The sequence below is a fragment of the Streptomyces sp. NPDC053076 genome (assembly GCF_044546845.1).
Classification (GTDB): domain Bacteria; phylum Actinomycetota; class Actinomycetes; order Streptomycetales; family Streptomycetaceae; genus Streptomyces.
Genome location: NZ_JBITZL010000013.1, coordinates 113,311 through 163,410, shown reverse-complemented (window position 1 = coordinate 163,410; position 50,100 = coordinate 113,311). Strand labels below are relative to the sequence as shown.

51 protein-coding genes (1 of these 51 only partly in view) are annotated in these 50,100 nt (G+C 70.2%); 44 read left to right on the top strand and 7 right to left on the bottom strand.

What is annotated here, in order from left to right:
* Positions 1-1,238: 1,238 nt before the first annotated feature.
* The 18 genes from ACIGYR_RS36240 (at position 1,239) to ACIGYR_RS36155 (ending at position 13,796) form a co-directional block, all read left to right on the top strand.
* Positions 1,239-1,586 (top strand): hypothetical protein, encoded by a 348-nt coding sequence (locus ACIGYR_RS36240; RefSeq protein WP_399608962.1) that lies wholly within the window; start codon positions 1,239-1,241, stop codon positions 1,584-1,586.
* Between the two features lie 84 nt (positions 1,587-1,670).
* Positions 1,671-2,162 carry a hypothetical protein gene (locus ACIGYR_RS36235; RefSeq protein ID WP_399608965.1) on the top strand — a complete coding sequence of 164 codons (492 nt, stop codon included), beginning with the start codon at positions 1,671-1,673 and terminating at the stop codon, positions 2,160-2,162.
* A 23-nt stretch (positions 2,163-2,185) separates the two neighbouring features.
* On the top strand, positions 2,186-2,488 hold the full coding sequence (locus ACIGYR_RS36230) for a hypothetical protein (RefSeq protein WP_399608968.1): 303 nt from the start codon (positions 2,186-2,188) through the stop codon (positions 2,486-2,488).
* Positions 2,489-2,669: 181 nt separating this feature from the next.
* On the top strand, positions 2,670-3,674 hold the full coding sequence (locus tag ACIGYR_RS36225) for a DUF932 domain-containing protein (protein WP_399608971.1): 1,005 nt from the start codon (positions 2,670-2,672) through the stop codon (positions 3,672-3,674).
* Positions 3,675-3,960: 286 nt separating this feature from the next.
* Positions 3,961-4,866, top strand: coding sequence for a hypothetical protein (locus tag ACIGYR_RS36220; protein ID WP_399608973.1), 906 nt, complete (start codon positions 3,961-3,963; stop codon positions 4,864-4,866).
* A gap of 77 nt (positions 4,867-4,943) precedes the next feature.
* Positions 4,944-5,297, top strand: a complete 354-nt coding sequence (locus tag ACIGYR_RS36215) for a hypothetical protein (protein WP_399608974.1) — start codon at positions 4,944-4,946, stop codon at positions 5,295-5,297.
* 43 nt (positions 5,298-5,340) lie between these two features.
* Positions 5,341-5,532, top strand: a complete 192-nt coding sequence (locus ACIGYR_RS36210) for a hypothetical protein (RefSeq protein ID WP_399608976.1) — start codon at positions 5,341-5,343, stop codon at positions 5,530-5,532.
* A gap of 184 nt (positions 5,533-5,716) precedes the next feature.
* On the top strand, positions 5,717-6,013 hold the full coding sequence (locus tag ACIGYR_RS36205) for a hypothetical protein (protein WP_399608978.1): 297 nt from the start codon (positions 5,717-5,719) through the stop codon (positions 6,011-6,013).
* A 465-nt stretch (positions 6,014-6,478) separates the two neighbouring features.
* Positions 6,479-8,014, top strand: coding sequence for a ParB/RepB/Spo0J family partition protein (locus ACIGYR_RS36200; protein WP_399608979.1), 1,536 nt, complete (start codon positions 6,479-6,481; stop codon positions 8,012-8,014).
* A gap of 93 nt (positions 8,015-8,107) precedes the next feature.
* Positions 8,108-8,443, top strand: a complete 336-nt coding sequence (locus tag ACIGYR_RS36195) for a hypothetical protein (protein ID WP_399608980.1) — start codon at positions 8,108-8,110, stop codon at positions 8,441-8,443.
* Positions 8,444-8,567: 124 nt separating this feature from the next.
* Entirely contained in the window at positions 8,568-8,948 is a 381-nt protein-coding gene (locus ACIGYR_RS36190; protein ID WP_399608982.1) for a hypothetical protein, read from the top strand.
* Positions 8,949-9,049: 101 nt separating this feature from the next.
* Entirely contained in the window at positions 9,050-9,892 is an 843-nt protein-coding gene (locus tag ACIGYR_RS36185; protein ID WP_399608983.1) for a cell envelope biogenesis protein OmpA, read from the top strand.
* A 7-nt stretch (positions 9,893-9,899) separates the two neighbouring features.
* Positions 9,900-10,025, top strand: a complete 126-nt coding sequence (locus ACIGYR_RS36180) for a hypothetical protein (protein WP_399608985.1) — start codon at positions 9,900-9,902, stop codon at positions 10,023-10,025.
* A 60-nt stretch (positions 10,026-10,085) separates the two neighbouring features.
* On the top strand, positions 10,086-11,060 hold the full coding sequence (locus tag ACIGYR_RS36175) for a hypothetical protein (protein WP_399608986.1): 975 nt from the start codon (positions 10,086-10,088) through the stop codon (positions 11,058-11,060).
* A 137-nt stretch (positions 11,061-11,197) separates the two neighbouring features.
* Positions 11,198-11,716, top strand: a complete 519-nt coding sequence (locus ACIGYR_RS36170) for a single-stranded DNA-binding protein (RefSeq protein WP_399608987.1) — start codon at positions 11,198-11,200, stop codon at positions 11,714-11,716.
* A 77-nt stretch (positions 11,717-11,793) separates the two neighbouring features.
* Entirely contained in the window at positions 11,794-12,639 is an 846-nt protein-coding gene (locus ACIGYR_RS36165) for a DNA-processing protein DprA (RefSeq protein WP_400014412.1), read from the top strand.
* Positions 12,640-12,707: 68 nt separating this feature from the next.
* Positions 12,708-13,463: a hypothetical protein gene (locus ACIGYR_RS36160; protein WP_399608991.1), complete on the top strand. Its 756-nt coding sequence runs from the start codon at positions 12,708-12,710 to the stop codon at positions 13,461-13,463.
* A 96-nt stretch (positions 13,464-13,559) separates the two neighbouring features.
* The gene (locus tag ACIGYR_RS36155; protein WP_399608993.1) at positions 13,560-13,796 is read left to right on the top strand and encodes a hypothetical protein; all 237 of its coding nucleotides are present in this window, start codon (positions 13,560-13,562) and stop codon (positions 13,794-13,796) included.
* An 86-nt stretch (positions 13,797-13,882) separates the two neighbouring features.
* Here ACIGYR_RS36155 and ACIGYR_RS36150 read toward each other — a convergent pair whose 3' ends face one another.
* Together ACIGYR_RS36150 and ACIGYR_RS36145 are read right to left on the bottom strand one after the other, a co-directional pair.
* Complete coding sequence (locus ACIGYR_RS36150) at positions 13,883-15,217, bottom strand: caspase domain-containing protein (protein ID WP_399608994.1); 1,335 nt, start codon at positions 15,215-15,217, stop codon at positions 13,883-13,885.
* Positions 15,211-15,624, bottom strand: a complete 414-nt coding sequence (locus tag ACIGYR_RS36145; RefSeq protein ID WP_399608996.1) for a hypothetical protein — start codon at positions 15,622-15,624, stop codon at positions 15,211-15,213. Before ACIGYR_RS36145 ends, ACIGYR_RS36150 begins: the two co-directional genes overlap by 7 nt.
* 327 nt (positions 15,625-15,951) lie before the next feature.
* On the opposite strand from ACIGYR_RS36145, the gene ACIGYR_RS36140 reads away from it, so the two are divergent.
* The 4 genes from ACIGYR_RS36140 (at position 15,952) to ACIGYR_RS36125 (ending at position 18,450) form a co-directional block, all read left to right on the top strand.
* Positions 15,952-16,434 carry a hypothetical protein gene (locus ACIGYR_RS36140; protein ID WP_399608997.1) on the top strand — a complete coding sequence of 161 codons (483 nt, stop codon included), beginning with the start codon at positions 15,952-15,954 and terminating at the stop codon, positions 16,432-16,434.
* 65 nt (positions 16,435-16,499) lie between these two features.
* Complete coding sequence (locus tag ACIGYR_RS36135; RefSeq protein ID WP_399608999.1) at positions 16,500-16,853, top strand: hypothetical protein; 354 nt, start codon at positions 16,500-16,502, stop codon at positions 16,851-16,853.
* Between the two features lie 111 nt (positions 16,854-16,964).
* Positions 16,965-17,870 carry a helix-turn-helix transcriptional regulator gene (locus ACIGYR_RS36130; protein ID WP_399609000.1) on the top strand — a complete coding sequence of 302 codons (906 nt, stop codon included), beginning with the start codon at positions 16,965-16,967 and terminating at the stop codon, positions 17,868-17,870.
* Positions 17,871-18,192: 322 nt separating this feature from the next.
* Positions 18,193-18,450, top strand: a complete 258-nt coding sequence (locus ACIGYR_RS36125; protein WP_399609002.1) for a hypothetical protein — start codon at positions 18,193-18,195, stop codon at positions 18,448-18,450.
* 60 nt (positions 18,451-18,510) lie between these two features.
* On the opposite strand, the gene ACIGYR_RS36120 is transcribed toward ACIGYR_RS36125, so the two are convergent.
* Together ACIGYR_RS36120 and ACIGYR_RS36115 are read right to left on the bottom strand one after the other, a co-directional pair.
* A complete protein-coding gene (locus tag ACIGYR_RS36120; protein ID WP_399609004.1) occupies positions 18,511-19,962 on the bottom strand; it encodes a hypothetical protein in 1,452 nt (483 codons plus the stop codon).
* Positions 19,959-21,398: a hypothetical protein gene (locus ACIGYR_RS36115; RefSeq protein WP_399609005.1), complete on the bottom strand. Its 1,440-nt coding sequence runs from the start codon at positions 21,396-21,398 to the stop codon at positions 19,959-19,961. Before ACIGYR_RS36115 ends, ACIGYR_RS36120 begins: the two co-directional genes overlap by 4 nt.
* A gap of 708 nt (positions 21,399-22,106) precedes the next feature.
* On the opposite strand from ACIGYR_RS36115, the gene ACIGYR_RS36110 reads away from it, so the two are divergent.
* From ACIGYR_RS36110 to ACIGYR_RS36005, 22 genes are all read left to right on the top strand, one after another.
* The gene (locus ACIGYR_RS36110) at positions 22,107-23,039 is read left to right on the top strand and encodes a conjugal transfer protein (RefSeq protein ID WP_400014410.1); all 933 of its coding nucleotides are present in this window, start codon (positions 22,107-22,109) and stop codon (positions 23,037-23,039) included.
* Positions 23,036-23,377 carry a hypothetical protein gene (locus ACIGYR_RS36105; RefSeq protein WP_400014407.1) on the top strand — a complete coding sequence of 114 codons (342 nt, stop codon included), beginning with the start codon at positions 23,036-23,038 and terminating at the stop codon, positions 23,375-23,377. Before ACIGYR_RS36110 ends, ACIGYR_RS36105 begins: the two co-directional genes overlap by 4 nt.
* Complete coding sequence (locus ACIGYR_RS36100; RefSeq protein ID WP_400014405.1) at positions 23,374-23,964, top strand: hypothetical protein; 591 nt, start codon at positions 23,374-23,376, stop codon at positions 23,962-23,964. Before ACIGYR_RS36105 ends, ACIGYR_RS36100 begins: the two co-directional genes overlap by 4 nt.
* A complete protein-coding gene (locus tag ACIGYR_RS36095; RefSeq protein WP_399608289.1) occupies positions 23,961-26,651 on the top strand; it encodes an ATP-binding protein in 2,691 nt (896 codons plus the stop codon). The genes ACIGYR_RS36100 and ACIGYR_RS36095 overlap by 4 nt, the downstream gene beginning before the upstream one ends.
* Positions 26,651-27,001, top strand: coding sequence for a hypothetical protein (locus ACIGYR_RS36090; protein ID WP_399608286.1), 351 nt, complete (start codon positions 26,651-26,653; stop codon positions 26,999-27,001). Before ACIGYR_RS36095 ends, ACIGYR_RS36090 begins: the two co-directional genes overlap by 1 nt.
* A 1-nt stretch (position 27,002) precedes the next feature.
* Positions 27,003-29,735 carry a hypothetical protein gene (locus ACIGYR_RS36085; protein WP_399608283.1) on the top strand — a complete coding sequence of 911 codons (2,733 nt, stop codon included), beginning with the start codon at positions 27,003-27,005 and terminating at the stop codon, positions 29,733-29,735.
* A gap of 80 nt (positions 29,736-29,815) precedes the next feature.
* The gene (locus ACIGYR_RS36080) at positions 29,816-30,883 is read left to right on the top strand and encodes an NlpC/P60 family protein (RefSeq protein ID WP_399608280.1); all 1,068 of its coding nucleotides are present in this window, start codon (positions 29,816-29,818) and stop codon (positions 30,881-30,883) included.
* A gap of 290 nt (positions 30,884-31,173) precedes the next feature.
* The gene (locus ACIGYR_RS36075; protein WP_399608278.1) at positions 31,174-31,524 is read left to right on the top strand and encodes a hypothetical protein; all 351 of its coding nucleotides are present in this window, start codon (positions 31,174-31,176) and stop codon (positions 31,522-31,524) included.
* On the top strand, positions 31,500-34,124 hold the full coding sequence (locus ACIGYR_RS36070) for an ATP/GTP-binding protein (RefSeq protein WP_399608275.1): 2,625 nt from the start codon (positions 31,500-31,502) through the stop codon (positions 34,122-34,124). Before ACIGYR_RS36075 ends, ACIGYR_RS36070 begins: the two co-directional genes overlap by 25 nt.
* The gene (locus ACIGYR_RS36065; RefSeq protein WP_399608272.1) at positions 34,121-35,035 is read left to right on the top strand and encodes a replication-relaxation family protein; all 915 of its coding nucleotides are present in this window, start codon (positions 34,121-34,123) and stop codon (positions 35,033-35,035) included. Before ACIGYR_RS36070 ends, ACIGYR_RS36065 begins: the two co-directional genes overlap by 4 nt.
* Positions 35,036-35,430: 395 nt before the next feature.
* Positions 35,431-36,036 (top strand): hypothetical protein, encoded by a 606-nt coding sequence (locus ACIGYR_RS36060; protein ID WP_399608270.1) that lies wholly within the window; start codon positions 35,431-35,433, stop codon positions 36,034-36,036.
* Positions 36,030-36,911, top strand: coding sequence for an ATP/GTP-binding protein (locus tag ACIGYR_RS36055; protein WP_399608267.1), 882 nt, complete (start codon positions 36,030-36,032; stop codon positions 36,909-36,911). The genes ACIGYR_RS36060 and ACIGYR_RS36055 overlap by 7 nt, the downstream gene beginning before the upstream one ends.
* 19 nt (positions 36,912-36,930) lie before the next feature.
* Positions 36,931-37,629 carry an SAF domain-containing protein gene (locus ACIGYR_RS36050; protein ID WP_399608265.1) on the top strand — a complete coding sequence of 233 codons (699 nt, stop codon included), beginning with the start codon at positions 36,931-36,933 and terminating at the stop codon, positions 37,627-37,629.
* Positions 37,629-38,456, top strand: a complete 828-nt coding sequence (locus tag ACIGYR_RS36045; protein ID WP_399608262.1) for a hypothetical protein — start codon at positions 37,629-37,631, stop codon at positions 38,454-38,456. The genes ACIGYR_RS36050 and ACIGYR_RS36045 overlap by 1 nt, the downstream gene beginning before the upstream one ends.
* A 100-nt stretch (positions 38,457-38,556) precedes the next feature.
* On the top strand, positions 38,557-39,933 hold the full coding sequence (locus tag ACIGYR_RS36040; protein ID WP_399608307.1) for a CpaF family protein: 1,377 nt from the start codon (positions 38,557-38,559) through the stop codon (positions 39,931-39,933).
* Positions 39,930-40,883: a type II secretion system F family protein gene (locus ACIGYR_RS36035; protein WP_399608261.1), complete on the top strand. Its 954-nt coding sequence runs from the start codon at positions 39,930-39,932 to the stop codon at positions 40,881-40,883. Before ACIGYR_RS36040 ends, ACIGYR_RS36035 begins: the two co-directional genes overlap by 4 nt.
* Positions 40,880-41,764 carry a type II secretion system F family protein gene (locus tag ACIGYR_RS36030; RefSeq protein WP_399608259.1) on the top strand — a complete coding sequence of 295 codons (885 nt, stop codon included), beginning with the start codon at positions 40,880-40,882 and terminating at the stop codon, positions 41,762-41,764. Before ACIGYR_RS36035 ends, ACIGYR_RS36030 begins: the two co-directional genes overlap by 4 nt.
* A gap of 41 nt (positions 41,765-41,805) precedes the next feature.
* The gene (locus tag ACIGYR_RS36025) at positions 41,806-42,126 is read left to right on the top strand and encodes a hypothetical protein (RefSeq protein WP_399608257.1); all 321 of its coding nucleotides are present in this window, start codon (positions 41,806-41,808) and stop codon (positions 42,124-42,126) included.
* Positions 42,126-42,551 carry a TadE/TadG family type IV pilus assembly protein gene (locus ACIGYR_RS36020; RefSeq protein ID WP_399608255.1) on the top strand — a complete coding sequence of 142 codons (426 nt, stop codon included), beginning with the start codon at positions 42,126-42,128 and terminating at the stop codon, positions 42,549-42,551. Before ACIGYR_RS36025 ends, ACIGYR_RS36020 begins: the two co-directional genes overlap by 1 nt.
* Positions 42,530-43,009: a TadE/TadG family type IV pilus assembly protein gene (locus ACIGYR_RS36015; RefSeq protein ID WP_399608252.1), complete on the top strand. Its 480-nt coding sequence runs from the start codon at positions 42,530-42,532 to the stop codon at positions 43,007-43,009. Before ACIGYR_RS36020 ends, ACIGYR_RS36015 begins: the two co-directional genes overlap by 22 nt.
* A complete protein-coding gene (locus tag ACIGYR_RS36010) occupies positions 43,009-43,461 on the top strand; it encodes a TadE/TadG family type IV pilus assembly protein (protein WP_399608249.1) in 453 nt (150 codons plus the stop codon). The genes ACIGYR_RS36015 and ACIGYR_RS36010 overlap by 1 nt, the downstream gene beginning before the upstream one ends.
* A complete protein-coding gene (locus ACIGYR_RS36005; RefSeq protein ID WP_399608246.1) occupies positions 43,461-46,919 on the top strand; it encodes a hypothetical protein in 3,459 nt (1,152 codons plus the stop codon). Before ACIGYR_RS36010 ends, ACIGYR_RS36005 begins: the two co-directional genes overlap by 1 nt.
* A 27-nt stretch (positions 46,920-46,946) precedes the next feature.
* On the opposite strand, the gene ACIGYR_RS36000 is transcribed toward ACIGYR_RS36005, so the two are convergent.
* From ACIGYR_RS36000 to ACIGYR_RS35990, 3 genes are all read right to left on the bottom strand, one after another.
* Positions 46,947-47,387, bottom strand: a complete 441-nt coding sequence (locus ACIGYR_RS36000) for a hypothetical protein (RefSeq protein ID WP_399608244.1) — start codon at positions 47,385-47,387, stop codon at positions 46,947-46,949.
* Between the two features lie 178 nt (positions 47,388-47,565).
* Positions 47,566-49,449 (bottom strand): DUF2637 domain-containing protein, encoded by a 1,884-nt coding sequence (locus tag ACIGYR_RS35995; protein WP_399608241.1) that lies wholly within the window; start codon positions 49,447-49,449, stop codon positions 47,566-47,568.
* A gap of 244 nt (positions 49,450-49,693) precedes the next feature.
* Positions 49,694-50,100: the end of a ParA family protein gene (locus tag ACIGYR_RS35990; RefSeq protein ID WP_399608239.1), read on the bottom strand. 499 nt of this gene lie beyond the right edge of the window; the window shows 407 of its 906 coding nt (coding positions 500-906); the start codon falls outside the window, past its right edge; it ends in the stop codon at positions 49,694-49,696.

Sequence of the window (50,100 nt, the reverse complement as noted above, 5' to 3'; positions counted from 1 at the left end):
GCGCTCACGCTCCGCGTGAGCGCTGGCGGGTGGCTGCGCCACCCGCTCACCCCTCCTGCTGCGCAGGAGGGGTGACGGTCCGTCCGCTGCGCTCCCGGACCGGCGGGACTTCGTCCCGCTACCAGGCTTTCGCTTCGCTCCAGCCTGGTCGGCGGGTCCGCTGCGCTCCCCCGCCTGACGGTCCTTCCGGCTGCGCCTCCAGCACCTTGGGGCCCGCTGTCGCGGGCCGGGCTGGCTACGAGGCAGGGTGGCCGGGGTGGGGGCCGCCAGGGTGGCAAGACTGGTCGGGAATCGCACCCACTGTGAGGGAACGGGCTCATGTGCTTCAAAATCTGATGCGGATAGATTCTGGGAAAGACGATGACTCCCGGTACGGGATCTCCGTACCGCTGTCAACCGGTCAAGTGGAGCCGCGTGTCTCCGGTCGGCGTCCAGCGACACGCGGCCACCGTAGAGAGTAGGTCTGAGGAGACCGTGTCTGGTACCTCCCGCACAGGTGAACCCGGGAGCGTCGCACAACTGCAGCAGGCAGGCTTCTTGAGACAGCGTCAAGTTCATCCGACTGCTGAAGGCCCAGGTGGGTTATGGAATTGGCCTTCTGCCATTCCATAACCCTGCGTTCCTCCGGCACGAAAAGACGGGCGGAGACGGTTTGTGCTCCGGCACTGGGGTCTAGGTTGAGGGTCCGTCATGCGTCGTTTTTCCGGTGCAGGGTTCGGGGGGAATCTCCGATTCCCTTAAAGCCGAGGGGACTTGTATTGCATTCCGTGGAGAAAGGTAAATCACGGAATACGAGGGAAGGGTAATAGGGCCCCTCCGGGGCCCGATCGCCCGTTCAGGGGTGGAGGGTTGGGCTGCCTCCGGCAGACCGCTGTGCGGTCCGGGCGCGCCAGCGCCCGAGCGCGGAGGCCCCGCCGACGCGCAACCTGAAACCCCCGGCCCCGATCCCCGAGGCCGCCGCGCCGCCCTAGCCCGCCCCACACCTTTCTTCTCATTAGGGCAGGGAGAGCGGCAGCAGAGGGGATGTCTGCTCCCCCGACCACGTGTAAGAGGCCCCCTGACCTGGGGTGTTGGAAAGGCCGGCCGCTGGTCGAGGGCAGGGGATGACGCAGGAGACGGCGCAGGAGTTTGCGCGTGAGGTGGTGCAACACATCAAGTGTGCTGTATTATGGAACATGTCGGAAGGGGTGGCCCCCTAATCGGCACCGCCGAACGTTCGTCAACAGAAAGGCGTAAGCGTGGAAATCGTCATCAGCGGAGGCAAGGTGTCTCCCAGCACGGACGAGATCACGACCCCTCAGGCCGCGAAAGCCCGCCGGATCGCCAATTTCCTCCCGCGCCCGGAACTTCTCCGTGACGCAGTCATCGAGCACAACCAGGACGACAACACCACATCAATTCGGTTCGAGACCACGGCCGGTCCCATCCGAATCCTTCTGCCGGTCGCTCAGGGGTTTGAGTTCCACATCATCCACGACAGCGAAACCGGGCCCCGCATTCTCGGAACGTTCCGAGGAGCATCCCTTTCGGTGCGAGCCATCGCATTCCGCATCAGTGAATTTCTGCGGACGCGCGGACTGAAGTAGGAGGCAATTCCGGGGGGCCCGGTTTGCCGGGGCCCCCGGACAGTCCCAGCACCTACACCAACCGGAGGGAAAGTCACTGTGCGCATGACGAGCATTGAGCCCGCCCACCGCTCCGTTCCGGCGACCGAGGGTGAGCGAGAGCAGATGGAGGCCGCTTTCCGGGCGGCACTGGAACAGCTCCCCGAGAACACCGGTTTCCCGCACGACGTGCGCGAGGTGGCCCGGGCCCTGTTCGAGGTGGGATGGATCTCTGGCGTACGGGCCGGGCACACCGGGCCGGCGCTGGCCGACGTGCCGTTGCCGCCCCACACGTTCGGTACGGCCCTGTCCAACCTGTCCGCCACCATGCACGCGGACAGTGGCCCCAGCATCGGGCAGTTGGTCAGCTACCACGGGTCGCAGGAGTGCTGCCACGGCCGCTATTGGGTGACGCGCATTGAGCGCGAGCTGGACCGCCGAGGACGAGAGTCCGTGCTCTACCGCCTCAGCGAGTACAGGAACGGCGCATTCGTCACCGCACTGACCGGAGTCCACACGTGGAGCGTCACGGCACTGCCGCAGCACTGGCAGCGGTAGGCCCACACAGAAGGGAACTGATCATGAGTCAGAGGATCGCCAAGCAGCTCAAGACCCACCCCCGCGCCCATGTGGTCAAGGAAGAGGGCCGCGACCGGACCGGTACCATGCGCTACCGCGCAGAGGTCAAGTACCTCGCAGTGGGTGACACGCTCGCAGGCTTCGGCAAGGTTCTGGAGTGGTCGGAGACTGACGCGGTCGACGGGTGGCGGATGTTTCGGATGGTCACCGAGCACCCGCAGTACTACCCGGTCGAGACCAACGTGTTCCACGTGCCGGAGTACCTCTACTACGGCGTCACCGCCCTTGCCGAGCAGGAAGAGTGACCTGACTGGGCATAAGCCGCCGCAGTCGTAACCGCAGGTCAGCAGGCCGCCCCGGGGGTGGGGCGCACCAGGGATTTAATCGGTTGCCCCACCCCCGGAGTTAGGTATTATGGAACCAGTTCGGAAGGGTTGGCCCCCTACCGGACACGCCGAAAGTTCGTCACCAGAAGGGAAGCCCCAAGTGGCCCACGAAATCGAGCAGTTCACCGACGGCACCGCCGCTTTCGCGTCCGCCAACACGAGCGCCTGGCACAAGCTCGGAGTCGTCACCGACGGCGCGATGACCGCCGAGGAGGCCATGCGCATCGCGTCTCTGTCCGGCTGGAACGTGCGACTCCTCCCCCTGACCGCGACCGAGATCACGGCCGAGGGAACCACGCCGCTGGAGGTACCGCAGCACTTCGCGACCGCGCGCACGCACCCGAAGACCGGCCGCACGCAGACGCTCGGAGTGGTCGGCAGCGACTACCACCCCGTGCAGAACGAGGAACACGCCGAGTTCCTCAACCTTCTGGCCGACGAGTCCGGCGCGCACTTCGAGACCGCCGGATCGCTCAAGGACGGCCGTCAGGTGTTCCTGACCATGAAGATGCCGCAGGGTCTCACGATCGGCGGGAACGACGATGTGGATCTGTACATCGCAGCGTTCAACAGCCACGACGGAGGCAGCGCGTTCCGCATCGTGGTGACGCCGGTCCGGGTGGTGTGCGCGAACACCATGCGCGCAGCCATCCACGGGGCCCGGTCCTCGTTCGTCGTGCGGCACACCGCCGGAGCCAAGGCCCGCATCGCGCAGGCCCGTTCCGCCCTAGGTCTGACGTTCCGGTACGCCGAGGAGTTCGAGCAGGCCGCACAGCGCATGATCGAAGCCGAGATGACGCTCAGCGAGCTGAAGTCGGTGGTGGACGAGCTGTGGCCGGTCAAGGACAGCGACCACGCCCGCGCCAAGACCAACCAGCGCCAGCGGTGGGGGGCAATCTCGAACCTGTTCGAGCACGCCGACACCCAGGCCGGTATCCGGGGCACGCGGTGGGCCGGATACAACGCGCTCACCGAGTACGCCAACCACGTCGCCCCGACCCGGGGCAAGACCGACGCCGAGAAGGCGGACGCCCGCGCCGAGCGGGTCATCAGCGGAGCGGCGAACGACCTGATGGAGAAGGCATTCGCCCTCACCACGGTCTGACCCCCTGACCGCCGGGTGGGCACCCCAACTCCCCCACGGGGGTGCCCACCCGGCCCCACCGGCCAGTAGTGGCCGCACCCGCCCCGAGCGCGGAGCGCTCACCCCCGCATCAGGAGCGCGGAGCGCTGCCCGCAGGCCCCTGCCGCGTAGCGGCAGCGCGTCGCGTCTGCGGAGCAGGCCGCGCGCCAAGAACACGTCCGTCTCCCTCCCTGCGCCCAGGCCGCGCCGGCGAACGCCCAGCAGCTCGACACCCACCGCCCACCCACCGCCCCACGGAAGGCCATCCATGCCCATCCCGAAGTGGACGATCAAAGGCATCGTCGACGACTACGACACGTGCGGTTGCTGCGGCCGCCGCGGACTCAGGCGCACCGTCGCGCTGATGCCGCTGGACGCCGACGGGAACGAGGACGGCACCGCCGAAGACGTCGTGTACTACGGCACGTCGTGCGCCGCCTCCGCGCTGAGCTGGACGCAGGGCAAGGTTACCGACACCGCGCGCGCCGCCCAGGCCGAGCGGGACCAGCGCGACGCCTATGCCCGCCGGATGATCAGCATCTACGCCCCGGTGGAGTTCGCCCCCGTCCGCGACAAGGCCCGCGTCTACTACGGCCGCAACCAGCACCAGCGGGACACGGGCGTGAAGGCAACCGAGGAAGTGGCGAAACTGCTGGCTGAGGCCCGCGCCACGCTGGCCGACACCACCACTGGCCCGGCCCGCCCGTCGCGGATCGAGGACTTCCGCCGCTACCTCGTGCTCTTCACCAGCGACGAGCGGATCCACCTCGTTCAGCGCGTGCCGGAGGAGGAGGCCGAGCGCCAGGAGCAGGCCGCCGCCGCCCAGCGCCGCGCGGACCAGATCCGGGGCAGCGTCCTGGTCGTGGCCGCGCTGGACGCCGAGTCCGCGCGCGACGTCGCGTACGCCGACGAACTGACCCGCGAGTGGAACACGAAGGCCTGGCAGGCCACCCATTGCCCGTACTTCGTGGTCGGCCAGTGGAAGGGCGGCGACGACGTCGACATCTGGCACGTCGAGGAGGCCCCCACCGATCCGGGCGAACTGTCCGACCTGTGCGAGCAGCACACCGTCGAGATCGCCTACGCCCCCAGCCCGGAAGCCGCAGCCGAGCAGGTCCGCCGGGAGGCGAACGAGACCAGCGAGCGCATCCACCGCGAGCTCACCCGCCCGTAGGCAGATACGGCGCTCCCCGGGGTGGCCTACCGCCAGGCCGCCCCGGCCCCGCCCCTGATCACGAGGAGAGACGACCCGTGGCAACGTTCGCGCACGCCACCCCGGAACGCTGCGCCCAGCTCGGCCGCGCCCTCACCGCCGCCGGCCTTGGCTGGAGCGATAACAGCCGCCAGGACGACCCGCAGTTCCTCACCTACACCGTGACCGACCCGCACGGCCGCACGTGGCAGGTCAGCCCGAGGCGAAGGGAGGCCCCCATGTTCCCCGACCCCGAACCCGACGTACACGCCCACCTCGACGCTGACCCGCGCTGCATCTGCACGCTCCTGCGCTGCGGCGGCTCCGTCCTAGCCCCCGGCTGCCCCACGCACGGGATGACCTCGGGGCGCACCTTCACCTGGCACTTCGCCGACCGGTGCCCCCACCGCTGACGCGACCGCTCCGGGAGATCCCGCACACGAAAGGACCGCCGCCGTGCCCCAGGCAGACACCCCGCTGGACACCGCAGACCTGTCCACGCTCGCCGACCGCCAGCAGGCCCGGTTCACCACCGGGCACGGCCCGGTGTCCGTGCGCAGGTACGCCCGCTCCTCGGACTTCGTACGGGGGACTTCGTACGGGCCGCTGTGCGCGCCCGCAACGGCCGGGACCGCGCCGCGCTGCTGACCCTGCGCCCCGAGGCCTACCCGCTCGCCCCGGCCTGGCTGGCTGCCATCGCCGAGGCCGCGCCGGAGACGGCCGACCACCGGCACCCGTCCGCCGCCATGTCCTCGGTCCGGCTGCTCGCGAAGATGACGCCGGATCACCGCAACGGCATTCCGACGGGTCCGTCGGCTGGAGTATGCCCGGTGTGTCCGCGCGTGTCTGGCCGGACGGTCGGATCGAGTTGCGCAGCACCACCGGCGCGGAGCTCGCCGGCCCACTGGAGGGCTCCGACTGGGATCACTGGAAGGTGGCCGCCGTGGCGGACGCAGGCCTGCGTCTGCTGTGCGCCCCCGAGGCCCGCCACCTGACCCGCACCGGCCAGCCGTCCGGATGGCACCGGCCGTTCGACCGAAGCGATTCCGCCGGGCTGGGGCGCGAGCGCAAGGGCGGCCAGATGTACGACGGCTCCACCGTGCGTCCTGCTCCTGCGGCTGGAGGGTGACGGCCGAATCGCAGCTGGGCGCTCGCGCGCTCGCCGAACAGCACCGCCGCGAAGGCACCAGCGGCGAACCCTCGTAACCGCCGACACCCCGCCTACGCAGTGTGCTTACAGCGCCCCGTCCCGAAGGAGAAAGAGGCTCCGTCATGCCCCGATCCGTATCGCCCCAGCCGCCCGCGCCGGCCCCCGCGGCTGATGATGACCGCAGGTGCGTCGACTGCGGCCTGCCCTGCACCGAGCAGGTGACATCCCTCCCCCGCATCGGGGGAGGAACGCGCGCTGTGTACGCCTGCTCCGTACACGCGGCCCGTCGCCGCCGGAGCCCCTGACCTGCACATTTAAGGGTAGAGCAGCGCCGAGAAATTCAGTTACCCCACCCTCCAAAGGCAGTATTATGGAACATGTCGAGAGGGTGGCTCTCTCCCGGCGCCGCTGAACGTCCGTCAACCCAGCACAAGGAGGCCAGACATGGCCACAGCCACCACCGCCGACCAGACGGCCGAATCCGTCCCGGTCGACACCGACGAGGAGAACCTGACCGTCGTCCTGCTCGACCCGGACGCGATCGTGCGCGACGAGTTCAACGCCCGCGAGCACGACACCGAGCCCGACGCCGACCTGATCAACTCCGTCAAGGCCGTCGGTGTCCAGGACCCGGTCAGCGTCCGCCCCCGCCCGGACGGCACGTACGGCGCGTTCAAGGGCTGGCGGCGCGCCCAGGCCGCGCAGATCACCAACGCCACCGCCGAGGCGGAAGGCCACGCCAAGCGGCAGATCAAGGCGTACGTCCGCGCCGACCTGGTCGGCCGGGACGCCTGGACGCAGTTCCTGTCCCTGATCGAGAACCACCAGCGCCAGGGCATGTCCCCCAAGGACACCCTGAAGGCCGCCGAACTGTCGCTGATCGGGATGGACGAGGTCGAGCAGAAGAAGGCCGCGCGCGCCCTGGGCCTCAAGCGCGGCACGGGCAAGCGGCTCGGCCGGGCCCAGCAGCTCGACGACGCCACCCTGCGCCGGGCCTCTGCCGGGGGAATGGACCTCGAACAGATCGCCCAGCTCGCCGAGGTCGAGGACGTGCCCCGCGCCCAGGACCGCCTCCTCAAGGCGCTGGCCCGCGACGAGGCGGAGCAGGGCGGCGGGCGCGGCCACTGGGACCAGGAACTCGCGCTGCTCAAGGCCGAACAGGACGACCGCACCGCCCGCAAGGAGGCCGTCGCGGCACTGGAGAAGGCGGATATCCCCCTGCTGCCCACACAACTGGCGTACGGGGAGAAGGACACCGCTCACCCGCTGTCGGAGCTGACCACGCCGCTGGGCAGGCCACTGGAGGAGGACAACCACAAGGGATGCCCCGGCCACAGCGCCCGGCTCGACGACGAGAACCGGCCGGTCTGGTACTGCGCCGACCCGGCCGAGTACGGCCACAAGGTGCGCCCGAAGCCGAAGCCGACCAAGACGGCCGAGGACGAGGAGAAGGCCGCTGAGCGGGCCCGCACCACCGCGTGCAACCGGGCCTGGAAGGCCGCCGCCGGGCCCCGCAAGGAGTTCGTCACCCGGCTGGTGCGCGGCAGCAAGGCCCTTCCGGAGGATGCCTGGCGGTTCGCCCTCGGGGTGCTGCTGGACCTACCCTCCTTCTACGGCAAGTGGGCGCAGCGGCAGGAGGCCGAGGACGTGGCCCGCTTCCTGGGCGTGAAGCTGCCCGAGAGCCCGTTCGAGGGCGTGCGGCTGTCGGATCTGGTCACCCTGTCCAAAGCCCGCACGGCGCATGTGCTGTTCGCGCACGTCGCCGCCGCCTTCGAGCGCGACATGCGCGAGCCGAAGGGCTGGAACGACGCCCGCATGCAGGTCCGCTTCCTGTGGGAGGACCCCACCCCCCAGCAAGCCGCCTACCTGCTGCTCCTGGAAAAGCTCGGCCAGGACGACAAGGGCAGCTACCGGCTGTCCGAGGTCGAGGAGCAGGCCGTCGCCGCACACCGGGGCGACGACGGCGAACCCGCCGCCTGACCTTCCCGCCATGCCTCACACGCACGACGCGGCCGGGCACCGACGGTGCCCGGGCCCCGGATCACACTCGCTCAAACCCCCATGGAGTCCGCCATGCCCAACTCCGGCCCTGCGGAGCCCACGCCGCCGGAAGACGGGGAAGACCAGGGAGACCAGCCGCTCACCCTCGACGTGCTGCGCCAGCTCGTCGGCAACGAATGGGCCAGCGTGCCGGGCGAAACCCTGGTCGTGCTCTCCCGTGACACCGAGGGCAACCTCTACTCGCCGTTCAGCACGTACGCGCACGGCCGCTACTCCCCCGTCTACGACCTGACCGGCGAGGTCTACCCGCTGGAGAGCGAGCTCGCGGCAGCCGCCGAGCTGCGCGAGCTGTTCCCGAAGATCCCGGCCAACGCCCGCGCCGCCCTGGTGCTCTACCCGCTCGGCTGACCGCCGTGCACCCGGCGAGCACCGCATCAGCCGGTGCCCGCCCCCGGCCCGCCTTCAGGCACCGGTTCCCGCCGGGCGTGACAGATGCCCGGCCCATCCCACGCAACAGGAAGGGGACACTCCCATGCCCACCCTTGCCGAGGTCCGCGCCTTCATCCGCGAACTGCCCGACGTCGTGTCCGTGGCCGTCGTCCAGGAGGCAGCCACGGGCCGGCTGCTCCAGCTGGACGCCGACCAGCGCCCGGTCATCACGCCCGGCCGCACCGGGCGGATCACCGCCACGATCCGCCCGGCCTGCCTGCGCCTGCTGACCGGCACCGTCCAGCAGCCCAACCGCACGGGCACCCGCTTCGACTTCCTGCTGGACGAGGCCTCCACCAAGCGGTTGCGCCTGGACCCGAACAACGGCACCCGGTTCCGCATCGCCAAGGACGAGAAGCGCTACCGGCTCGCGAAGGTCCCGGCCTCCTGCATCGAGCTCACCGACACCCCGGCCGACTCCTAGACCGCTCCGGAGATTCGGGGGCAGCGCACGAGCGCTGCCCCCGGCCCCGGCCCCTCCGTCCCGTCCTCACCCGCAACTCCCGGGAAGGGAGCGTGACCTCGATGAGCCGCGCGATCCCCGTGCGCTGCCTCGCCCGGCCGCTGGCCGGCGGACTGGTCGTGCCGTACGTATCGCTGATCCACAACGGGCACGCCGTATTCGGCAGCCTCGACGCCGACCGGGCCCGGCATGCCTTCCTTCAGCGCCTGTGCCAGATCTGCTCCCAGCCCCTTGAAGAGCGGTTCTTCGCCATCGTCCGCCCTGCCGACCAGCAGCAGGGCTACTCCCCCGAACCCGCGCTCCACCCGGAGTGCCAGCCCTATACCGCGGCGAACTGCCCGATGCTCAACGGCACCGCCAGCCACTACCGCTCCCGGCCGGTACTCGCCTCCCATCCTGCGGCCCGCCCCTGCCCGGACCCGTCGTGCCCGTGCCCTGAGCTGACTCCGGACGAGGGGCATTCCGCCCGCAGCGGACGGCCCGCTGACCGGTACGAGGCATGGATGATCGCTGCCCGGCACTACGTGCTGGTGTTCCGCCAGGACGCGCCCGACGTCCCGGTCGGGATCAGCCTGGACGTGCCCATCCTGCGCAAGCGCGTCCTGCGTGAGGCCGTTCTGCCCGCCGACCACGCCGCCCTGCTCGACCTGCTGCGCGCCGCCCTGGGACTGGAACAGCCCCAGCCCGTACGTCCGGGCCCAGACCGGTACGCCGCCCCCATCTGCGTGAAACCCGAAGGAGAGTTGGATGCCCACCGCGTACCCCGTGACCCTGCCGCCCGTTCCCGTCGACCCGGAGACCGCCTGGCACGCCCAGCGCATCAGCGACACGGTCTTCGAGCGGCCGGACGAGGGGTGGCCCTCCGCCACGACCCGGTTCGCGATCGACGCCTCCAGCCCGGCTGAGGCGGAATTGCGTGTCCTGGCGTGGATCAACCACAGCTACGAGGACGACCTCCGCCAGGCGACGGCCACGGCCGAGCACCAGGCCGGCCCCCACCAGTGGCACGTCAGCCTGCGCATTCTCGGGGAGTTCTGAGCCCGAGGCAGGCGTGCCCTGCACCGCCCCGCCACCCACTGATCAGAGAGAGGAACCACCGTGACCACCCCCGAGCCGAAGACCTCTGTCGACCGGAACATTCCCGTGGGAAAGGCCGTCATCGCGCTGCACCAGCAGCTGACCGATCTGGAGGAGCGCACGGACGAGTGGCCCGGCGCGGACGTCGTTGACATCCTCAGCGACTGGCTGGAGCAGTTCGATTTCACCGCCCCGGCACCGGCCGTCGCGCACATTGCGCCGCGTCCGCCGGGGCAGGCCTGGGTGCTGCGCCGCTGGGACCGGCATGAAGACGGCATCGACCTGTTCACCGACGAGGACTTGGCGCTGGCCGAGCTAGCCCGGTACGTGCGTGGAAGCTGGGAGAACCTCCTGGGCGACGACGACGTCCCCGACACTCCGCCCACCGGCGACCGCACGGCCGTGGGCCTCTACTACGGGCCGGACCGCGACAACCGCCCGGGCGAGGGCTACTCGCTGTACGCCGACACCGTCAGCGGGCGAGGCCGCCCACGGATCGTGCCGCTCGCCTTCCAGTTCCCCGACGCCGCCGACTGCGAGCGTGCCAACCGCGCTGCCGTCTTCCACGCAGGAACCCACGGCGGTCTTCCCTGTCTGGAGGTCGACGGCGTCCTGGTCTTCGCCTACCTCGACGCCCAGGCCGGCGCCGTTCGGGTGTCCGTCCACCTCGACAGCGCCCCGGACCACCTCGTGAGGCCCGATGACACGGTGCCGCTGCGGGTCAAGGTCGAGGACACGATCGTGCTCGATGACAGCAACGCGGAAGGCGCACCCGGGCCGCCACTGCTGGACGTGCTGCTGAGCGCGGCCGACGCCGTACGGATTCAGAGGGAGCCCATCCTCGCTGCGGCTCTGGCCGCCGGCGTCCTGTGGCGCTGCCCGGCCTGCCAGTGGGACAACCCGGCTGCGGCAACCTGCTGCGAGGGGCCCGGGCCCTGCCGAGCCCCCCAACCCTCCTCAGGAGTTGAGGCGGGGCTGGAGCTGCGCGAGCCGTAGGCCGAAGCCGGCCTCGACGGGGCGGGTGCCTCCATGGTGGAAAAAGGGGATGACACCCGTCTATATAGGTATTATGGAACTGGCTTGGGTGGCTCCCGGGCACCGCCAGACCGTTCGTCGCATCGAGGAGTACCTCCATGAGCGGAGAGACCACCGCTGTCATCCGCGGCCGCGTGTTCGGGACCGTGCAGCTGCGCCACACCGAACGCGGCACACCCGCCGCCCGGTTCACCGTGATGCAGGTCCCCCGCGAGTACGACCGCACCCGAGGACAGTGGCGCGACGGCGAGCCGATCCCGGTCATCTGCACCGTCACCGGGCCGCTCGCCCAGCACGCCGCCGAGTGCCTCACCGACACCGTGCACGTGATCGCCACCGGGAACCTGGCCCTGCGCGACAACCTGCTCCACCTCGACTCCGCCCAGGTCGGCGTGGACCTCGCCCACCACGTCGCCTACATCGACGACACCCTGCCCGCCGTCCTCGCCGGACGCGCCCCCGCCCCGGCACCGCGTGCTACCGCTGTTCCCGAGCCCGCTCCCCGAGCCGAACACCGCCCGGCCACAGCTCCCGCCGCCCCGGCCGCCGACTGGTGGCAATCGCCCCCGCGCCGCTCCTGGGACGCGGTCACCGCGCCCAGCCGCACCGGCCGCTGACCACGCCACACGATCCCGCACCGCCCATCGCGGCACCGGCATGCCCGCCGGCCGCCGCCCTCTCACGGAGGTACGCCGTGCCCAGCACCGCCCTGTCCGAGCGCGCCGCCCGCGCCGCGCTCGCCGCCCACTTCCCGCCCCACCAGGTCGCCGCTCATCTCGCCCATCACAGTGCCGAGGAGGTCTGGCAGTACGGCGTCGACCACGACGCCAGCGGCCGCCTGGCCCAGTACAAGCCGCATGAGGAACTCGCCAACGCCCAGCTGACGTGCCAGTTCGTCATCCCGTCGGACGACGTGTGGCCCGCCGCCCTGGCCGACCTCGGCCCCGACTGCCCGCTCGGTCTGTGGGTGCGCGGACACGAACAGCTGCCCCAGCTGACCGCCCGCGCCGTGGCCGTGACCGGTAACCGGGCCGCCACCGCCGAGGCCCTCACCCGGACGAAGGCATTCGCCACCGCCGTCGCCGAGGCCGGGCACACGGTCACCTCCACCCTCGCCTACGGCGTCGACGCCACCGCCCACCGGGCCGCCGCCCAGGCCGGACACGCGACGCTCGCCGTCCTGCCGCGCGGCCTGGACCGCGCCCACCCGCACGACCACGCCCAACTGCTGAGCTCCATCCCCACCAGCGGCGGCGCGGTGGTCAGCCTGTTCCCGCCTGGCACCCCGGCCAGCGGAGCAACCCTGCGGGCCAGCGCCGCCCTGCTCGCGGCGCTCGTGCGGGCCGTGGTTCTCATCGAGGCCCTGGACCACGCCGAGGCGGCGATGCACACCGCGGAAACCGCCGCCGACCTGAACCGGCCCGTGCTCGTCCCGCCCCCCACCAGCGACGTGCGCGCCGACGGCAACGTCCGCCTGCTCGCCGAGCAGCGCGCCGTCCTGGTCCCCGACCCCGCGCACGCGCTCGCCGAACTGCGCTGACCAGCCAACCGCCCGTCCGTGCCCGGCCGTCCGGCCGGGCACGGCCACCGGAAGGAGTGACGGAGGCCATGACCCGCACCGCGTACACGCCGTCGCTGCCCGGCCTGAGCACCACCGACGACCTGGACACCGTCACCAACTGGGGGCTGGGCGCCGACTCGACCGCCTACCTCGCCCGGATGCTCACCGACCCCGACGCACACAGCATCGACCTGAAGCGCACCGCCGTCCTGTACATGGCCACCGGCAGCAAGTGGCCAGAGACCCGGCTCCTGGTACGGGCCGCCATGCGGGCCGGACTTCTGGCCTGTATGACGACCCCGGCCCAGGGCAACGTGATCCCGACCGGCTGCCTGTACGCCTGCGACAACGGCAAGTTCGGCAAGGGCTGGCCCGGCGCCGAGGCCTGGTTCGCCTGGCTCAAGGCGAACCTCGACCGCTACGGCCCAGACCGCTGCCTGTGGGCGGTCGCCCCCAACGTCCCGATGGACGCCACGGCGACCCTGACCGAGTCGCTGCCCTGGCTGCAGCAGATTCGCTCCCTGGGCATCCCGGCCACCTTCGCCGCCCAGGACGGCAGCGAGCACGGCCTCATCCCCTGGGACTTGATCGACGTGCTGTTCCTGGCTGGCAGCACCGAGTGGAAGACCTCACCGGCCGCCCACCGCCTGGCCCTTGAGGCCCGCGAGCGCGGCCTGGACGTCCACATGCGCCGCGTCAACTCTCGCCGGCCGCTGCGTATCGCGCAGGCCTTCGGCTGCACCAGCGCCGACGGCACCTACTCGGCCCCGACACCAACCTCCCCCACCTCCCCGCCTGGATGAACGAACTCCACAATCAACAAACGACGCCCACTGGCCGCCCCGCTCAGGACCCGCGAGACGCCCTACCTCTTCCCCGGCCTCCGACCCGACCAGCCCATGACCTCCAACACTCTCCAGAGACGACTGACTCGCCTGGGCATCCCCAGCACCAGCAAGGCCCGCAACGGGGCCTGGCTCGCCATGGTCGGCGCCGTCCACTGGAAGATGCTCGCCGATCTCCTCGGTCTCTCCGACGGCACAGCCCACAACTGGCACAAGCTCAACGGAGCAGACCGCGCCAGCTACGTCGCCAGCCGACTCAAAGCCTCTCAAACACCCACCGAACCCGAGTAGACACCAGCACCACTGCACTTGACGGCCTACTGATCGCTTCGGGCATTGTCGGGTGGCAGGTGAGTCGGCAGATCAATGAACGAGCTTCAGGGCAGACCATGCACGCGCCGGTGCAGCGCATACGTGAGGGTCAGAGGCGGGGTGGGCACTTCTGCCGCGTCGCACAGGTCATGGGTGCGCAGCGGTGCTGCGGCGTATGCCCTTCTCAGGGCGCCGGCCAACGCGGCCGGGTAGCGCAGGGCGCACCGGTGGACCAGTAGGACGCGGTTGCGCATCTCCCAGGGACTGGGCGGGCGCCGCCACAGGTAGATGGCGGCAACGTCGGAGGTCAGCTCCGCGTACTCGGCGAAGCGCGTAGCCAGCTCGTCCACATCAGGCCTGGGCAGCGTGAGGTGCCGAGAGACCACCGTCGTTGCTGACAGTCCCCTCCTGCTGAACGTGGCCCGCATATTCGCGGGCGCGTACATGCGAGGGCCCAGATTGTTCGCCAGCAGCCCGCCCTGGTCGCGGTGCCGGGCCTTCCAGCGCCCCACGCGACCCGGCTGAGGTGGGACGGTGTCGATGACGCCGTCCCACCAGGACATCAGTATCGGGTCATAACGGTCGCTCCACGTCTGTGCGTCTCGTTCTTGTGGTGCGGCCGGGCCCGGCTCGTCAGGGGCGAGGTTGCGGGCGATGCTGATCTGCCCAGCAGTAGCGATGTTCAATTGCTGAGGCCGCTGAGGCCACGGGTCGTCACGGTCGAGAAGGCTTTTTCGCAGCGCCCTGAAGATGCTGTCCATCGTCAGCAGTCCCGGGGCTCCGGGAATTCCGTTCTCCAGCAGCCTGATCAGTTCGCCGGAGAAGGCGCTGTACGGGCCGTCGGGCGGACACCAACTTTTGTCGCTGCCTGACGTGGATGTCAGGAGGTAGGTCCCTTCAACACCGAGGAAACGGCTGGCGTACGTCGTGTCCGGGACCCTTCGCAGGCCAAGACCGCTGTGACAGCAGTCCAGGATTACGACACGTCGGCGGGCGCGGCTCGGAGTGTACGTTCCGTCTCTGGTCAGCAATGCGGTCCCGAGCTCGTCGAACCGTAGCCATGTATCCAGGCGGTCGGGGTCCGATGAGGGAAGGGCCAAGTGCAGCTCCTCCGTGTCAGGGCTCAGGTGTCCGTGCCCGGCGTAGTAGAAGAGCAGAGTGTCCGTCGCGCTGGCGACCGCCTTGTGAATGGAGTCGAACACCGCATCACGGGTCTTCGGCAGGAAACACCGCTCCGGGGGCAGGCCCCACACCTTCGGGTCAGCAAAGAGTTCCTTCATCCGCCGCACGCTGCGTGCGAGGCCAGGGAGATCGCCTGAGTCGTGGGTGAAGGCGTAGTCATAGTCACCGACAAACACGGCCATGGACTTCATTGGATCCGAGAGGTCCACGTTCAGCACGCGTCATCCGACCCTTCTGCGTCGTCATCGCCTGAGGTGTCATCGTCCGAAGGATCGAGCCTCAGAGCGTTCAGCAACCGGATCGCTTCCTCGGTTTCCTCCGGTGTGCCCTCAGAGAGCGTCACCGTGACTCCCTGACACTCGATGGTCACCGGCGGTGCGCCTTCACGCTGGCGGCGCCAGCTGGCGATCGCCACGACCAACGAAGCGAAGCTGAATGCAGTTTGAGCGACGACGTTGATCTCTTCCAGAGAGAGCCCTGGCTGGGCACCGACCCGGGTGCTGCGAGGAAACGACACCTCGGCTGATGAGATCACTTCGGGACTGCGGACGAGCCACCTTCGGAGGGAAAGAGATCCCTGCGCGACGTTGTGGACTTCACCCTGGACTGCCAGCCGTATGTCCATGCTTCCCCCCGAGAGCACCGGCCAATACCCCGTACATCAGACACGTACCAGCGGAGCGTAGGGCTTTCATTGCTGCTCGAACAGGGCGCTTGCAGCACTGTCGATACACGCAATTCAGTTCGATCGGATGGCAGGAACCGGCGGCACTCGCGACTGCGGCCTCTATGTACTGGGCATGGGGACTGTCGGTGCTGATTTTCGGACGTCGTCATGTCACCAAAATGACAGCGACAAGAGGGCGCACTGTCCTTACAGTGCGTGACGACCGGGGGGACCCATTCATCCCTGAGTAGTATTGCTCGCCGCCAGCACCCGGCCTTCCGTACGGTGCAGGACAACGGGCCGCGGAGTGTGGACGAGTGGCTGCCCGTCAAGGACTGGTCGACTGCCTCCGTCAAGGAGTGGCACGCCGATGCGCCGGTGCCGTACTCCTGCACATACGATTTGGTGCCCGGCGCCGGCGACTGGGCTGGAACCTCCCGCTGCTCCTGCTCGCTGTGCGTCTTCGCCTCCCGCCACGACGTACTGCTCTCCATCGGTCGGCGGCCGCGGCTGGCCGACCTGTACGCCGAGGTCGAACAGGCCCGGGGCGACAGCTTCCGCGCGGACTGGCGCATCACCGACCTGATCCGGCACGCCGAGCAGTGCGGCGCGCCCGACCCGGGCGTCGTCTGCCCGGACGACGGCCCGGAGTTCACCGCCCTCAAGAAACAGGTACGGGCGGCGCTGAAGAAGAGGCCCCGCAAGGAACCCGAACTGGCCCGCCGCGCCGGCCGCGCATTGTGCGACGGCTGCACCGTGCACAACTGATGACCACCGCCCGCTGCGCTCCTCGGCGCAGCGGGCGCCCCCTACAGTGGATGGAGGAGATGACCATGGAGACGAACCCCACCGCCCTGCTGCTCGAACTCGCCGCCCAGGCCCAGCGTGCGAGCGACCCGGACACGCTGCACGACTTGCTGTCCAGAGGCCACCGCGCCTGGTGCGAGGGCGTCGCCGACGTCCAGGCCGGCGTGGACCGGGAGACCACGAGCCTGTCCGACGCCGAGCTCGCCGAGCGGTGCGCCGCTGCGTGCGTGCCGTGGGAGGAGGGGATGACGCGCAGCGAGGCGGTCTCCGCTCTCGCTTTCATGACGTGGGATGCCGCGCCGGCCGCGATGGCCTACACGGAGCTGGAGGAGCATGCGGCCCGCTTCGGGGTGTGCCTGCTGGGCGAGGAAGTGCTGTAGGCCGATTTGGCGTCAGGCTGGACAGCAAACCACCTCCTTTGGCATTATCGAACATGTCGCGCTCGTCCGAGTGCCAGCACCGCCGTGCTGATTCTTTCCAAAGGGGCCCTGATGTCTTCCGCCGACCGGCTCGTGGACACCGCGCAGATCGTGTCCGAGTTCGGCACGAGCAAGCCCCGGATCAGCGACTGGAGCAACAACCCGGACAGTGGGTTCCCCGCGGTCGCGCACACCGAGGGCCGCAAGCGGTTCTGGCGCCACGACGAGGTCGCGGCGTTCTTCGCGCAGCGTGCCCCGAAGAAGCGCGCGCTACCGGCCGCGGTACTCGAGGCCGACCAGGACGAGCTGCTGACCAAGCGGGAGGTGGCCCAGCTTCTCGGCTACACCCGCACGTCGACCATCGACGCCTACTTCCGCGACCGGCCCGGTTACTTCCCGGAGCCCGACCAGGATGTCGACTGCCCGATGTGGCGCCGCGGCACGATCGTGGCCTGGGTCGCCAGCCGCCCCGGCAAGGGCCGGCGCAGTTCCGCCCCGGCGGCAGCGCGGCCTGAGGTGTCGGCGGACGGCGACCCCGACGAGCTGCTCGGCACGGCCGAGGTCGCTGCGCTGCTCGGCTACGGAAGCCCGGCTTCCTTCTCCAGCGCCCTCTACCAGGGGCGCATCCCGGAACTGCCCGAGCCGGACGCCCAGGTGAAGGAGGAAGGCAGCCGCGGCCCGGGCCGCAAGAAGTGGCGGCGGGCGACCGTCGTCGCTGTCGCCCGCCAGCGCGGTGTGCTGCCGCCGGCCGACCAGGACGAGAACGAGGACCTGGTCGGCGCCGCCGAAGCAGCCCGGATCCTCGGATACGGCAGCGCCGACAGCTTCATCAGCGCACTCGGGCACGGGCTCCTGCCCGACCTCGAGCAGCCCGACGGATACGAGTACCGGCGCGGCAGCGGCGGCCGCCCCCGTCAGCAGCGCTGGAAACGCTCCCGCCTCGAGGACCTGGCAGCCCGCCGCTCCTCACCCTCCTGACTGCAGCGAGCCGGACCGCGTCGCAGGCGGGATACCGTAAGACCGCGGCCTCTGGTTTAAGGGATCGACGAACTCCCGGCGGGCCAGACGCCGCACGATGGCCGGTATGGAGAGACCAGCCACCTCTCCCCCGCGAAGCCGCACGGCTTCGCGGAACCGGCCATCGCCGCTCCAGGGCTCACAGATGATTCCGTTCGCGGGTTTCGACCACGGGTCCCCTACTTCCGAAGGCCGCTAACGCTCGTGCCGGGGCTGAGGAACGGGATCTCTCGATAGCCCGCTTTCATCGAGATCACCACAACCCGCCGAAGGGACACACCCCATGACCAGCACTTGGACCTGCGACGGCTGCGGCATCTCCAACGTCGACCGCTCATCCTGCGAAGCGTGCGGCACAAGCAGCCGGACTGCCACCCCCGGCAGCCTCGCGGTCACGGCTCTGAAGGACGCCGCGGCCGCCCGCGCGGCCCAGATCGAGGAAGCCGCTCGCGGCAACCAAGACTTGGCGGACCACCTCAGCAACGTGACCGATGCCCACCTCGACGATGCACTTGCCCTGCGGCGACTCGGCACCGTCTGAGCTGCAGGTTTAGCAGCCGGCGGAGCTCCGCCCAGACTTCGTACGCTTCGTAGCCGAACATCAGCTGGCATCCCAGGAGTTGATCGGGGAAAGCAGGCCGTCACCGGGCCACAGGGGAGATCCTGCTTCCGCCCAGGCCAGGTGCCGGCCGACCTCGACGAGGACCCCGATCCGGTCGGCGGGCCCGTACGCCCGATGTGTCCCGGACGTGGGGTCGACGGCGCGGACCTCGCTGTGCGGGCCGGCGCACACCAGGGCCCGGGCGATTTCCGGCAGGCCCAGGCTGAGGGCGTCGCAGTCATGGTCGCGGATGAGCTGCAGCAGGTCTTCGGTGGCTGCCTCCCAGTCGCCGACCTCCGGCCAGCGCGCGCCTCCGTCGAGTTCGTGGGTGAGCGTGGACAGCGGCACGATCTCGCCGGGCCGGCGGCCGTGGACGAGGCGGCCGTGGATGCGGGCGCCGTCGGGCTGCCGTACGCGGGGGTGCAGCAGGGAGGCTGCGGCCACGACGGTGGTGTTGATCTCCTGGGCGGCGGCCGGGTAGTAGGGCTCGTGAGCAAACAGGAGGTAGACGTCCGTGGGGATGGCCGGGGCGGGTTCGGGCTGGGTCATGGGGAGGGTTCCCTTCTGCAGCGGTGGGTTCGGTGCGTGACGAACTGCCGGATGGGTTGTCGGGCGGCGGCCAGGCGGGTACGGGCCCAGGGGCCGGCCAGGGTCGGAGGCCTGGTTCGCGTCGGCTGTGCCGTCCTCTTCGCTGCGCTTGAGGATCTGAGCGACCTGGTCGGCGAGTTGGAGCATCAGCCGTTCGCGGGCGATGAGGTCGGCTGAGGCCGAGCGGCTGTCCCGGGTCTGGAGCAGGCCTGCGGCATCCCACAGCAAGCCCTGGCCGACCTCGGCCGAGCGGCGCAGTTCGTAGCGGTCGCTGCCGGCGGCGGCCTGGACGAGGGAGGTGTGCAGGACGGCGAGGCGCTGGAGGTAGCGGCAGGCGACGTCGCCTTCGACCATGCGGGCGTGTTCGCGGGCCCGGCTGTCCAGCCGGTCGGGCAGGTGTTCGGCGAGCAGCGGGGCGAGGAGCATCGCCGGCAGGGCGACGTCGACCGGGACTCCGCGGCGGATGGCGAACAGGCCGGCGACCAGACTGACGAGCGCGACGGCCGCGGCGGCGAGCCGCAGCGATCCGGGGACGGTGTCCAGGGCGATGCGCTGGGCGGGGCGCCGGGTCAGCCAGCGCAGGGCCAGGCGCTGCGTGCGCGTCGCGGCCGGGGTGAGCACCCCGATCTGGTGGGGGATCTCAGGCGGGCTGCCGTCGCCGGGGACGGTCCAGGCGAGCCATCCCCAGACGGTGCGTTCGTGGACGAGTACGGGCTCGCAGGCGGCCGAGCAGGTGTGGTCGCGGACGTGCCCGGTCCGCAGGGCGCGGGAGCGTTCCTTCTCCCACCGCCCCGGATCACGGGTGAAGGGGCGCTCCTCCGCAGCCGCGGTCGGTGGCGTCGGTGTGTGGAGCGTGTCCGTCACGAGGTGCTTCCTTCCAGGTGGTGGTCTGTCAGGGCGGAGGCGCACGTGGTGCAGCGGCCGTCGCCGTCGGGGTGGGCGCGGCGGGGTGTGGGGCCCGGGCAGGTGCGGCAGAGCGGCCAGCCGAGGCAGGCCGGGCAGAGGTCCTCGCCGGGGGCGGTTCCGGGAACGCCGCAGCCAGCGCATTCGGTAAGGGCCCGGTAGGTCAGGGCCTCGCTCACCGTGCGGGCGGCGGCGGAGCCGGTCACCGGCTGCGGCGGGGCGTCCCACACGGGCTGGTCGTGGTGGTCGGCCGCGATGGCGGGCGGCGGGTAAGCCTGGGCCGCGCGCAGGCGGGCAGCGACGATCGCGCCGACCGTGGTCCGAACCGGATGAGGCAGGGGCCGGTCGGCGATGACGTGCCGCAGCTGCTCGCGGCTCCAGCCGGATTCCAGCATCACGGTCACGACGCGGCCTTGGTCGGTCAGCGCCTGCCCGGTCAGCAGCAGCTCGGGGCGAGCCGCCCCGAGGTCGAGCAGCAGCCGGATCCCCGCGTGCATCTCATCCGCCGCGGGCGCGGCCGGCGGGGACGTCGGCGTGTCCGGCCGGTCCGTCCGTCCAGGTGCTCGCGACGCGTCGCCGCGGCACGGACGGAGGGGTCTGGTGTTCTGCTGAGTGGTCTTCTTTCTGTTGGTGTTCTTAGTGGACCGATCAGCCAACGTAGGGTCATCCACTGGTGGAAAACCCGACTCTGGTTGTGACCTGCTGCTTTGCAGAGCGGGCAGGTCGGTGAGGAAATACGCCGCCGCGCCGAGGGTGCCGTCTGGGCCGCGCTCGCGTTCCCGCACCAGGAAGCCGTGCTTCTCCAGCTCTTTCAGCCCGCTCTTGACGGCTGAGTCACCGTCGCGTCCACGGCGGGCGATGTCGGAGACGGTCATCCGCCAGCCGTCCCGGTGCGTGGAGAGCAGTCCGAACAGGCCCTTGGCCTTGAAGGACAACTGGCGGTCGCGGAAGAGCCCATTGGCGATCTGCGTGAACTGATCGGCCGCCATCACGCCCCGGCGAATCCCCGCCGTCAGGCCGCCGACAGGCTCGGCCTCGGGGGACGTGGCCACCACGTCGGCTTCGATCAGCGCGATGTCCAAGGCGGCCGGTCGGTCGGTGATGCAGTAGACGATCTCGCCGAGGGTGCCGTCCGGGCGGCGCAGGCGTTCACGGATCAGGTAGCCGCGTGCCTCGAGCTCCTGCAGGCCGGTGCGTACCGCTTCGCGTCCGTCCGGGCCCAGGCGGACGAGGTCGGTGACCGTCACCTGCCAGCCGTTCCTGTGCGTACTGACGTACCCGAAGAGCCCCTTGGCTTTGAACGACAGTCCGGAGTCACGGAACAGCGCGTTGGCGATCTGGGTGAACTGATCGGCCGCCATCACGCCCCGGCGGATCCCCGCCCCGAAGCGGCTCACCGCCGTGCCCCCGAGGCATGCCGCGCGCAGTGGCCATGGCGGCACACCGGGCTCGTCGCGGTGGGGCGGCCGGGAGTCCTGGGCGTGGAGGCGTGCGTGTGTTCCATGGCGTCAGCTCACCGGCCGACCCCGACCAGGCTGACGGCCACAAGCCCCGACCATCGGTCACGATCCGGCAACGGAGCCGTCTAGCTGCCGTGGTCGGGCTCATGGTCGGGCCGACCACGGTGCCTTCAGCCCGGGCGCTCAGTGATTGCGCAGCCGACTGCGCAGCCCCGGACGGGCGTTGCGCAATCGGGCTGCGCAACCGGCCTGGGATCCTGCGCAGTCGAGTTGCACTGGGGCGGCTGCGCATTCCGTCCGCGCGTTCCTGATCTTCTCTTGCGCAGGTCCGTATCGCGCACTGCGCAGGCCTATGACACGGCCCGGCCGGCTTCCGTCTGCGCATCGATGTCCGAGCCCTGTGGCCGGGCGGCACGTGATCGCACGGCGGTCGCCGGTCCGGGCAACAGGCGCCGGACACGGTGGCATGCCTCCGGCTCGCGGCAGACCCATGGTCGGGGTCATGGTCGGGCCGACCATGACCCCGACCATGGACTTCGTGTCCCCATCGTGACCATGGTCGGGGGTTCATGGTCGGTGGTCGGGTCGGGGTCGACGGGTTTTCTCAAGGTCAGCAACTACACGTCATGACCTGGGAGTTTGACCATGTCCCCTGGCAAGCAGGCATCACAGAGCGAGGCCGCTGCTCCGATGGCGGCCGGCGCCCGGCTGGAGGCGATGCGCCGCCGCGTACGCCTCTCACGCGTGGCGGTCTGGACCGTCATCGCGGCCGGCCCCATCGCCCTGTGTGTCGCCGTCGCCTCCACCCCGACCACGGTCGCGGCGGCCCCCGCGGCCAAGCCCACCGCCGTGCGCACCGCGACATCCGCCGCCGACCCGGGCGGTTATGCGCAGGTGTTCGTCGGCGCGTGGTTGCGCAGCAGCGCGAACGACGAGACGAGTGCGCAGGTGCGGCTTGCGCAGTCGATGGCGCCGGATGTCGAACTGCCCGACCCGGCCGCCGATGCGCAATCGGCGCCTCAGTCCGTGACGGCGGTGCGCAGTGCGCAGCGGGCCGACGGTGCGTGGTCGGTGACGGTGGCTGCGCAGTACGGAGGCGGATCGGTGCGGTACTACGCCGTGCCGGTGGCCTCCGACAGCACGGGCTCCTCGTTCACGGTGACCGGTGCGCCCGGCGTGGTGGCCGGCCCGGCCCGGGCCGAGGTGCCGAAGTCGTCGTACGCCGTGACCGTCCCCGAGGGGGATCTGTCCTCCGCTATCGGGCAGTTCCTCGGCGCCTACCTGACGGGGGCTGGTGAGGTCGACCGCTACCTCGCGCCCGGCGTGAAGCTCACCGCCGTCTCCCCCGCCCCGTACACCGCGGTCGCCGTCCAGGAGGTGTCCGCCGTCGAGGAAGCCGCAGCCGCAGAGAAGGTGCCGCCGGACGGCACGACGGTGCGGGTCCTCGCCTCGGTGGAAGCCCGGGACGCTGCCGGCCGATGGCCGCTGGGTTACGAGCTCACGCTCAAGGCCCGCTCGGGCCGGTGGGAAGTCGCCGCGCTTCAGTCCGGCACGGCCAAGGACGGGGGCGGGCGATGAACACCGTGCACAGCCTGATGCTCGCCGGCCAGCTGGACGACCTCGGCAACTCCTGGATCAACATGTTCAAGGAGTGGGCGACGAAGGGTCTTCAGGCCGGTCTGATCTGCCTGGTCGTCGTCATCATGATCCAGAAGTTCTCACTGAAGGCGGGGATCGGCGCCCTGCTGCTGATGGTGATCGCGCTCGGTCTGTACAACTCGCGCAACGACCTGGCGAACATGTTCACCGACGAGGTGAAGAACCCGTCCAAGGGGGCGCCCGTCGTTCCTGGGATCGTCCGGTCCGAACTCCCGGCCTCTCATGACCACGCGCCGGGCGTCAGGAGCTGGCTGTGAGCGCGGCCGCCGCGGCACGGGTGGGCCGCTTCTACACCTCCGCCCGCCGCCACCCCTGGGTGCTGGGCAAGGTCGCGGACTGGAAGATCCCGCTCGGCCCGTACACGCCCGCGCAGATCGCGGTCGCCGTCGGCGGCGGCTTCCTTCTGGTCAAGACCATCAGCTGGTGGTCGTGGATGGGGCCGGTCCCCATCGTCGGGTGGGGCCTGGTCATCTGGATGGTGCGCCGGCCGAAGGTCCGGGGCCGTGCCCCGATGCAGGCCGCACTCGGGTGGGTGCTGCTCGGCTGGCAGCCCCGCGGCGGGCGGATCGGCGGGCGGGCCGCCCGCGACCGCGCTGAGCACCCGCTGCTCGGCGGCTTCACCATCGAGGACACGCCCGCGCCCGCTCCCCATCCCGCTGCGCAGGCCGCACCCTCCCCTGCGATGCAGCAGCGTCCAGCCCGGGCGCCGCACCCAAGCACGGCCCCAGACCGCCCATCATCCGCACCCCGCCGCACACAGCCGGTTTCTCCCGCACTGGCAGCGGGGCCGGTGTCGGGCGTACAGCAACTGCTCGCGCTCGCCCAGAACGGGGGTGCGCGGTGAGGGTTCCGATCCGTCACATCGCCGGGCACCTGGTGTGGTCGGCACAGGGCAGCGTGTGGGCCGTCTACCGCCTGCACCCGGGCCCCGACACTCAGGGTCGCCGCGAGGAGACCGTCCAGGGCACCTACGTGCCCGCCCCCGTCCGAGACGAACAACTCGCAAAGATCACCCACTTGGTGCGCTCACTGTCCGGGGCCCCGCGCCTGTACGGCATGTGCGCCCAGGTCGACCCGGGCGAGATCGCCCTGCGCATGATCGAGGGCATCGAGCCAGCCGAGCAGGCCCCCGGTGCGGGCCGGCACCCGTGGGTGGAGAACGTCGAGGCCACCCTGGAGCTGCTGGACGACCAGGAGATGCACCGCCGCACCCTGTGGCTGGCCGTTCCCCTGCAGACCGAAACAGGCGGCCTGCAGGTGTCGGCGTCCCTTGGTGCGGCGTGGGCCGAGATCGCACCGATGCTGGGCATGCGTCCGGCGCCGGTGGCCCGGCGCGAAGTGAGCGCCTACCGGGAGCAGGCCTCGCAGGTGGAGGCCGCGCTCGCCGGCGGCATCGCCTTCCGCCCGGCCCGCCCGGCGGAGATCGTGTGGATGATCCAGCACGCCATCCACCGCGGCATGGCCGAGCCGCTGCTGGCGGAGGCCGAGACCAGTGAGATGTACGGCGGTCAGCTCCGTGACGGGGTGCTGCGCTCCCCCAGCTACGCCGACCTCGGCCAGGTGCGCCTGCAGGAAGGTGGTATCGACCCCGAACTCGACGACGTCGACGAGCTCAAGAGCGCGGGCCGCATCACCCGGTCGGGCCGCAAGGCCTGGTGGCGAGTGAACACCGGCTCGCCGCTGGGGCGGCGCTGGCTGCAGGTCGAGTCCGACAACGGGCTGGGCTACCAGGCGCAGTTGGCGCTGGCCGAGTGCCCACCCGCGGTCAGCCAGGACGCCGCCGATCTGTTCGCCCAGCTGGAGCTGCTCGACTTCCCCGTCGACTACACCGTCGACCTCACGCTCGTGCCCGCGGAGAAGGCACGCGACCAAGTGCGGCGCAAGAAGAACGAACTTATCGACCAGGCCGACCAGTACGACGCCCGCCCGACCGGTATGCCCGCGTCCCTGACCGAGGCCGCCCGCGACCTGGGCGAGTTGGATGCCCGTCTCTCCCGCACCAGTGTGGAGGTCGAGGTGCAGTCCGTCACGGTGCTGACGGTGTGGGGGCCGACCGCCGCCGTCTGCGACGCCCGGGCCCGTGCCCTGGCCGCACTGCTCGGCGGCGCCGACTACCGGGCCGTGCGCCCGGCCGGCCTGCAAGAGGCCCTCTTCACCCTCGGCTTGCCCGGCACCGTACGGCCGGGTGTCGTGCGGGAGTTCACCCAGCACCAGGTCTCCGAAGACTGGGCGCTTTCCGGGGCCTTCACCGCTGCGGAGGTCGGCGACCCGAACGGCATGTTCCTCGGCATCGACCTGGACTGCGGCACCACCCGCCCCGTCATGATCAACGTGGCAGATGCGCCCAAGGTCGACGCGTCCGCATCGATGGGCATCGTCGGGGATCTTGGTGCGGGCAAGAGCGTGATGCAGAAGCTGATCGCCGAGGCCGTGTGGGCGCGCGGCGGCTGCGCGATCTGCATCGACCGCACCCCCGTACGCGAGTGGGCCACCTTCGCCCGCACCGCCGCCAAGGGCCGCGTACAGATCATCGACGCCGCCCAGGCCGAGGTGTCCATCGACCCGCTGCGCATGTTCGACGGGCCGGAGGGCCGCCATTACGCCCTGTCCTATCTGACCCTGCAGCTCGGCATCGGCCCGATGAGCACCAATGGAGAGGTCCTCCACCATGCCGTCGAGCAGGCCGCCCTCAGCGATGCCCCGTCCATGCACCGTGTCCTTGAGGTCCTCGAGGAGATGGCCACGCGCGAGGTGGGCAAGCGGCAGGACGCGGCCGCGACCCTCGCCGGGCTCATCCGGGTCGTCGCGACCAACTCCCTGGCCCGGATGGTCTTCGACCCGACCCTGCCACCGGTCAGGTTGGACGCCTCCAGCGCCTCCGACATGATCGTGATCACCACCACGGGTCTGAAGCTGCCCCCGAAGGCGGCGTTCGCCAACCCCGAGGTCCTGCACCAGCAGCCGCTGGAGGCGCTGATCGGCCGGGCGGTGCTCTACCTAATCGCCGCGATCGCCCGGCAGACGGCTTTCGAGGACCCCGAGCGGTTCACCGCCGTCGTCTTGGACGAGCTGTACTGGCTCACCTCGTCCGCCGAGGGCACGGCTCTGGTCCACGAGATCCTCCACGACGGCCGCAAGCACGGCGCCGGGCTCCTGGCGGGCTCGCACGATGCCGAGGAACTCGGCCCCGACCGCGGGCTGATGGCCTACCGGGCACTCGCCCGCACCGCCGACCGTGAACGCGCCCGTCGCGGTCTGGAGTTCGTCGGGCTCGACCCGAACGACGGCGAGCTGCTGCGGCTGGTGACCACCGGCCTGTCCCCGGTCGGCCAGAAAGGCCGGGAGGGCGAGTTCCTGCTGACCTGCCCGCGGCAGAACACCGGCCGCATCAAGGTCTCCATCCCCCGCATCCCGCGCATCACCACCTCCATCACCACCACGCCGGGACGCCGCACGAGCGCGGTCTCCCACACGGTGCCAAAGCCGCCCTCTGGTGAGGCCGCACAGACCCGTCCGAAGGAAACCGTCTGATGACCACTTTGTCGTGGGACCGCTCGAAGCGTGTCGCCGGCGCCGTGAGTGTCCTCACCGTGATCGCCGTCGTCGTCGCCGTCGTCGTGCTCGTCCTCGGGGTGGGCGTGCCGCAGGGGTGGTGGCCGCACACCGGGCAGGCCTTCGCCGCCGACGCCGCGCACCGGGATCCCTGCGCCCTGATCGTGGGCCCGGCCAAGGCGTACTGCGAGCGCGGCGCCGCGGCCAATGCCTCCGCCGGTCATCAGGACGTGGCCGGCGGAGCGTGGAGGCTGGTGCCTGCCGGTGCAGGTGTGGGTGCTCTCGTGGTGTGGCGGCTGCGCGGCGCCGCCGGGCAAAGGCGGCGCTGACGTGTTCCGCCCAGACCGCGCGACCCTACGTTCGGCCGGCTTCGTCGTGCTGCTCACCGGCGTGTTCCTCCTGGTGAACACCCAGGTCGTGTACGCGGCCGACAGCAACAGCGAGACGTCAGACCTGCTCGCCCCGCTGAACATCTACTCGTCCGAGGGTGTGCCGATCGACGGGTACGACCTGAACGCCGACGGCGGATCCATCGTCGCCTTCAAGACCCAGGCTCTGGCCTTCGCCCTGTCGGGGCTGTTCACGCTGATCCGGCTGCTGGTCGGGCTGGCCGGGTGGGCGATCGAGGTGGCCTTCCGCTTCCCGCTGCTCAAGCTCCTCACCAAGCCCGCGCAGAAGGTCGCCGACACCTACGACACGGTGGTCGTCGACACGCTCGGGTTGAAGGGGCTCTTGCTGGCCTGGGCGTTTGTGTTCGCGGGGTTCATGATCGTGCGTGGCCGGGTCGGCCGCGGTCTGGGCGAAATCTTCCTCACCCTGCTCATCGGGGCGATCGCCGCCTCGGCTCTCATCCGCCCCGACACCCTGCTCGCCCCGGACGGGCCGCTGGGGCAGTCCCAGCAGGTGGCTGCCGAGGTCGCCCAGCAGAGCGTCAACTCCTACGACTGGGGAGGCAAGATCGCCAGCTATGACCCGTGCGCGGGCATGGCCGGCAACGCCGAGATCAAGTGCGAGCAACGGGAGGGCGAGGGACCGGTCTCCTCGACGGAAGTGGCCCGCCCCATCCAGGATTCGATCACCAACGCCTTGATCGTCAAGCCGTACATGCTCCTCCAGTACGGGCGCATCCTCGACCCGGCCAAGGACTCCGACCGCAAGGCCTACGCCGTCCACCTGAAGTGGATCACCGGCGGGTACATTCCCAAATCGACTCCCTCGGGCAAGGCGAAGGACGCCTGCAGCCTGATCAAAGGGGCAGCCAAGAAGTACTGCGAGCGCGGCGTCGATGGCGGCATGCCGAGCGGCAGCACCGATCTTCCGGAGTTCACGCCGGGAGGCGAGCTGCTCGACGCCTCCAACTCGATCGTCACCGACGAGGACCAGGCGTTCGCCGCGTTCCTCGCGGACATGAAGAAGGCCGGCCCGGTCGGTAAGTCGTGCGCCGCCTACGCCGAGAAGCCCACCTGGTGGCGCCTCGGCGGCGCCTTCCTGCTGCTGATCGCCGCCCTGCTCATCTGCGGCATGCTGTTGTCCAGCGCCATCGTTCTGCTCGGCACCCAGGGCATCTGCGCGGCCGCCGCGGCCGCCGGCGGCGTCACCTTCATCGCCGCCATGCTGCCAGGACCTCCACGGCAGAGCGTGTGGAAGTGGCTGTCCCTGTGGGGCATCGCGGTCCTGGCCGTGGTCGGGATCTGCGCGTTCATCCCATTCTTCGGGATCGCCGTCGACGCCACCATCACCAACGGCCCCCAGTTGATGGGGGAGCGGATACTGCTCATCGACGTCCTCGCCATCGCAGGCGCGGCCGGGCACCGCAGACTGCTGACCGGCATCACCTCCTTCGGCCGGCGCATGGCCATGCGGATGCGCTACGCCAAGGTCGGCGGCACCCACATGCCGGGCGACACCTCCGAGCTCGGCGCTGCGCTCGCCATGAACTCCCCCGCAGCGATGGGCGGATACGGCGGCGGGCTGCGCGCCTTCACCGGCGGGGGCGGCGGCAGGTTCGGGATGCTCGGCACCCGGCAGCGGATGATGGGTGCGCTCACCTCCCTGTTCGACGGCGCGGGCATGCCGGTGGACACCGGCGGGCTCCTCCCCGATGCCACTGCCGAAGCCGGGCGCGGCCTGGCGGCGCTCACCGCGGCCGCGGCCGTGGGTGGGCTGGGCGCACGGCTCGGCGCCAAGGGAGCCCACTGGCTGCTGATCGGCCGCCGCCCGGACAAGGAGCAGCTGGCAAAGTGGCGCAAGCCCACCGCCGACGGCGACCCGGACGCGGGCGGGCCGTCGGGCGGCGGGGACGGTGGCTCAGGCGGCGGCGCAGGTCCGCGTCGGCCCTCAGGCCCGCCTGACCGGTACCGCAACGAGCAGGGCCAGGTCGTCGACCGCAACACCGGCCAGGTACTGCACGACCAGAACAGCGACCGCACGCTGCTGTCGACCCGAACCCACAACCGGCTGGTCCGTTTCCGCGGGTACCGCATCCTCAACCGGGGCGGCCGGGCCGCGTACGGGGCGACGGTCGGTCTGCCGGCCAATGTGCGCCGCGCGCGGTCGGGGGGCTCGCGCTACTCCCAGGACGCCCGCCAGCAGGTGCGGGTGTGGGGCAACACCGTCCGCGAGGACGGCCGGGCCTGGGGAGACACTGGACGTCACGTGGCCCGGGTCATCCGCGAGCACACCGACAACAGCGGCGGAACCGGTCCGTTCACCAGCCGCCGCCTGCCAACCGCAGCCACGCCGACCGCTACCCCCCGCCCGGCACCCCGTCCGCGGCCTGCGCCCTCAGGTCGTCCTTCCCCTGCCCCCACACGGCCGGCCGGGCCTGCGGGCGGCCCCACAGCAACTCCGCCTCCGGCACCACTCCCCCGCCGGAACGGCCCTGCGCCGGTGCCTCGGTCCGGTCTCGGCAGGCCCGGGCGTCCGGTTCATCCCGGCGACGGTGACGCGGACGGTTCCGCAGGCACCAGCAACCAGGCCCGGATACAGGAGTCGATGCGGCAGGCCGAAGCACTGCGCGAAATGCGAACCCGGTGGCGGACCGAGGACGGTGAGGACCAGTGAGGCCGTCCCGGCGCCGGATGGCGCGGTGGGGGTGTGTGGCGGCGCTGCTGATGTTTGCCGCCGTGTGCTGTGCCGCACCAGTGGGGAACGCGATCAGCGCGTATGTCGCGCTGAAGACGGGCCAGCAGGACGACGGCGGGATCGCCGAGGGCGGCAGTGCCGCGGACATCCCGCCGCGCATGCTGGCCGCCTACAAGAAGGCCGTACAGCAGGTCGGGAAGTATGTGCCGAAGTGCCAGGGCATGCGCTGGCCGATCCTCGCCGGGATCGCGAAGGCCGAGTCCAACCACGCGGTGGGCCGGAACATCGCCGCCAACGGCGACATCCGCCCGAAGATCTACGGGGTGCTCCTCAACGGCTCCGGCCAGGGCGGCAACACCACCGTCGTCCCGGACACCGACCGCGGCAAGTGGGACGGAACCTCTCAGGGGGAGCGTGCGGTCGGTCCGTTCCAGTTCCTGCCCTCCACGTGGGAGTCGATCGGCGAAGACGGCAACGGCGACAAGGTCGCCGACCCGCACAACGCCGACGACGCCGCGCTCGGCGCCGCGATCTACCTGTGCGGAGGCGGCCGCGACCTGACCAAGCATGCCCAGCTCAAGGCCGCGATCCTGCAGTACAACCACTCGGACGAGTACGTCGCCAACGTGCTGGGCTGGATCGACCAGTACACCGCCGCCGCCAAGGACCCGGACCTGAAGAACGTCTCGGGGAAGATCCGTACCGTTATCGACGCGGCGCTCTCCCAGCGTGGTGTGCCCTACTCGTGGGGCGGCGGCAACGCCCAGGGCCCGTCGTACGGAATCTGCTGCTCACCCAGCGGCAAGAGCGGCACGAACATCAAGGGCTTCGACTGCTCGGGGCTGACCACCTACGCGTACGCCAAGACCGGCATCAGCCTGCCGCGCACCGCGACCGCCCAAGCCGGCGTCGGCCAGCGCATCCCCGCCAGCCTCGGCACGAGCGCCCTCAAAGTGGGCGACCTCGTCTTCTATGCCTACGCCCCCGGCCGCGATTCCACGATCTATCACGTAGGGATCTATGCCGGCAGCGGTCAAATGATCAACGCCGCCCGCCCGGGCACGGTCGTCCGGCTGGACTCGGTCAACGCGATGTCGGGCTATGCGGGGGGAGCGCGGATGCTGTGACCACGATCCCCCGCTCACCGCGTCTGCTGGTGCTGAGCACCGCCCTGCTCGCCGTCGTCGGCGTCGCCCTCCTCGGCATACCGCACGGTCAGCAGCCACCGGTCCCAGTGGCATCTCTGCCCGCTCACGCAACCACGGATCCGTCACCTGCGGCCCCTACACCGACCACTAACGCGCCGGCCGTCGGCACTCCTGCCTCTACGCCCGCCGCGTCGAAACCGGCGGCCGGTCAGTCCGCACTGCCGCCCCACGGCGAAGGCACGGCCGGCGATGCGGCCATCCAAGAGGCGTTGGAGGCCGCGTGGCCCCCAGATCTTCCCTCCGGCGACGCACGCGCACTGCTGGCAGCGGGACGCGGCCTCCTGCGCGCCGACGCCACCGGGATCGGCCGCGCGCATTGGCCTGCGGTTTTCCCCGCCTCCCGGCAGGGCCTCGCGCCGGCGTTCGCCACCGCCCGTTTCCGGATCCAGGCCGCGATCGCCCGCCGCGACGGCAGCCCGGACAAGGCGGTGGTGCACCTGGTGTGGGCCGGCACCGACCGCGGCGGCACCTTCACCGACGGCCGCATCACCGACTGGCACTTCACCCGCACCAACACACTGAAGGGGGCGTCCACGTGGACTCCGCAGCCCCGTACCTGACTGGCCAGGCCTCCGCATCGGCAACCGGTCAGGTGCTCGGCCTCGTCTTGGGCATCGTTCACACCGCCGGCTGGGTGATCACCTACTGGTGGGTGGTGGCCTTGGCCGCCGTGGCGGTCTGGGCCGCGGGCGAGGCGGCGGTGCGCCATCTGGCGCGGAAGGCATCGGCCGAACGGATGGCGCTGGAGCTCGTACCGTCGCGGCACTTTGACCCTGGTCTGGAGGAGATCTTCCGCCGGGGTGTGCAACTCGCCCGGGCGTCTACGAGCATGCCGTGGTGGGCGCCGCGCCGGTCGAAGTCGGTGCAGATCAGGCTGCGCGCCGACGGCTCCAGTCCGCTGCGCTACCGCATCGAAGGGCCGGCCGGCGGCGAACGCCTGCTGTCGATCACGCCGTTCGGTCCGGCCGTCACCGTGAACCGGGCGCGTCCCCTCGTCGACAAGCCCCGTGACCACGTGGTGCGGGCGGAGTTCATCCTGCGCGGCAAGCCGACCGCACCCCTGCGTGAGGTTCCGCTGAACCCGGACCCGTTGCAGCCGCTGATCGACGCCGTCTCGGACCTCCGTGCCGAGCTGGGGGACCTCGCCGAGATCCGGCTCGACATCCAACGCGCCCCCAAGTGGGCACTGCGGGCGCGCCGTCTGCAGCTGATGAGCGACGCGCGTCGCGCGGAGCGGCGCGAGGCCCAGCGGGCCGCCCGGTGGGTGCGGCAGGACGTCACCGGCATCGAGGACTCGCTCACCTGGCAGCTGCAGCAACTGGTAGCCGGCAAGCAGGGCGGAGGCGGGCGCCGACTGGTCATGCCGCCCGTCCCGCGCCGGGTGGACCCGGAGGAGGCGCTGGGCAAGCTCGCCGAGGACGACCACCTGGTGCGGGTGCAGCTGCTGGTGATGTGCGCGTCGAACACCGAGGGCCGCGCCGAAGCCCGGCTCGCTCAACTCCAGGCCGCCCTGGATGTGTTCGGCGGCGGCTCGCGCTGGGCGATGCGTGGTTGGAGGGTAGGCCCCTGGCGGTTCGGGGCGGACCGCTGGCCCAGCCGACGCGGCTTCGAACGCCGCTGGACTTTGGGGCATTGTCAGCCACCCCGTCCGAACTGGGTCCGGCTGGAAGAGCTGACCGGCCTGCTCAAGCCGCCCACGATGCACTGCCGTCTGCCTCTGCTCGCTGGCGACCTGCCGACGTTCGAGCATGGTGATCCCGAGCTGTTGCTGCAGGGGATCTACCGGGGCCCGGACGGCCGTCGGCGCCTGATCGCCACCTACGCCAAGGAGACGCTGTTCGAGGTCGGGGTGGGCAAGGCGGGCGGCGGCAAGACGGAGCGCGCCCTCGCACAGGCGATCGGCTGGGCGCATGCCGGCGGCGGGCTGATGTTCGTCGACCCGCACCGCGACTCGTGGCCGCGTGCCCTGCCGTTCCTCGCCCACGACCACCTGATGCCGCGGATCGCACTGGTCGACCTCAACGCCAGCGGGCCTGCTCCACAGCTCAGTTGCTGGAACCCGATCGGTATGCACCAGGGCCAGGTCGCGCACGAGGTCGTCGAGGCGACCGCCGACGCCTACGCGTCCGTGCTCGGCTGGGACGACGCCACCGCTCCCCGCGCGCTGACCATCTTCACCGCCGCCCTGGCGGTGCTGGTGGCCGTCAACGAGGCCGCCTGCCAGGCCGGGCGGCCGGAGGACCAGGCCACGATCTTTCACGTGCGGTCCCTGCTGACCGACCCGGTCTTCCGTACGACGGCGCTCACCGCGGTCGAGGGGCGCCTGGACGAGGAGACCCGCTCCTGGTGGCGGACCGTGTTCCCCACGCTGTCCACCGACGCGTTCGCCGTCGTCCTCAATCCGATCGCCCGCCTGGCCGCGAACCCCGTCACCCGCGCCTTCCTCGGGCAGCCGGCCGGTATCTACAACATCCGGGGCGCGATGGACTCGCGGATGATCGTGTGGGTGTGCCCGGGCGGGCACGGGCCCACCGACCGGCTGATCACCGCGCTGCTCGCCCGGGACCTGCTGCGCGCCGTGCGCTCGCGCCGCGACACCCCCGAAGCCCAACGGGTGCCGTTCCGTCCGTACTTCGACGAGCTGATCACCCTCACCGGCGCAGCCCCGGAAACGATCGCCGCGATGTTCGAGGACTTCCGCAAGTACAAGGTGCACGTCCACGGCATGACCCAGCTGCTGGCCCGCCTTCCCATCCCGGTGCGACTGTCGCTGGTGCAGAACGCCTCCACCCTGGCCTCGACCGCGGGCTCGCAGTCCGCCATCGCCCCGATCACCGCTGAGTGGGGTGACCGCCCAACTCCGGACGTGGTCGCCGCTCTGGACCGCTTCGAGCACTACATGTCGCTGACCGTCGAGGGCCGCCGTGTCGGTCCCGTCCGGATCACCGGCCCTCACCTGGACAACGTCTTCGCCGACTACGCCCGCCCGGGCCAGGCCGGGGCACTGGAGCGCGCCGCCCGGGCCACGGCAGGCGCCGCCCCGCTGGACCACCTCACCGACCGGGCCGAAAACCAGCTCACCCGCGTAAGCGCCTTCCTCGCCCAGTCCTCCGCCGCCCAGCCGGCCGTCCATCTGCAGAAGAAAAGGAAGTACAAGTGACCACCGCTTTCGAGACCACGCCGTCCGGCCGTACGCCAAGCCCCATCGAGCCGCTGCCGCATCAGCTCCTGGCCGTGCTCGGTCAGCACCGGATGGCAACCACGAATCAGCTCCACGAACTGCTGCGGCCCGGCACCGCACGGCAGACCGTCTCCGCGCCGCTCAACAAGCTGCGCCGCGACGGCCTGGTGGACTACACCGTGCTGCCGCAGTCCAACCGGTCCCGCGCTTGGTACCTGACCAGCGAGGGCGCCCGGCTGACGAAAGACTTCCCCTCACTGCGGGGACGCCCCGCCTATCCGATCAACTCGGCCACGGCGGCTTCGCTGAAGACGCCGCACACCTTGACCGTGCTCCGCAGCCACCTCGCGTTCGTCGCCGATGCCCGTCGCCGCGGCGACGAGCACGGTCACCTGGACTGGACACCGGAGGTCTCACACCCGCTCAGCGACGGCGAGCGGATCATTACGGACGCGGTCATGCACTACACCCTCATCGAGGGCGAGGAGCGCACCAAGCTACGGGCGTTCGTCGAGGTCGACCGGGCGACCATGGGCAGCGAGCGGCTCGCCTCCAAGCTGATCGAGTACGCGCGGTTGTGGTCGTACGAGCCGCAGCCCGTCGGTCGGCCACGCTCACGGCAGCCCGCCGCTCCCGGGGCGGTGTGGCTGCGTTGGTATCCCGTGTTTCCCCGGGTGTTGTTCGTGCTGACCGGGGCCTCCCAGTACGTCCTGGGCAACCGGATCAACGACCTGCAGGCCATGGTGGCCGAGCACCCCCTCGTGGGCACGCTAGCCCGCCAGGTGCCGATGGGCGCGGCAGTCTTGGACGACCTCGAAAGGCACGGCGCCACATCTGATGTGTGGGTACCGCTTGCCGGCGGCGAATCCCGGTCATGGACCAACCTGTGAGACCGCATCGGGTTGTCCAGGGTTCCTCGGAGAGCGGTCCGTTGCGTCCAGCGACACGGAAGCTGGCCAGTAGAGGAACCGACGGGTCGGTACATTTCTTCCACGAGCGACGGGCGTCCAGGCGCAGTCCCGGACAGTCCGACCCGGTCCAATTGCGGTTGAAACAGGCTAAGACACAGAACTACAAATCGACATCCAGTTGCGAAAGTGACCGGATACGTCCCGAGTTGTAAGAGTGAACTCAGATATCAAGCTGGGAAGTTGACTGGCATATGCGTAACCTTGCCGCTACGCAAACGGATCACCGCAGCTGGACCAAGCCGCGGAGCTGGACTGCCGTCCGTTGGCGGCTCAGGGCAGCGGTCAAGTCACACCGCGCCGTACGGGGAGGCATCGTGAAACGTCGCGCACATCAGATCCATCACTCCCCTGTTCCCTTCCGAAAGACCGTCGCCGCCTCCATAACGCTGTGCGCTGCGCTCGCCCTGACCGCGTGCAGCTCATCCAACGGGAAGCATGAGGCGGCAGACGAGTCCCCGAGCGTCGCACAGTCTCCGACGTCGTCTGCTCCCGCCGACCCGAAGGAGACGGCGAAGAAGGAAGCGGTCGCTGCATACGGGGCGTACTGGCAGGAGATGGAGAAGCTCTACGCCGACCGTACCGGCAAGAGCGCGCACCTTGATCAGTACGCCGCATCCGCCGTCTTGAAGAACGCCGAAGCAGACGCCAAGCGTGCTCACGACCGCGGCCGCATCTACATCGGCAGCGTCGCCCTCACCGACCAGACGGTCACCAAGGTGGACGTCTCGGGCAAGATCCCTAACGCGACCGTCTCCAGCTGCCTGGACATCTCCAAGTGGCGGAGGGTCAATGCCGAGACCAAGAAGCCGGTGTCCCAACCGGCGAACCGACTGACGAAGTACCGGATTCTCAGCATCGTCGAGAAGTACCCGGAAGGGTGGCGCGTCACCCGCGATGAGCCCCAGGGGAAGTCATGCTGACGCGCCGTATTGTCGTCACCGCGGTAACCGTCCTGGTCACGCTCTCTGTCCCTGTCACCAGCTACGCAGAGGATGACCCCAAGGGCGACGGCGGAATCGAGTGCGGCCTGTACGACTGCGAGGTCGAGGTAGACGTCCCCGGCCAGGGAGGCGGCCAAGCCGGCGGCAGCAGCACGGACGGAACAGGTGGAAGCGGTTCGTCCGACGGTCGGGACCCCACCGATAAGACGGTCTGCGTCTACAAGCTCGCAGATCCGCAACCACCCGCTGGCAGCTTGGACTGGGAAGGCCACGAACCCGGCGACGGGGCCGTGTACGAACAGACATGTGGCTGGGAGGGCGTCGACGGCGACACCATCACTCGGATGGTCTGGTTGGCCGAGCCGCCAGCGCAACAGACTGTCGACCCGGCAGTTCTGGCGCAGCGAGCGGTCGACTCGATGACGCTGCTGGGCCCGGACATCGCCAGTCCGCGCGCGGACGGGAAGTACACCGTGGGCGTTCCAATGTGGATGTGGGTCAACCAAAGCGCCACGACCTTCGGGCCCAACACCGCTTCGGCGTCGGCGGGCGGGATCACCGTCACCGCCACAGCGAAGGTGTCGAAGATCGTGTGGGCGATGGGCGACGGCGCCTCCGTGACCTGCAACGGCCCCGGTACGCCCTACACGTCGTCCGAGGGCATGGCCCAGTCCCCGACCTGCGGACACATGTACGCCAAGACCTCGGCCGGTGCCCAGAACAGCAAGTTCCCGGTGACCGCGACCTCAACGTGGACGATCAACTGGCAGGGCGGCGGACGAGCCGGCCAGCTCACCGAGGTCCGGCAGACCAACGTGCAGGTGGCGGTCGGCGAAGTCCAGGTCGTCAGGTAGCCGCCGGAAGGACAGAACGGTGAGCAAGACCCAAGTAGACACAGCCCCGAACGGTGTCCCGCAGCAGGGACGAGTGGCCGGGCCCGTGGCCCCGCCCCGGGTGTCGGCTCGCAGGCGACGACCAGGCGTCATCGCCCTGTCGCTGGCGCTGATCGCAGCCGGTGGCGCCGGAGTTGCCGTCCTGCTGCTGCAGGTCGGCAACCGCACGGACGTGGTGACCGTGGTCCGCGACATCCAGGTCGGCCAGGTCCTCACCGAGGACGACCTGGGCAAGGCATCCGTCGCCCTGGACCCGGCCGTCAAGGCGGTACGCGCCGACAACCTGAAGTCGGTGGTGGGTAAGCGGGCCGCCGTGGAGCTCAAGCCCGGCTCCATGCTCTCCCCTTCGCAGGTGACGAAGGACAACCTGGTGAAGGCTGGCGAGCAGCTGGTGCCGATCGGCCTGGAGCCCAAGCAGATCCCGGCGACCGCGCTGGTGCCGGGCCAGAAGGTGGAGCTGGTGCACGTCCCGGCTCAGGGAACGACGGACACCGGCAAGACGTCCGACGCCGCGCCGCAGACCATCGGCGGCCGGGTCGTGAAGGCCTCCGGCGCCGCCCCCGGTACCGGGATCGTGGTCGTCGACGTGGCCACCTCAGCCACCGACGGCCCCACGGCCGCCGCGTGGGAGGCGGCCGGCACCCTGCGCCTGGTCCTCGCTGCCCCGGACGGTAACTGATGGCTGTCATCGCGCTCGCCGGGTGCAGCGGCGCGCCCGGCGTGACCACGAGCGCCCTGGCACTGCTGCTGTCGTGGCCGCTGGAGGCGGGCCGGCGGATGATCCTGGCCGAGTGCGACCCGGACGGCGGAGCCGTGCTGCACGGCCTGCTGCAAGGCACGCTCGGCGACCGGTACGGGCTGCGCAACCTCTCGGTCGCCGCCCGCAAGGGGGAGTTCAGCGAAGCCTTCTGGCGGCAGCTGATCGACCTGAGCAGTGAGGACGGCAAGCAGGAGTCACCGCGCGACCGGCTGCTGCTGCCCGGCATCACAGACCCCTCGCAGTCGGCGAGCCTGGGCCAGGTCTGGAAGGTCCTCGCGCAGATGTTCCGCGGCATCGAGGCCGAGAGCGGCCACGACGTCCTCATCGACCTGGGCCGGCGCGGGGCGTACGGGCCCTCCGGGGTGCTGGCCGAGCAGGCCGACGCCACGTTCGTGGTCGTCCGCAACACCCTGCGCTGCCTGCAAGCAGCAGAGGGCCGGGTGCGCGCACTGGAGGAGCGCGTCGGCGACGTCAGCGTGCTGATGATCAACGAGGGTCCGTATCCCGCGGGCGAGGTACAGCGTGTGCTGCAGGTGCCGGTGATTGCCACGCTGCCGTATGCGCCGAAGGACGCACGCGTGCTGTCCGACGGTGCCGAACAGCCGCGCCACTTCCCCAAGTCGCCGCTGATGAAGGCCGCCCGCACGGGCAGCACGCTGCTGGTGCAGCGGGCTGCCATGCGCCGGGCCCGGCTCGATCCACGCGGTGCCCGTGCTCCAGGCGGGGAGGTGACCCGTGCGCGCTAGGCCGTTGCACCACGACCCCTCGGTGGCACCGGTCCCCCAGGAGTGGGGGCAGCAGACCAACGGAGTACCGGCAGTTGCCGGTGCTGCCTCCAGTTCGCAGCTGCTCGGTACGGCGGTTCCGCAGATCACCGTCGACTACCGGGTGGCCCGGGACATCGCGTCCCAGGTCGCCAAGCAGCGCGAGGAACTGATCAAGACGAAGCCCGACATGGACCGGGCCAGTGAAGAGCAGCGCTGCCTGAACTGGATCGCCGAGGCGGTCGCGCTGTGGTCGGACGCCCAGGCGATGACGCCGCAAGAGGATGAGGCGCTTCGCCGCGCCGTGTATGACCTCCTCTTCCGAGCTGGCCGGCTGCAGCCGTACCTGGACGATGACCGGGTCGAGGACATCATCATCCAGGGCCCGCACGAGGTGTGGCTCGACTACGGCGACGGCGAACGCCGCCGGGTCGGGCCGATCGCGGACTCGGAAGAGGAACTGCTGGAGCTGTTACGTGAGTTGGCCCGGGGCTCTGGGCACAGTGAGCGCACGATCTCGACCGCGAACCCCACCCTCGCGCTGTCTCTGCAGGACGGCTCCCGCCTCCAGGCCATCACGGGGCTCGGGCCGATGACCTATGCGGTCATCCGGCGGCACCGGGTCTCCCACGCGAATCTCGACGATCTGGTGCGGCTGGGCACCATCGACCCGATCCTGCGCGAGTTCCTCGGGGCCGCCGTGCGCGCCGAGAAGAACATCATGATCGCGGGGAAGCAGAAGGCTGGGAAAACGACCTTGATGCGGGCGATGCTCAAGGAGTTCGACCCGGAGTGCCGGTTCGCGACCATCCAGACCGAGGACGAACTGTTCGCCCACCAAAACGGCTACCACAAGCAGGTCGTGTCCCTGGTGGGCCGCGAGTCCAACGGGGAGAAGGACGTCACCGGCCGCGGTGCCGGTGAGGTCACGCTGCTGGACCTGATGCATCCCGCTTTGCGGATGTCGCTGGAGCGGATCGTGGTCGGCGAGGTCCGCGGCCCCGAAGTCGTCGCCATGATGCAGGCGTTGACGAACGGGTCAGGCGGCAACCTGTGCACCATCCACGCCCGGCGCCCGGACATCATCTTCGACCGGATCGCCGAGCTGTACGCGCTCGCCCAGGAGAACCTCTCTGAGCAGCTGGCCTACCGGCAGACGGCCAACGGTCTGGATTTCGTCGTGTACGTCGACATGACGGACGAGACGCAGATCGGCGGCCGCCGCCATCGCTACGTCTCCCACGTCCTGGAACTGACCGGGATCGGCGAGAACGGACGGCCCGCCACCAACGAGGTCTTCTCCCCCGGCCGCGAGTGGGGGGAGCTGCGGGCCGTTCCGAGGATGGACCCGGGCTGCATCGATGACCTGCGCCGCGTCGGCTTCGACTCGGGCCTGCTGCAGGAGTCGTATGGGGCCTGGTCGGCGCCGCTGCCGCTCAAGGTGGGGGCCGGCCGGTGATCCTTCTGTGGGCGCTGCTGTCCGGCATGGCTGTGGTCGGCGGGCTGATCGGTGTCATGGCGGGTGTCGTGGGCACGACTGCGCCGCGCCGGGCCCCGCTGCTCAAGCGCTGGCAGGCGGCCTGGCGCGGTAGGAAGAACCAGAGTGAGGACGCCCGGCTGCGGCGGCGCACCCTCATGGTCGCGACCGTCGTGGTCTTCGTCGCCGTGTGGCTGATCTCGGGCAACTTCGTCGGCGGTGCGCTACTCGGCGCGGCCGTCATCGGCGTGCCCTGGCTGATCAGCCCGGCGCAGATGGCGCAGGACCGCATCGGTCAGCTGGAGGCGCTCAGCGAGTGGACGCAGCGGCTGGCCGGTCTGCTGCGGCTGGGCATGGGCCTGGAACAGGCGATGATCACCAGCCGCCAGGGAGCCCCGGACGAACTCGCACCCCAGATCATCAACCTGTCCGACCGGCTGCGCCTGGGGTGGCGGCCGGACGGAGCGCTCCGCGCATTCGCTGAGGAACTGGACGATGTCACCGCGGACAAGGTGGTCGCCGCGCTCATCCTGTCGGTCAACGACCGCGGCCCCGGCCTGGCTCAGGCACTGGAGGACCTCTCGAGCACTGTCCGCGAAGAGGTCGCCAAGAAGCGCGCCATCGAGGCGGACCGCGCCAAGCCCCGCACCACCGTGCGATGGATGACCATCATCACCGTGGGCGTCGTGGTGGCCGGGTTCTTCGTGCCCTCCTACACCAAGCCGTACTCCACGCTGCTGGGACAGCTCGTGCTGGCCTTCCTGACGGCCGGGTTCATCGGCGTCCTCGCCCTGATGCGGCAGCTGGGCAATTTCCGGCGCGTCCCGCGCTTCCTGGTCACCGATCCAGCCAGCACCGTCCGGCTGCCCGCGCCCGCCCCGGAGCCGGACCCGCCGATCACCGCACGGGAACCGGAAGGAGCCGCCTCGTGAACCTGCTCCCCGTTGTCGTAACCGGCGGCACCGTCGGCGCTGGCGTCGCCTTGCTGATCCGGGAACTCCTACAGCCCCAGCCCGCCTTGGGGCCAGCCCTGCAGCGCAGTGCCCCGGCGTCCTTGACGATGCCCGAGCCGGAGCTGGACCGCGAGGAGGTGTGGGGCCGGTGGCTGCTGGCCCGCCTCGAGCGGCTCCCCGGCGTCCGGGTCCCCACTACGAACCTGGCCCTGCTCGGGCAGGGGCCGGGCCAGTTCATGCTCAAGAAGACCGCGTTCGCCGCGCTGGGGCTGCTCTGCCCGGTGATCGCGACGATTCCGTGGATCATCGCGGGCGTGGGCCTGCCGTTCTACGTGCCCGCCGTCGTCGGACTCATCATCGCCGGCCTGCTGTTCATCACGCCCGATCTCGCCGTGCGCGACCAGGCCAAGCGGGCACGGGAGGAGTTCGCACACGCCCTGTCCGCCTACCTCGACCTGGTCGCCCTCAAGCGGGCCGCCGACGCCGGCCCCGCCGAGGCCCTCGAAAAGGCCGCCGAGGTCGGCGAGGGCTGGCCCTTCCTCTATCTCCAAGGCGCGCTGCGCCGGGCCCGGCTGGAGAAGATCCCGCCGTATCAAGCGCTCACGGAACTCGCCCACGAATACGACCTGCCGGTCCTGGACGACGTCGCCGACATCATGCGCGGCTCAGCTACCGACGGCGCCGCCGTCTACAAGGCCCTCCGGGCCCGTACCGCGGCGCTCAATGCCGAGTTGCTGGCCGATCAGGCCGCGGAAGCGAACACGGCCAGCGAGAAGATGACCGCGCCCGGAGCCCTGCTCGCCGTCCTGGTCATGCTCCTGATGGCCTTCCCCGCGGTGATCCGCATGCTGACCGTCTGAGACCACCACGACTCGTACAACGCTTCAGAGAGGTAAAGAACATGAGGTACACCGCAGCCCGCACGCGCCGTGCTGTGATCCGGCTGACCACCCGCCCGCACGCCGGCCCGGACACAGCTTCCCGCCGACCCGCCCGCGGCGGCCGGGGTTCCCGCGTCATCGGGCGCGCCAACCGTGCAGCGATCCGGCTGAGCACGCGTTGGCAGGAAGCTCTGGAGGAGGCCAGGAGCCGACCGGACCGCGGCGACATCAGCACCACCACCGTCATCATCTGGGTGGCCGCCGTCACCGGCGCCGTGCTGATCGCCGGGACCATCGCCATCGTGATCGGCAAGTACAACGGCAAGCTCTCTGGACTGTGATGTCTCGTCCCGAGCGGCTGAAGGAGTGGTGGCACGGGCGAAGATGGCGTGACGACCGCGGTGACACGGCTATCCAGATGGCGATCATCTTCCCGTTCGTGCTGCTCGCCACGGTTGCCGTGATCCAGGCCTCGATGTGGTACTACGCGCGGCAGATCGCCCTGACCGCTGCCCGCGAGGGCCTCACCGCGGCCCGCGCCTACCAGTCGAGCCCGGCCGAGGGTGCGGCCCAGGCACGAGAGGTGCTGGGCCGCACTGCGGGTGACAGCCTGAGCGGCTACAGCGTCTCGGCCAGCAGCAACGGGCAGCGGGTGCAGGTTCAGGTGTCCGGCACCGCCATGTCGATGATCCCGGGCATCTCGGGCCTTCAGGTCACCCAGTCCGCGTCCGGCCCGGTGGAGAGATGGACCGTCCCGGGAGGGTGAACCACGTGCGAAAGACGGCCCGGTGGGCTCGCAGGCTCCGCAGCGACGAGGGCAGCGCGGCGATTGAGGCTGCCATCGTCCTCCCTGCACTGATCATGTTCATCTGTATGGCCATCGCCGGCGGACGCATCGTCACCTCCGGCGCGAAGATCGACGCGGCAGCCGAGGACGCGGCACGGGAGGCCTCCATTCACCGCACCGCGGGGTCCGCGCAGAGCGCCGCGCAGGCGGCGGCCGCGCAGTCCCTGAACGACCAGGGCATCAAGTGCTCGTCCACCAGCGTCAACATCAACACGGGCGGCCTCAGCGTGCCGGTGGGGCAGGTAGGGACGGTCACCGCGACCGTGACCTGCACGGTCAACCTCTCGGATCTGCTGCTGCCGGGCGTGCCAGGAGCCAAGACGCTCACGTCGACCGCCACCTCGGTAGTGGATCAGTACCGTCAGCGGGGGGACTGATGATCTTCCGCCAGAGGGGCCTGCGCCGAACGCTACGGGATGACCAAGGAGGCGTCACCGTGTTCGTCGCCGTGTGCGTCATCGCGCTGATAGGGATCATCGGCGTCGCCGTCGACGGCGGCAGCAAGATGCGGGCCACGGAACGCGCCGACTACGTCGCCGGCGAAGCCGCCCGGGCAGGCGGGCAGGCCATCGACCCCGCAGAGGCCATCAATGGGACCGCGATCACCGTGAATCCGCAGGACGCACAGGCCGCAGCCCAGGCGTACCTGCGCTCCGCTGGCGCCACCGGCACGGTCAGCGTGTCCGGCGACGGCAAGACCCTCACCGTCGTCGTCACCAGCACGTACGACACGAAGTTTTTGTCGGTGGTTGGAATCGGCTCTCTGTCGGTGACCGGCCATGGCAAGGCCACCCTCCTGCATGGCGTCACCGCTCCCGAAGGAAACTGATGAGCACCACCCCCTCCCCCGCCGCAGCGGCCTGGCGCACCCTGGGCCGGCTCCTCAAAGCAGTTCTGAGTCTGGTGATCCTGGCCGCCGCTGTCGCCGGGCTGCCGCTGCTGCTGGCCTGGGCCACACCGGTCATCTGGGCTTCCGCCCACGACGACCTCACGCACCTGCTGGACCGGCAGGACACGGGTGCGGCGTTCCTGCTGCTGCTCGTCGCGGTGGGGTGGATCGGGTGGGCCCAGTTCGCTTTCTGCGCCGTGCGCGAGCTGATCGCGCAGGTGCGGGGCCGGACCTGGCACGCCCCGCGAGGGATGGGTGCCTCCCAGCGCGCCGCGGCTCTCCTGATCGGCAGCATCCTGGTGCTGCTGCCGACGAGTTCGGCTCTGGCTTCCGATGCCCAGGCCGCCCCGGCCACCACGGCGGCCCCCGTCCCGGGCCAGCCCCAGGCCCGGCAGGCCGCCGAGACCGAGCATGCCTCCAGGTCCTCGGCGAGCACCGCGGCGTCCAGCACGTCGTACACGGTGCGCGAGACACGGCCGGCGGAGAGCCTGTGGGGCATCGCTGAACGGGAGTTGGGCGATGGTGAGAGGTGGCGGGAGATCGCTGCCCTGAACGAGGGCCACACCATGGTCGACGGCACGATCTTCCGTGCGAACAGCTTTCTGCAGCCCGGCTGGCAGCTTCAGATGCCCGACACGTCAACTGGAGTGGTAGGCCTCCGTACGCAGTTGGGTGAGGCCGCGCCGGCTGCCGCCGAGAAGAGCGAGCACGTCGTCACGGTCCACTCGGGCGACTACCTGTCGAAGATCGCGGAGCAGGAACTCGGCGACGGCAACGAATGGCCCGAGCTTTTCAAGGCCAGCCGGGGCCAGGAACAGCCGCACGGCCTGCCCGAGATCACCGACCCGAACGTCATCTATGCGGGGCAGCAGGTCACCGTGCCCGGCGCCCAGCCCTCCCAGTCGTCCCAGGGCCGCGATCAGGGTGATGAGGCGGGCAGCCAGGAGACCACTCCCCCGACCAGCCAGAAGCCGGGCGCGGGCACCGACCAGACGCCCGCGCCGAGCCAGACCACCACGCCCGCACCCCAGTCGTCGGCCCCCAGCGCACCGGCCAGCCGCCCTGCCGAGCAGCCCGGCCAGGATCAGGCACCTCCGTCGGCACCGGCCTCTGCGACCCCGCAGCCCAGCGTCAGCGCGTCGCCCTCTGCCGCCTCGCCGCCGGCGTCGGCTGAAGCGTCCGGCTCCGCTGCTGCCTCCTCCCCCGCCGCCACGGCGTCCGAGACCCCGGCGACGGCTCCGGACAGCAGCCCGCTGAACCTGCGCACCGTTCTCGGTGCCGGCGCGCTGCTGGCGGCCGCCATCACCGGTGCTCTTGCCCTGCGCCGTACGCTGCAGCGCCGCCGCCGCAAGCCCGGCGAGACGATCGCCATCGCGTCGGAGACATCCACGGCCGAGGCCCAGTTGGCGGCGGCCGCCGAGCCGGGCGGTGCTGCCCGCCTGGACGTGGCGCTGCGGACGCTGGCCCACCAGGCGGCCCAGGAGGAGGACGCGATCCTGCCGCCGCTGCGGGCTGCCCGGATCGGCACCCGCACGGTGGAGGTGTTGCCCGAGGATCTCACCGCGGCCCCTACGGCGCCCTTCGTCTCCGGGCAGGGCGGATGGTGGGCCCTGCCCGCCGATGCCATCGTCCTGAACGAGGACGACGCCCGCGAGGTACCGGCACCGTATCCGGGGCTGGTCACGATCGGCAGCACGGAGACGGGCGATCTCCTGCTGCTCAACCTCGCCGGACTGCCCGCGCTGCTGCTGGACGGCAACCCCGTCCACATCACCGAGGTGTGCACCTCGCTCGCACTGGAACTCGGAATGAGCCCGTGGGCCAGCGAAGTCGAGGTCGTCACCGTGGGGTTCGGCGAGGACCTGCCGCAGCTGCTGCCCACCGCGCGGATCGCCCACATGCGGCAGGCCGCGCACGCCCTGCGCGATCTGAGCGAACGGCTGCTGGAGGCGCACCAGATGCCCGAAACCGAGCATCAGCCGTATCTGCTGCTGTGCGCGTCGTCTCTGGACGCGGACACGGCCTGGCAGTTCGCCGATGTCATCGACAAGGCGGGCACTGTCCCCGTCACTCTGATCGCCCCCGCGAGTACGGCGGCCGCGCACTTCCCCGAGGCAGAAATCCTCAACGCCTCCCTCCATGAACCGCAGAACCTCGACTACGCCGGCGTCGACATCACGGTGCAGCGCCTGGAACACTCCGCCTACTTGCAGATCACTACGGCACTGAAGGTGTCCGGGCAGGCGTCCCATCCGGCCGAGGGGCCCTGGCAAGACGTCCCGGACGAGCCCGACCACATGCAGCAGCCCGAGCAGACCGCGGCGGAAGAGCCGGCGGCGGCCGCGCCCGCCGCCGTCCCGAGCGTGTCGCTGGCGGCGGCATCCGACGCGGGCAGCGGCGTGTTCCCGGCGCTGCTGGCCGCTAGCGCCGATCCGTCCGGACTGCGGCTCCTGCCCACCAGCACGCCCGCCACTGCGGCAGGCGACGATCCCAGCCCGGGCGAGGCACTGCCCCCGTCCCCGGATCCCGTACCCCCTGCCGCTGCAGAGACCGCCGTTGGCGACGAGGCCCCGGAGGCCGACGCCGCTGAGGCCTCGCTCGAGGAACGCGAAGCGCCGGAGGCGGAGGAGTGCGAGGCGCATGACCTGCACGCGCCGGAGATCAGGGTGTTGGGCCCGGTTGAGGTGACCGGCGTGGACAGCACCGGCCACGGTCCGCGGATGGCGCAGCTCGCAGCATTGCTCTTCTTCCGGCCCGGCCGGAGTGCAGACGTGCTGTGCTCCGACATGGATCCCGTCAGCCCCTGGTCCTCGAGCACCCTCAACGCCCGCTTGCAGGGTCTGCGTCGTTCACTGGGCAACGACCCCGCTGGCAACCCCTACGTGCCGCGCCGCAGTTCTGGTGAGGACCCGTACCAGCTCGCCCCCGGAGTGCGCTGTGACTGGAGCCGCTTCCTGCAGCTCGTCGAACGCGCTCTCCCGTTGGGTCTCTCCGGCCTGGCCGATCTGGAAAAGGCGCTCACTTTGGTGCGCGGCCGGCCGTTCGGGGGCAAGGCCCTGCCCTGGGCTGAGCCCTACCAGCAGGAAATGGTCACGCGCATCATCGACGTGGCACACACTGTGGCCACCTACCGCACGCCTGCGGGCCCGCACCACGACCTCAGCGTGGCCCGCCAGGCCGTCGCGACCGGTCTCGACGTAGACGACACCGCTGAGCTCCTTTATCGGGACTGGCTCAGGATCGAGTATGCGGCCGGGAACCGGCAAGGGCTGCACATGGCCATCTCCCGTGTCCAGCAGATCAACCGGGCGCTCGACTGCTCGCTGGAGATGGAGACTACGCAGCTCATCAACGAGCTCCTCGGCGGCTCGGGCACGGCCGTGCGCAAGGCCCTCTAGCCGGTGGTTCCGCAGATGCGCAGCGCGTCACTGCCCGCTGGAGGCGACGTCGCGGGCTGCGTACGCCAGGAGTTCCTTGATGGCTGCCTCGTTGGAGGCCGGAGGGCGTTCACGCGATTCGGACAGGGTGTCGCGGACGGTCTGCGCAACGGCTTTGGCGTGGTGCGCAAGGTCGTTGTCGAGCGCCGCCATGTCCCCGCTCGCGGTTCGGCCCGTGATGACGATGGGACCGGCCAGCGGGTACAGGGGGATGCCGCGCCAGGCACTCGCCAGTGCCCATGCGGCCAGGTTCTGGGGAAGTCCGAGCTTCAGCCCGTTGCCGTGAATGTGCAGAACGGCCCGCCGGTGGTAGCCCCCTTGGTCGACGGCGTCGGATCCGACGTGTTCCTGGATCGCGATGTGCGCATCGGTCGCGGGCAGGTTGAGGTCCGTGACCGTGGCGTCCGGTTCGATGCGCAGTGCGTACATGGGGCCTCCTCGTCGGTTCACGGGCGGGGCTGCGCAATGCGCAAGGGCCCGGTGTGCTCGGCTGCGCAATGATCGCGGTGTCTGCGCAATGCAGTGCTGACCTGGTGTTTCTTCTGATTGCGCAGCCTGCTGGGCACGGCGGGAAGACTGGGGGCCCAGCCGGTGCGCGGTGAAGGACCTACTGCTGCGCCTCGGCGTGGTGGCGGATGAGTGCCTGCCAGCGGCGTTCGAAGTCGGCGGCGTTCTCAGCGATGTAGTCGGCGGTGATGGGCTTGTTGTACTGCGCAGTGATCCCGTGGACTGCGCAGTCCTGCGCAACGGCGTCGAAGGAGGGTTTGTCACTGCGCACCCGGTGCTCGGCCCAGAGGCTGTAGACCCGGAATGGCAGCAAGTAGCGTCGCAAGGTGGAGGGGCTCACCGGCTTCCCGCCACGGCCGTAGAGGCCTTTGCCAGCTAGGAACTCGGACAGCTGCTCGGCCTTCTCCGGTTCGGCACCGGTCTCGGCCTGGTACTCCATCCACGCCAGGTAGTAGCGGTCGACGGTGGTGAGGGCGACGGGCATCCCCGCGACGGCATCCTCGTTCGGAGACTGGTCATCGATGGCGGCGCTCACGCGCGGGGTGCGTTGCTCCTTGGCGGCCTGGGCGCCCGCGCTGGCGGGCGCCGTCTCGGGTTCCTCTTCAGACGGGAGGACCTCTTCGGCGAGCTGCTCGTCAGGTTCGGCGGCTGCAGCTCCGGCGGGCGGTCCGCTGCTGCCGATCTCACGCTCCTCAAAGCTCGTAACGAAGGCTGCCAGGTCCTCGCCGGTGATGGGTCGGCCGCCGTCCCCAGTGATGGCGTCCCGCTCGTACACGTACGCAGCAAGAGCGGCGGCATCCGGATACGTGCCGAATTCCTGCGCGTAGGTGCGCCAGGCGCTGTGGAAGTAGTCGTGCCACTGGTCGGCTGGCTCCGCTCCGTCGGTGCCAGCGGGCTCTTGTCCAACGAGCGCATAGCGTTTCTGCAGGACCCGGAGCAGTGGCTGCACCTGGTCCTCGGAGAGCGGATCGTCGGATCCCGTGGAGATGCCGTAGGTGTCGCGAAGCCAGATAGCCCACTGTGTCGGGGTCGGCTCGGCCTGGAACTGGGCGAGGAACGCCTGGTATGCCTCGGTGAACCGATCAGCCGCTTCCTCGGTCGATTCCTGCCGCTCGTCCGGCCGTCCGGGCACAGCGGTTGAGACGGGGTCATGGACCGGCTTCGGCTCTGCGCTCTCCAGCTCGACCGCACCCTCCCCCTGCGGTGGCACGGTCTCGAGGGTGGCGTCTTCCTCCTGGTCCGCTGCAGTGACCCGCTCGACGGTGAATTGGATCGGTGGCTCCTCGATGCCCGCGGCGGCGAGACCGGCGAGCGCGGTCTCGGCGAGCGGGACGCCGTACCGGGCAAGCCGCAAGGGCATCAATGCCTCTACGGGGGCCTTGCGACGCCAGGCTCGGCCGAAGCGGGAGCGGAGGCTGGACTGGTAGACCAGGCGCTCCTGCTCCAGCTTGATGACCTGTTCGTAGGAGCGCAGTTCCCACAACTTCATGCGGCGCCAGAGCAGGAACGTGGGCACGGGCGAGAGGAGCCAGCGGGTGAGGCGGACGCCTTCCATGTGCTTGTCGGCCGTGATGTCGGCGATCCGGCCGATTGCGTGCCGCGCGGCCTCGACGGCAACCACGAACAGGACCGGGATCACGGCGTGCATGCCCACGCCCAGCGGGTCCGGCCAGGCCGCCGCGCCGTTGAAGGCGATCGTGGCCGCTGTCAGCAGCCAGGCCGTCTGGCGTAGCAGCGGGAACGGGATGCGGATCCAGGTCAGGAGGAGATCCAGGGCGAGCAGGACACAGATGCCCGCGTCGATGCCGATCGGGAAGAAGTAGGAAAAGTTCCCGAAGCCCTTCTGGATGGCCAACTCGCGGACGGCCGCGTACGAACCCGCGAAGCCGATGCCGGCGATGATGACGGCGCCGGTAACCACCACGCCGATCAGGACCCGATGTGCTCGGGTCAGCTGGGGTATCGCACCGTTCCCCGCAGCCACGTCCCACTCCCCTATCTAAGCCTCACAACTGAGCTGTTCTCACACTCCCACGATGTGGGTCGGGTTGTGGCCCTTCGAGATCGGCTCTGGGCGGATTGTCCGCGAAAAGTGATCATTGAGTCTATGGCGGTGTGCAGTAGACGCTCGGGATCCGTGCTGTCGGGCGCACGGACAACAGTGCGGCGCCTGTCCCCAGGCTGAGGTGGCAGGCGCCGCGCGTGCACGATATTCCGTCGGAATAAGCTCATCGCTTCCGCGTGGAGTTGAGGCGTTGGATGCCGAGGGCGTCCGCAACTGCAGCGATGTCCTGGAGTGCCTCGTTGCGGGGATCAAGGAATCGCAGCGGCCGCTGCGTAACGATGGTGTCCTTGAAGCGCTGCTTGCGGCGGATGATGGGCAGCAGCTTGGTGCTCCAGTCCGGGTTGCCGCGGATGGCTTTGATGGCATCGTCTGCGACAGCTCCGCCGCTGCGACGGATGTTTCCTTGGGCGTCCAAGGGGATGTTGGTGGCGAGGATGTGCTGGACCTCGGTCTTGAAGCCGAAGCGGCGGAACTTGCGCGCTCCCTTGTCCAGGGTGTCTTCGAGGTCTTGCAGGCCGATGATGTACTTGAACTCGTCGGCGACGCATCCGATGACCTCAGGGCCGACCA

Bases quoted from the DNA above. Each gene is read 5' to 3' on its own strand.
- ACIGYR_RS36130 (WP_399609000.1), top strand. From the start codon at position 16,965: ATGTCTTCCGCCGACCGGCTCGTGGACACCGCGCAGATCGTGTCCGAG.
- ACIGYR_RS36195 (WP_399608980.1), top strand. From the start codon at position 8,108: ATGCCCAACTCCGGCCCTGCGGAGCCCACGCCGCCGGAAGACGGGGAA.
- ACIGYR_RS36190 (WP_399608982.1), top strand. From the start codon at position 8,568: ATGCCCACCCTTGCCGAGGTCCGCGCCTTCATCCGCGAACTGCCCGAC.
- ACIGYR_RS36045 (WP_399608262.1), top strand. From the start codon at position 37,629: ATGGCTGTCATCGCGCTCGCCGGGTGCAGCGGCGCGCCCGGCGTGACC.
- ACIGYR_RS36010 (WP_399608249.1), top strand. From the start codon at position 43,009: ATGATCTTCCGCCAGAGGGGCCTGCGCCGAACGCTACGGGATGACCAA.
- ACIGYR_RS36025 (WP_399608257.1), top strand. From the start codon at position 41,806: ATGAGGTACACCGCAGCCCGCACGCGCCGTGCTGTGATCCGGCTGACC.
- ACIGYR_RS36160 (WP_399608991.1), top strand. From the start codon at position 12,708: ATGACCCGCACCGCGTACACGCCGTCGCTGCCCGGCCTGAGCACCACC.
- ACIGYR_RS36235 (WP_399608965.1), top strand. From the start codon at position 1,671: ATGACGAGCATTGAGCCCGCCCACCGCTCCGTTCCGGCGACCGAGGGT.
- ACIGYR_RS36090 (WP_399608286.1), top strand. From the start codon at position 26,651: ATGACCACTTTGTCGTGGGACCGCTCGAAGCGTGTCGCCGGCGCCGTG.
- ACIGYR_RS36005 (WP_399608246.1), top strand. From the start codon at position 43,461: ATGAGCACCACCCCCTCCCCCGCCGCAGCGGCCTGGCGCACCCTGGGC.
- ACIGYR_RS36185 (WP_399608983.1), top strand. From the start codon at position 9,050: ATGAGCCGCGCGATCCCCGTGCGCTGCCTCGCCCGGCCGCTGGCCGGC.
- ACIGYR_RS36145 (WP_399608996.1), bottom strand. From the start codon at position 15,624: ATGGACATACGGCTGGCAGTCCAGGGTGAAGTCCACAACGTCGCGCAG.
- ACIGYR_RS36170 (WP_399608987.1), top strand. From the start codon at position 11,198: ATGAGCGGAGAGACCACCGCTGTCATCCGCGGCCGCGTGTTCGGGACC.
- ACIGYR_RS36015 (WP_399608252.1), top strand. From the start codon at position 42,530: ATGGACCGTCCCGGGAGGGTGAACCACGTGCGAAAGACGGCCCGGTGG.
- ACIGYR_RS36200 (WP_399608979.1), top strand. From the start codon at position 6,479: ATGGCCACAGCCACCACCGCCGACCAGACGGCCGAATCCGTCCCGGTC.
- ACIGYR_RS36125 (WP_399609002.1), top strand. From the start codon at position 18,193: ATGACCAGCACTTGGACCTGCGACGGCTGCGGCATCTCCAACGTCGAC.
- ACIGYR_RS36000 (WP_399608244.1), bottom strand. From the start codon at position 47,387: ATGTACGCACTGCGCATCGAACCGGACGCCACGGTCACGGACCTCAAC.
- ACIGYR_RS36155 (WP_399608993.1), top strand. From the start codon at position 13,560: ATGACCTCCAACACTCTCCAGAGACGACTGACTCGCCTGGGCATCCCC.
- ACIGYR_RS36020 (WP_399608255.1), top strand. From the start codon at position 42,126: ATGTCTCGTCCCGAGCGGCTGAAGGAGTGGTGGCACGGGCGAAGATGG.
- ACIGYR_RS36135 (WP_399608999.1), top strand. From the start codon at position 16,500: ATGGAGACGAACCCCACCGCCCTGCTGCTCGAACTCGCCGCCCAGGCC.
- ACIGYR_RS36055 (WP_399608267.1), top strand. From the start codon at position 36,030: ATGCTGACGCGCCGTATTGTCGTCACCGCGGTAACCGTCCTGGTCACG.
- ACIGYR_RS36105 (WP_400014407.1), top strand. From the start codon at position 23,036: ATGAACACCGTGCACAGCCTGATGCTCGCCGGCCAGCTGGACGACCTC.
- ACIGYR_RS36110 (WP_400014410.1), top strand. From the start codon at position 22,107: ATGTCCCCTGGCAAGCAGGCATCACAGAGCGAGGCCGCTGCTCCGATG.
- ACIGYR_RS36220 (WP_399608973.1), top strand. From the start codon at position 3,961: ATGCCCATCCCGAAGTGGACGATCAAAGGCATCGTCGACGACTACGAC.
- ACIGYR_RS36230 (WP_399608968.1), top strand. From the start codon at position 2,186: ATGAGTCAGAGGATCGCCAAGCAGCTCAAGACCCACCCCCGCGCCCAT.